Origin of the sequence: Frateuria sp. Soil773, from assembly GCF_001428405.1 — a bacterium.
GTDB lineage: Bacteria > Pseudomonadota > Gammaproteobacteria > Xanthomonadales > Rhodanobacteraceae > LMSL01.
The window spans coordinates 209,799-253,826 of the sequence record NZ_LMSL01000034.1; the positions used below are offsets into that span (position 1 = coordinate 209,799).

The 44,028-nt window shown below is 70.6% G+C and carries 42 protein-coding genes, 4 tRNA genes and 2 pseudogenes; 26 read left to right on the plus strand and 22 right to left on the minus strand.

Features of this window, described 5'->3' with window-relative positions:
* Nucleotides 1-123 precede the first annotated feature (123 nt).
* The 3 genes from ASG87_RS10970 to ASG87_RS10980 are packed head-to-tail and all read right to left on the minus strand — an operon-like array spanning nucleotide 124 to nucleotide 2,622.
* Nucleotides 124-705, minus strand: a complete 582-nt coding sequence (locus ASG87_RS10970) for an NUDIX hydrolase (RefSeq protein WP_056004787.1) — start codon at nucleotides 703-705, stop codon at nucleotides 124-126.
* A gap of 29 nt (nucleotides 706-734) precedes the next feature.
* Nucleotides 735-1,742, minus strand: coding sequence for a DMT family transporter (locus ASG87_RS10975; protein WP_056004790.1), 1,008 nt, complete (start codon nucleotides 1,740-1,742; stop codon nucleotides 735-737).
* A 55-nt stretch (nucleotides 1,743-1,797) separates the two neighbouring features.
* Nucleotides 1,798-2,622: an AraC family transcriptional regulator gene (locus ASG87_RS10980; RefSeq protein WP_056004875.1), complete on the minus strand. Its 825-nt coding sequence runs from the start codon at nucleotides 2,620-2,622 to the stop codon at nucleotides 1,798-1,800.
* Nucleotides 2,623-2,749: 127 nt separating this feature from the next.
* Here ASG87_RS10980 and ASG87_RS10985 point away from each other — a divergent pair, with 127 nt between their 5' ends.
* Nucleotides 2,750-3,904, plus strand: a complete 1,155-nt coding sequence (locus tag ASG87_RS10985) for a M23 family metallopeptidase (RefSeq protein ID WP_162258357.1) — start codon at nucleotides 2,750-2,752, stop codon at nucleotides 3,902-3,904.
* A gap of 75 nt (nucleotides 3,905-3,979) precedes the next feature.
* Here the strand turns inward: ASG87_RS10985 and ASG87_RS10990 are convergent, their stop codons facing one another.
* The 4 genes from ASG87_RS10990 to ASG87_RS11005 form a co-directional block, all read right to left on the minus strand.
* Nucleotides 3,980-4,915 carry a GIY-YIG nuclease family protein gene (locus tag ASG87_RS10990; RefSeq protein ID WP_056004794.1) on the minus strand — a complete coding sequence of 312 codons (936 nt, stop codon included), beginning with the start codon at nucleotides 4,913-4,915 and terminating at the stop codon, nucleotides 3,980-3,982.
* Between the two features lie 195 nt (nucleotides 4,916-5,110).
* On the minus strand, nucleotides 5,111-6,022 hold the full coding sequence (locus ASG87_RS10995; RefSeq protein ID WP_056004877.1) for a 5'-3' exonuclease H3TH domain-containing protein: 912 nt from the start codon (nucleotides 6,020-6,022) through the stop codon (nucleotides 5,111-5,113).
* Nucleotides 6,019-6,600: a nitroreductase gene (locus ASG87_RS11000; RefSeq protein ID WP_056004796.1), complete on the minus strand. Its 582-nt coding sequence runs from the start codon at nucleotides 6,598-6,600 to the stop codon at nucleotides 6,019-6,021. The genes ASG87_RS10995 and ASG87_RS11000 overlap by 4 nt, the downstream gene beginning before the upstream one ends.
* Nucleotides 6,601-6,660: 60 nt before the next feature.
* Nucleotides 6,661-7,071, minus strand: coding sequence for a cytidine deaminase (locus ASG87_RS11005; RefSeq protein ID WP_056004798.1), 411 nt, complete (start codon nucleotides 7,069-7,071; stop codon nucleotides 6,661-6,663).
* Nucleotides 7,072-7,212: 141 nt separating this feature from the next.
* Here ASG87_RS11005 and ASG87_RS11010 point away from each other — a divergent pair, with 141 nt between their 5' ends.
* Entirely contained in the window at nucleotides 7,213-8,313 is a 1,101-nt protein-coding gene (locus ASG87_RS11010; protein WP_056004800.1) for an NAD(P) transhydrogenase subunit alpha, read from the plus strand.
* A 30-nt stretch (nucleotides 8,314-8,343) separates the two neighbouring features.
* Here the strand turns inward: ASG87_RS11010 and ASG87_RS11015 are convergent, their stop codons facing one another.
* Genes ASG87_RS11015 through ASG87_RS11025 form a run of 3 tightly spaced genes read right to left on the minus strand, consistent with a single transcriptional unit; the run spans nucleotide 8,344 to nucleotide 9,865 of the window.
* A complete protein-coding gene (locus ASG87_RS11015) occupies nucleotides 8,344-8,883 on the minus strand; it encodes a DUF3106 domain-containing protein (RefSeq protein WP_056004802.1) in 540 nt (179 codons plus the stop codon).
* A 5-nt stretch (nucleotides 8,884-8,888) separates the two neighbouring features.
* Nucleotides 8,889-9,284 carry a hypothetical protein gene (locus ASG87_RS11020; RefSeq protein ID WP_056004804.1) on the minus strand — a complete coding sequence of 132 codons (396 nt, stop codon included), beginning with the start codon at nucleotides 9,282-9,284 and terminating at the stop codon, nucleotides 8,889-8,891.
* Complete coding sequence (locus ASG87_RS11025) at nucleotides 9,281-9,865, minus strand: RNA polymerase sigma factor (protein ID WP_056004879.1); 585 nt, start codon at nucleotides 9,863-9,865, stop codon at nucleotides 9,281-9,283. Before ASG87_RS11025 ends, ASG87_RS11020 begins: the two co-directional genes overlap by 4 nt.
* Before the next feature lie 132 nt (nucleotides 9,866-9,997).
* Here ASG87_RS11025 and ASG87_RS11030 point away from each other — a divergent pair, with 132 nt between their 5' ends.
* Both ASG87_RS11030 and ASG87_RS11035 read left to right on the plus strand, forming a co-directional pair.
* Entirely contained in the window at nucleotides 9,998-10,303 is a 306-nt protein-coding gene (locus tag ASG87_RS11030) for an NAD(P) transhydrogenase subunit alpha (RefSeq protein WP_056004806.1), read from the plus strand.
* A complete protein-coding gene (locus ASG87_RS11035) occupies nucleotides 10,303-11,733 on the plus strand; it encodes an NAD(P)(+) transhydrogenase (Re/Si-specific) subunit beta (RefSeq protein WP_056004807.1) in 1,431 nt (476 codons plus the stop codon). The genes ASG87_RS11030 and ASG87_RS11035 overlap by 1 nt, the downstream gene beginning before the upstream one ends.
* Before the next feature lie 32 nt (nucleotides 11,734-11,765).
* Here the strand turns inward: ASG87_RS11035 and ASG87_RS11040 are convergent, their stop codons facing one another.
* Nucleotides 11,766-12,221, minus strand: a complete 456-nt coding sequence (locus tag ASG87_RS11040; RefSeq protein ID WP_157511042.1) for a hypothetical protein — start codon at nucleotides 12,219-12,221, stop codon at nucleotides 11,766-11,768.
* A 256-nt stretch (nucleotides 12,222-12,477) separates the two neighbouring features.
* On the opposite strand from ASG87_RS11040, the gene sufT reads away from it, so the two are divergent.
* From sufT to ASG87_RS11055, 5 genes and pseudogenes are all read left to right on the plus strand, one after another.
* On the plus strand, nucleotides 12,478-13,035 hold the full coding sequence (sufT, locus tag ASG87_RS11045; protein ID WP_056004808.1) for a putative Fe-S cluster assembly protein SufT: 558 nt from the start codon (nucleotides 12,478-12,480) through the stop codon (nucleotides 13,033-13,035).
* A gap of 674 nt (nucleotides 13,036-13,709) precedes the next feature.
* Nucleotides 13,710-14,466 (plus strand): annotated as a pseudogene (locus ASG87_RS20940) (PepSY domain-containing protein); the annotation flags it as partial.
* A 54-nt stretch (nucleotides 14,467-14,520) separates the two neighbouring features.
* Nucleotides 14,521-15,643 (plus strand): annotated as a pseudogene (locus ASG87_RS20945) (pre-peptidase C-terminal domain-containing protein); the annotation flags it as partial.
* Between the two features lie 203 nt (nucleotides 15,644-15,846).
* Nucleotides 15,847-16,275, plus strand: coding sequence for a hypothetical protein (locus ASG87_RS20145; RefSeq protein ID WP_157511043.1), 429 nt, complete (start codon nucleotides 15,847-15,849; stop codon nucleotides 16,273-16,275).
* A gap of 283 nt (nucleotides 16,276-16,558) precedes the next feature.
* Nucleotides 16,559-19,081 (plus strand): pre-peptidase C-terminal domain-containing protein, encoded by a 2,523-nt coding sequence (locus ASG87_RS11055; protein ID WP_056004809.1) that lies wholly within the window; start codon nucleotides 16,559-16,561, stop codon nucleotides 19,079-19,081.
* Between the two features lie 80 nt (nucleotides 19,082-19,161).
* Here ASG87_RS11055 and ASG87_RS11060 read toward each other — a convergent pair whose 3' ends face one another.
* From ASG87_RS11060 to ASG87_RS11075, 4 genes are all read right to left on the minus strand, one after another.
* A complete protein-coding gene (locus ASG87_RS11060; protein WP_056004811.1) occupies nucleotides 19,162-19,647 on the minus strand; it encodes an asparaginase domain-containing protein in 486 nt (161 codons plus the stop codon).
* Nucleotides 19,648-19,743: 96 nt separating this feature from the next.
* Nucleotides 19,744-20,271 carry an AAA family ATPase gene (locus tag ASG87_RS20950; protein ID WP_056004813.1) on the minus strand — a complete coding sequence of 176 codons (528 nt, stop codon included), beginning with the start codon at nucleotides 20,269-20,271 and terminating at the stop codon, nucleotides 19,744-19,746.
* 5 nt (nucleotides 20,272-20,276) lie between these two features.
* Nucleotides 20,277-21,917 carry an acyl-CoA dehydrogenase family protein gene (locus ASG87_RS11070; RefSeq protein ID WP_056004815.1) on the minus strand — a complete coding sequence of 547 codons (1,641 nt, stop codon included), beginning with the start codon at nucleotides 21,915-21,917 and terminating at the stop codon, nucleotides 20,277-20,279.
* 106 nt (nucleotides 21,918-22,023) lie between these two features.
* On the minus strand, nucleotides 22,024-23,019 hold the full coding sequence (locus tag ASG87_RS11075) for a transporter (protein WP_235499624.1): 996 nt from the start codon (nucleotides 23,017-23,019) through the stop codon (nucleotides 22,024-22,026).
* A 111-nt stretch (nucleotides 23,020-23,130) separates the two neighbouring features.
* On the opposite strand from ASG87_RS11075, the gene ASG87_RS11080 reads away from it, so the two are divergent.
* On the plus strand, nucleotides 23,131-24,603 hold the full coding sequence (locus ASG87_RS11080; protein ID WP_056004817.1) for a PLP-dependent aminotransferase family protein: 1,473 nt from the start codon (nucleotides 23,131-23,133) through the stop codon (nucleotides 24,601-24,603).
* A 13-nt stretch (nucleotides 24,604-24,616) separates the two neighbouring features.
* Here the strand turns inward: ASG87_RS11080 and ASG87_RS11085 are convergent, their stop codons facing one another.
* Nucleotides 24,617-24,967: a DUF2069 domain-containing protein gene (locus ASG87_RS11085; protein WP_056004819.1), complete on the minus strand. Its 351-nt coding sequence runs from the start codon at nucleotides 24,965-24,967 to the stop codon at nucleotides 24,617-24,619.
* Nucleotides 24,964-25,563 (minus strand): NAD(P)H:quinone oxidoreductase, encoded by a 600-nt coding sequence (gene wrbA / locus ASG87_RS11090; protein WP_056004821.1) that lies wholly within the window; start codon nucleotides 25,561-25,563, stop codon nucleotides 24,964-24,966. Before wrbA ends, ASG87_RS11085 begins: the two co-directional genes overlap by 4 nt.
* A gap of 109 nt (nucleotides 25,564-25,672) precedes the next feature.
* On the opposite strand from wrbA, the gene ASG87_RS11095 reads away from it, so the two are divergent.
* Genes ASG87_RS11095 through ASG87_RS11105 form a run of 3 tightly spaced genes read left to right on the plus strand, consistent with a single transcriptional unit; the run spans nucleotide 25,673 to nucleotide 27,694 of the window.
* Nucleotides 25,673-26,950: a YihY family inner membrane protein gene (locus ASG87_RS11095; protein ID WP_056004822.1), complete on the plus strand. Its 1,278-nt coding sequence runs from the start codon at nucleotides 25,673-25,675 to the stop codon at nucleotides 26,948-26,950.
* A complete protein-coding gene (locus tag ASG87_RS11100; protein WP_056004823.1) occupies nucleotides 26,947-27,420 on the plus strand; it encodes a TlpA disulfide reductase family protein in 474 nt (157 codons plus the stop codon). Before ASG87_RS11095 ends, ASG87_RS11100 begins: the two co-directional genes overlap by 4 nt.
* A 7-nt stretch (nucleotides 27,421-27,427) precedes the next feature.
* Entirely contained in the window at nucleotides 27,428-27,694 is a 267-nt protein-coding gene (locus ASG87_RS11105) for an acylphosphatase (protein WP_056004824.1), read from the plus strand.
* A gap of 419 nt (nucleotides 27,695-28,113) precedes the next feature.
* On the opposite strand, the gene ppk2 is transcribed toward ASG87_RS11105, so the two are convergent.
* The 4 genes from ppk2 to hemA all read right to left on the minus strand — a co-directional run bounded on the left by ppk2 (nucleotide 28,114) and on the right by hemA (nucleotide 33,486).
* Nucleotides 28,114-28,884, minus strand: coding sequence for a polyphosphate kinase 2 (gene ppk2, locus ASG87_RS11110; RefSeq protein WP_056004826.1), 771 nt, complete (start codon nucleotides 28,882-28,884; stop codon nucleotides 28,114-28,116).
* A gap of 42 nt (nucleotides 28,885-28,926) precedes the next feature.
* Nucleotides 28,927-31,032, minus strand: a complete 2,106-nt coding sequence (locus ASG87_RS11115; protein WP_082582913.1) for a tetratricopeptide repeat protein — start codon at nucleotides 31,030-31,032, stop codon at nucleotides 28,927-28,929.
* A gap of 37 nt (nucleotides 31,033-31,069) precedes the next feature.
* Complete coding sequence (prfA, locus tag ASG87_RS11120; protein ID WP_056004828.1) at nucleotides 31,070-32,149, minus strand: peptide chain release factor 1; 1,080 nt, start codon at nucleotides 32,147-32,149, stop codon at nucleotides 31,070-31,072.
* A gap of 65 nt (nucleotides 32,150-32,214) precedes the next feature.
* Nucleotides 32,215-33,486, minus strand: a complete 1,272-nt coding sequence (gene hemA, locus ASG87_RS11125; RefSeq protein ID WP_056004829.1) for a glutamyl-tRNA reductase — start codon at nucleotides 33,484-33,486, stop codon at nucleotides 32,215-32,217.
* 130 nt (nucleotides 33,487-33,616) lie between these two features.
* Between hemA and ASG87_RS11130 the strand changes: the two genes are divergently transcribed.
* The 10 genes from ASG87_RS11130 (at nucleotide 33,617) to ASG87_RS11175 (ending at nucleotide 42,295) form a co-directional block, all read left to right on the plus strand.
* On the plus strand, nucleotides 33,617-35,356 hold the full coding sequence (locus ASG87_RS11130) for a tetratricopeptide repeat protein (RefSeq protein ID WP_200949066.1): 1,740 nt from the start codon (nucleotides 33,617-33,619) through the stop codon (nucleotides 35,354-35,356).
* On the plus strand, nucleotides 35,353-35,943 hold the full coding sequence (gene lolB, locus ASG87_RS11135; protein ID WP_056004830.1) for a lipoprotein insertase outer membrane protein LolB: 591 nt from the start codon (nucleotides 35,353-35,355) through the stop codon (nucleotides 35,941-35,943). The genes ASG87_RS11130 and lolB overlap by 4 nt, the downstream gene beginning before the upstream one ends.
* Nucleotides 35,944-35,995: 52 nt before the next feature.
* A complete protein-coding gene (gene ispE / locus ASG87_RS11140; RefSeq protein ID WP_056004832.1) occupies nucleotides 35,996-37,378 on the plus strand; it encodes a 4-(cytidine 5'-diphospho)-2-C-methyl-D-erythritol kinase in 1,383 nt (460 codons plus the stop codon).
* 74 nt (nucleotides 37,379-37,452) lie between these two features.
* Nucleotides 37,453-37,529 (plus strand) — tRNA-Gln (locus tag ASG87_RS11145).
* 61 nt (nucleotides 37,530-37,590) lie between these two features.
* On the plus strand, nucleotides 37,591-38,529 hold the full coding sequence (locus tag ASG87_RS11150) for a ribose-phosphate diphosphokinase (RefSeq protein WP_056004834.1): 939 nt from the start codon (nucleotides 37,591-37,593) through the stop codon (nucleotides 38,527-38,529).
* 157 nt (nucleotides 38,530-38,686) lie between these two features.
* Nucleotides 38,687-39,346 (plus strand): 50S ribosomal protein L25/general stress protein Ctc, encoded by a 660-nt coding sequence (locus tag ASG87_RS11155; protein ID WP_056004836.1) that lies wholly within the window; start codon nucleotides 38,687-38,689, stop codon nucleotides 39,344-39,346.
* 54 nt (nucleotides 39,347-39,400) lie between these two features.
* Nucleotides 39,401-39,985, plus strand: coding sequence for an aminoacyl-tRNA hydrolase (gene pth / locus ASG87_RS11160; protein WP_056004838.1), 585 nt, complete (start codon nucleotides 39,401-39,403; stop codon nucleotides 39,983-39,985).
* A gap of 82 nt (nucleotides 39,986-40,067) precedes the next feature.
* Nucleotides 40,068-41,156 (plus strand): redox-regulated ATPase YchF, encoded by a 1,089-nt coding sequence (gene ychF, locus ASG87_RS11165; RefSeq protein ID WP_056004840.1) that lies wholly within the window; start codon nucleotides 40,068-40,070, stop codon nucleotides 41,154-41,156.
* A 110-nt stretch (nucleotides 41,157-41,266) separates the two neighbouring features.
* Entirely contained in the window at nucleotides 41,267-41,761 is a 495-nt protein-coding gene (locus ASG87_RS11170) for a GNAT family N-acetyltransferase (protein WP_056004842.1), read from the plus strand.
* A gap of 39 nt (nucleotides 41,762-41,800) precedes the next feature.
* A complete protein-coding gene (locus ASG87_RS11175) occupies nucleotides 41,801-42,295 on the plus strand; it encodes an acyl-CoA thioesterase (protein ID WP_056004844.1) in 495 nt (164 codons plus the stop codon).
* Here ASG87_RS11175 and ASG87_RS11180 read toward each other — a convergent pair.
* Nucleotides 42,289-43,305 (minus strand): acyltransferase family protein, encoded by a 1,017-nt coding sequence (locus ASG87_RS11180; protein WP_056004846.1) that lies wholly within the window; start codon nucleotides 43,303-43,305, stop codon nucleotides 42,289-42,291. The genes ASG87_RS11175 and ASG87_RS11180 overlap by 7 nt on opposite strands.
* Before the next feature lie 258 nt (nucleotides 43,306-43,563).
* On the opposite strand from ASG87_RS11180, the gene ASG87_RS11185 reads away from it, so the two are divergent.
* From ASG87_RS11185 to ASG87_RS11195, 3 genes are all read left to right on the plus strand, one after another.
* Nucleotides 43,564-43,649 (plus strand) — tRNA-Tyr (locus tag ASG87_RS11185).
* 32 nt (nucleotides 43,650-43,681) lie between these two features.
* A tRNA-Gly gene (locus tag ASG87_RS11190) sits at nucleotides 43,682-43,755 on the plus strand.
* A 23-nt stretch (nucleotides 43,756-43,778) separates the two neighbouring features.
* Nucleotides 43,779-43,854, plus strand: a tRNA-Thr gene (locus ASG87_RS11195).
* Nucleotides 43,855-44,028 lie beyond the last annotated feature (174 nt).

The following is a 44,028-nucleotide window of genomic DNA, read 5'->3' on the forward strand; positions in this document are numbered from 1 at the left end:
TTTCCTTGCGACCCGCTTTTCGTTCGTCATTCCTGCGCAGGCAGGAATCCGGTGTCTTCGGGCTCGATGGATCGAAGGCGCGGGATCCCGGCTCTCGCCGGAATGGCGGGCAAGGAGCGGCCTTCAGCCCGGGCCGGTCGCGCCCAGCCGCCCGTGCTCGATGAACCACAGGCCGGCGAACAGCTTCGGATCGACCGAGTAGCCCTCGGCGGCGCGGGCGAACAGCCAGGCGCCGGCTTCGCGCCGCGGCACCTCGTGCACGATGATGTCCTCGCTCTCGTCGCCGCCGCCCGGGCCGACCTTGACCAGGTCCCAGGCGCGCACGAAGGCCATCATCTCGGTGCTCATGCCCGATGACGACGGGCCTTCGTGGATGAATTCCACCCGGGCGCAGCGGTAGCCGGTTTCCTCCTCCAGCTCGCGCTGCGCGGCGAGCAGGGCGGTTTCGTCGTGCTGCCCGGCGAGGTCGCCGACCAGGCCGGCCGGCATCTCGATGGTGTTCTGCAGGATCGACACGCGGTACTGCTCGACGAACAGCACCTTGTCCTCCGGCGTCACCGCCAGGATGATCACCGCCCCGCCGGGGTTGTTGCGCTCGGCGTACTCCCAGCGGCCGCGCTTGCGCAGGCTCAGCCAGCGGCCCTCGTAGAGGGTCTCGACCGGGGCGGCGGCGTCGGCGGGGATGCGGGAATCGGGCGGGTTCATGGCGGTCCGGGCAGGTTGCGGCAAGGCCCTCATGGTGCCGTGCCCTTCGTGTCGTCCACAACCTCGCCGGCGGCGGCCCCGGCGTGGCCGGGCGGCAGCTCCGGCTTCACGCGCACCGCCCAGACCACCCCGCCCACCAGCAGCGCGATGCCGAGCAACGTCTGCGGCGCCGGCACCTGGCCGCGCAGCGCGAAGGCGTAGCCCAGCGCCGCCAGCGTCTCGAACACGATCAACTGCCCGGCCAGCGCCGTCGGCATGCGCTGGCTGGCCTCGTTCCAGCAGACCGTGCCCAGCCAGGAGGCGAACAGGCCGATCGCCGCCATCAGGCCGACGAAGAACCACGGGCGCGGGCCCAGCGGCATCGGGAAGTGCCGGCCGGCGGCGGCCATGCCGCCCCACAGCAGCGCGTAGCCGGCCAGCGCCAACGGCAGGGTCGCGATGCCCTGGGCGGTGGCCCAGGCGCGCGGGCTGCGGCCGGGATGGTGGCGCAGCCAGTCGGCGTTGCGCAGCGGATACCAGGTCCAGCAGGCCACCGCCACGCAGGCCAGCAGGGCGCCGGAGGCGTAGCGCGCGAGGTCGGCGTGCGCATCGTGGCGCAGCGCCGCCAGTTCCACCCGGTTCACGCAGGCGATGCCCGCCGCGATCAGGGCCAGCGAGGGCGCCAGGCGCCGCCACGGCAGGCGGCCGTCGCGGCGCGCGTTGCGCAGGTTGGCCGCGATCGCAATCACCACCGGCAGGGTGCCGATGATCATCGTCGGCAGCGGCCCGCCCGCGCGCTGGATCGCGCTGGCCAGGCAGAGGTAGTACAGCAGGTTGCCGATCGCGGCGAGCTTGAGCGCCTCCAGCCAGTCGGCGCGGCGCAACTGGCGCAGCGCGCCCCGGTTGAGCCAGGCCAGCGGCAGCGCGATCAGGCCGAAGGCGAGGTAGCGCCCCACCGACTGCAGCGCGGCGGGGTATTCGGGCAGCAGCAGCGGGCCGATGAAGACCAGGCCCCACATCAGGCCGGCCGCGAGCGCATAGAGGGTTCCGATCCACATCGGCCTAGCGTGGACGTTCGCGCGCGGGCCGTCTTGTCGCAGATTGCGGTGCGTGTCAGCGCCGCAACTGCCGTTGGTAGCGCGCCGGGGTCACGCCGTAGCGGCGCGCGAAGGCGCGGGTGAGATGCGCCTGGTCGGCAAGGCCCGCCGCCGCCGCCACCTGCGCCGGCGCCTCGCCGGCGGCGAGCCGCCGCTTGGCCTCGGACAGCCGCACCGCCATCAGCATCTGCTGCGGCGTCACGCCGTACTGGCGGCGGAACTGGCGCAGGAAATGGAACGGGCTGAGGCCGGCGGTGGCCGCCAGTTGCTCCAGCGTGAGCCGGTCCGCCAGGTGCGCATGCAGGTAGTCCAGCGTGGGAGCGAAGCGCGCGGCCCGCCCGTCCGCCGCCGGCCGAGGCACCCGCGCGTGCGGGCGGAAGCCGGCCAGCAGTTCGGCCAGCAGGCAGTCGAAGGCCAGCGGCTCGTCGGTGTGCCACAGCGCATCCAGCAGGGCGGCGGTGCGCTGCGCCGCGGCCGTGTCGGCGCTCACCGCCTCGCCGAACCACCAGCCGGGCTCGCCGGTGATCGCCGCCGCGGCCGCCGGATCGATGTAGAGCATGCGGTAGCGCCAGCCGCCCGCGGTCTCAGCGCGCCCGGTGTGCGGCTCGCCCGGGTCCATCGTCACCAGCGAGCCGGGCGGCGCCAGGTGGTCGGCGCCGCGGTAGCGGAAGCGCTCCACGCCCGACTCGATCGCGCCCAGGCCGAAACCGTCGTGCATGTGCGGCTCGAACGCATGCCGCACGATGTGCGCGCGGTACAGCTCCACGCCGGCGCGATGCGCCGGGTGGCGGAACTCCGCGCTGTCGCGCGCGTGCTCGAAGTGGGCGGGGACGCCTTGCATGGCGGCCATCCTACACGCGGCCGACCTTTGGCACTGGCGCGGGTCCACGGCGGCCGGCACGGTGGGCCTCGCCCCACAGTCATGCGGCCCTTTTGCGGCCGCTTCCCCGACGATGCAGGAGCCAGCGATGCGACGTGCTTTCGGCTTATTGGCGTGTTTTTCCCTGGCCCTGGCGGCGCCCGGCTGGCTGGCCGCGCAGGCGCGCGCGCCGCAACGGCAGTCGTTCGACCTGCAGGTGCCGAACCCGCCGACGCCGGCCAGGGTCGCCGGCAGCACGCAACTGGCCTACGAGCTGTATCTCGACAACTTCGCTGCGGAACCGCTGACGTTGCGCCGCATCGCGGTGCTGGACGCCGGTTCCGGCGCCGAGCTGGGCGCGTTGCAGGGCGAGGCGCTGCGCACGGCGGTCGGCCGGCCCGACCGGCCAGCCGCCACGGCCGACCGCCTCGTGGTGCCGCCGGGCGTGCGCGTGGTGGCCTACCTCGCGCCCATCGTGGCGGCGGCGCCGCACGCGCTGCGCCAGCGCGTCGACTACGTCGCCGCCGACGGCTCGCCGCATACGGTGGAGGGCGGCACGGTCGAGCCGCGCCGGCCGTCCGGCGCCATGCTGGGCCCGCCCCTGCGCGGCGGCCCCTGGGCGGCGGTGTACGGGCCGGATTGGGAGCGCGGCCATCGCCGCGTGCTCTACGCGGTGGGCGGCGCGGTGCACGTGCCCGGCCGGTTCGCGATCGACTGGATCAAGCTGGACGACCAAGGCCATTACGCGCACGGCGACCCGTCGCGGCCGGCCGACTGGTACGGCTACGGCGCCGAGGTGCTGGCGGTGGCCGACGCCACCGTCGCCGCGGCGGTGGACGACATGGCCGAGCCGGCGACGGTCGCGGCCGGCCGCAAGGTGCCGCCGGAGCAGGCCAGCGGCAACTATGTCGCGCTCGATCTCGGCGACGGCCGCTACGCCTTCTACGAACACCTGCAGCCGGGCAGCCTGCGGGTGAAGTCCGGCCAGCGCGTGCGGTGCGGCCAGGTCATCGCGCGGCTGGGCTACACCGGCGAATCCACCGGCCCCCACCTGCACTTCCACGTGGCCGACGCGGCCGCGCCGCTGGATGCCGAGGGGCTGCCCTACGGCCTGGAACGGTTCCGCCTGCTCGGCGGCTACGCCTCCATCGAGGCCTTCGGCAAGGAACCGTGGACGCCGGCGCCGGGCGGCAAGGCGACGACGCGCCAAGGCGAACTGCCCGCGCCGCTGGCGGTAGTGGATTTTTCCGACGGCGGGCGTTGATTGCGTGGCTGGGAAATCACCAGGCAGCTCGATATTCCTCGAGCTACTCCTGAAAGATGACTCAGGTGGTGTGGACTATTGAGCGCTGCCCGCGTGCGAAGAAACGCTGCTTGCCTCCACGGCGGTATCCTCGAGTACCTTCAAGGATCGACCATCCGGAGTGAGCCAGCTCTGGGGACCGCTACGGGACGTTCCAGCGACCAGCACAGCGGCATAACTGGAAGAACTCATCAGGACGTCTTCCATGAGCAGGTAATGATCGTCTCTGTCTTTCAGTCGCCCATCGGCAACCAGTTGCTCTTTCATCTTCACGATTTTTCGGTTGGCGCTGTCGCTGTCTGTCTTCGATGCCATGGAGCCTTTCTTCAGGACAAAGCCTTCGTCGGTCTGCATGCCATGGGCTAGCAAGTGATGGACTTTGAAGGTCAGCTCCAGTTCTTGCCCGGAGCTTGGCGTGCTCGTTGCGTCGTTGCGCGCGCCCGTCGCTGGAACGGCCTTCGGTTGGATCAGCGGCTCGAGTATCGGATAGCCCAGCGTTCCCAGCACCAGTCGAATGTCTTCGACGAGTTCGTCCATGGCTTCGCGTTCGGCGCGCGGCAGGCTCGAGGGGGTCGGCGTATTGCTGTTCTCCAGCTCGTAGCGATCCGCTGCCTTTGCCAGGCTCTCGAAGCGGGACTCCAAATACTTGATATGCGACTTGGTCAGGTTTTCGTCCTTGCTGGTGAATATGACCGCGTCGTTCCAGAAGTCTTTCTTTCGATCGTGCGTCAGCAGGCGTTCCGCGACGTTTTCGGATTCGCCGATGTATGCAAGGGGTTTGGAATCACCCAGTCGTGCCTCGAACAGGAAGTAAACACCGGGTTTGCTGGTCTCGGTCCAGCCTTTTAGTTCGTCAAGACGGGTTCTGGGGCAGGCGAGGGTGTGTCCCGTACGGTTGACGATCTCGGCATGGCGTATGCCGGTTACGGTGGCATCGGGGAGAAATATCCGTACAGACTTTCCGTAAGGCATGGCATTCCCTATGGGCCGATTTCGACTGGGTCTCGATATTCCGAGGATACACGTGGAGGCTTCAAGCGCGTGGTAGTGAGCGATTGAGAGAAGCCCAGCAAGCGGGAGCTGTGCGACTTTGGCGGCGACGTGTGCGATGTGCGAATCGCGGCGTTGACGAATGGGTGTCCCTGGAATGTCGGGCAGCTCACGAAGCTATTCCAGCAAGGCCCGCATCCGCGAGCGCGTCAGCGGGCCGAAGCGCAGCTTCGCGCACAGTTCGTCCAGGTGCGCCTCGTCGCCGCGCTGGCGGCGCAGGGCGTCGGTGCCGGGCGACACGGGGGCGTCGAGGGCGATGCGGGTGAGCCGGCGGTAGAGCAGGGCCGCCTCGGCGTGCTCGCGCAGCTTCTGCGCACAGGCGGCGGCGCCGCGCAGGCGCAGGAAGGCGACTTCGTCGATCCGTTCGAGCAGGGCGTCGAGGCTGCCGAAGTGGGCGAGCAGGGCGGCGGCGGTCTTCGCGCCGATGCCGGGCACGCCGGGGATGTTGTCGACCGCGTCGCCGCAAAGGGCGAGGTAGTCGGCGACCTGGTGCGGATGCACGCCGAGCTTCTCGTGCACGCCGGCCGGTCCCCAGCGCAGGTTGCGCGCGTAGTCCCATTGCTCGTCGTGTTCGCCCAGCAACTGGCCGAAGTCCTTGTCGGCGGACACGATCACGCTGGGCAGGCCGTGCCCGCGCAGGTTCCACAGGGCGCTGCCGATCAGGTCGTCGGCCTCGTAGCTGTGGTCGATCAGCACGCTGACGCCGAGCGCCTCGGTGATCGCGCGGCACAGCACGAACTGGCGCTCCAGCTCCGGCGGCGGCAGCTCGCGGTTGGCCTTGTAGGCCGGATAGATCGCGTTGCGGAACGAACTGGTCAGCGAGGCGTCGAACGCCACCGCGACGTGCGCGGGCCGCGCCTTCTCCAGCAGCTCGCACAGGAAGCGGGCGAAGCCGTGCACCGCGTTGACCGGGTGGCCGTCGGCGTCGAGGAATTCGTCCGGCATCGAATGCCAGGCGCGGAACACGTAGAGGCTGCCGTCGACCAGGTGGGCCGGCAGGCGGTCGTCGGGAAAGCCCTCCGCGTTCATGGCGACCATGCCGTGAGCAGGTCGCCAAGCGCGGGGCGGTCGCGGTCGGGGATGTCGACCTGCGGCGTGCCGATGTGCACGAAGCCGATCACCTGCTCGTGCGCGGCCAGGCCGAGCAGGACGGCGGCCTCGGCGTCGTAGGCGGCCCAGCCGGTCAGCCACTGCGCGCCGTAGCCCAGCGCGTAGGCGCCGAGCAGCAGGTTGTGCGCGACGCAGCCGGCGCTGAGCTGCTGCTCGATTGGCGGCACCTTGCTGTGCGCGTCGATGCAGGCCACCACCACGATCACCAGCGGCGCGAAGGTGTAACGCAGGCGCTCCTTCTCGCGCTTGGACTCGGGCAGGTCCGGGTCGCGCCGGATCGCGCGCTCGGCCAGGCGCTCGCCGAAGCGCAGCTTCGCGGCGCCACGCAGCTCGATCAGGCGGAACGGCACCAGCTTGCCGTGGTCGGGCACGCGGATGGCGGCCTCGAGCAGGGCTTGCAGTTCGGCCCCGGAAGGCGCCGGTTCGCCGAGCTGGCGCGAGGGGGCCGAATGGCGTTGCTGGAGCAAGGCGAGCGGGTGGGCGGGGGAAGCGGGCATGGCGTGGCCGGAGCGATCAAAGCCTCGATGGTAGCGCGACCGCTCCGTGCGCCGCCCGCCTCAGGCGCGCGCCGGCAGCCGGAAGGCGCCCGGCAGCAGGCCGTCGACGGTGGTGCGCTGGACGTCGCCGGCGAGGTTGCCGAGCAGCACCGGCATCGCCGGGTCGCACAGTTCGGCCATCACCTGGCGGCAGGCGCCGCAGGGGCTGATCGGACCGGAGGTGTCGCCGGTCACGGCCAGGGCCGCGAAATCGCCGGGCTTGCAGCCGGCCGCGACGGCGGCGAACAGCGCGGTGCGTTCGGCGCAGTTGCACAGGCCGTAGGCCGCGTTTTCCACGTTGCAGCCGCCGAATCGGCGGCCGTCGCGGGTCTGCACGGCGGCGCCCACGCGGAAGTGCGAGTACGGCGCATAAGCGGATTCGCGCGCTTCGCGCGCCAGGGCCAGCAGGGAGTCGAAAGCATGTTCGGTCATCGGGTACTCCAGTGAGCCCCATCGACCGGCCTTGCCGTGCGGCGGCCGTCGGCGGGCCAGTCTAGCGCGTGCGGCCGGGCCGCGTCGAAGCGGCGGCCCGCTTCGGCTAGGATGCGGGAATCACTTTGCCGGGGGTGCACGATGCCGATCACCGTGAGCGCGTTGCGTGAGACTGCCAGCGGCGAACGCCGCGTCGCGATCACGCCGGAAGCGGCCAAAAAGCTGCAGGCCAAGGGCGTGCGCGTGCTGCTGGAGCACGGCGCCGGCGCGGCGGCGGGCTTCCCCGACGCGAGCTATGCGGGGGTGGAATTCGCCGATGCCACGCAGGTGCTGGCGCAGACCGACCTGCTCGCCTGCGTGCTGCCGCCGGACGACGCGGTGTACCCGCAGTTGCGCGAGGGCAGCGTGGTGGTCGGGCAACTGCGGCCCTACGGCGCGGCCTCGCGCATCGCCGAGCTGGGCCGGCGTCGGCTCACCGCGTTCGCTCTGGAACTGCTGCCGCGCACCACCCGCGCGCAGGCGATGGACGTGCTCAGCTCGCAGGCGGCGGTGGCCGGCTACCGCGCGATGCTGATCGCGGCCGAGGCGGCGCCGAAGTTCTTCCCGATGCTGACCACCGCGGCGGGCACGATCCGGCCGTCGCGGGTGCTGGTGATCGGCGCCGGCGTGGCCGGACTGCAGGCGATCGCCACCGCGCGGCGGCTCGGCGCGCAGACCGAGGGCTACGACGTGCGCCCGGAAACACGCGAGCAGGTCGAGTCGCTGGGCGCGAAGTTCCTGGAGCTGGGCGTCAGCGCCGCCGGCAGCGGCGGCTACGCACGCGAGCTATCGGCGGAGGAACGCGCCGCGCAGCAGCAGGCGCTGGCCGAGCACCTGAAGCAGGTGGACGTGATCGTCACCACCGCCGCGGTGCCGGGACGGCCCGCGCCGAAGATCCTCAGCGCGTCCATGGTGGCCGGGATGAAGCCCGGCGCCCTGATCGTGGACCTGGCCGCCGAGGGCGGCGGCAACTGCGAGCTGACCCGTCCCGGCGAGCGGGTGGAACTGGAGGGGGTGACCGTCCTGGGGCCGCTGAACCTGCCGGCCGGCGCACCGCTGCACGCGTCGGAGATGTATGCGCGCAACGTATACAACTTCGTCGAGCTGCTGTTGCGCGACGGCGCCCTGCATCCCGATTTCGACGACGAGCTGGTAGCCAAGAGCTGCCTGAGCCACGCCGGCGAGACGCGCTTCAGCGCCTGAAGCCCCGGCGGTGGCGCGCCGCGCCGGGCGTCAGCCGCCCGGCGGGGGCGGCGGCGGGCGGTGCGCATCCGGTTCCGGCGGCAGGCCGCGCAGGCGCTGTTCGATGCTCATGGCGCGCCATTCGCGGATCAGCCGTTCCCGCTGCTCGGGCGGCATCTGCTGGAATCGCTCAAAGGCGGCATGCAGCCGCTCCCGCTGCGCCGGGGGCAATCGCTGGAACTTGCGCCGGTTCTCGCGGGCCTGCTCGCGCTGCTCCGGGGTCATCTGCTGCCAGCGCGCGATGCGCTCGCGGATCTCCTCGCGCCGCGGCGGCGGCAGGGTGACCCAGCGCTGTGCCTTCTCCAGCAGGTGCGCCTGCCTGCGCGGCGGCATGCCGTCCCACTCGTCGCGCAGCGGCGCCAGCACATCCTGCTGGGCCGGGTCGAGGCTGCGCCATGCGCGCGGCGGCGGTGGCGGTGTGTCGTCGGCATGCCAATGCGCCGGCGGCGGCGTCTGCGCGCATGCCGGCGCGGCCGCGAGGCCGGTGCAGGCGGCGAACAACACGAACAGGGTGGTGCGTAGCGTGCTCATGGCTGTCAGTGCATGGCCTTGGGCGTGCTGTCGTTCGCCGCCAGCCAGCCGTAGAAGTCAAGGTTCTGGTAGAGGTTCGGGTCGGTGCTGTCGGCATCCGGCGGCACGTCGTTGTCGTCGCCGGCCGGCAGCGCGACGGAAGCGGCGTGCGGCGGCACGGTATCGCCCCGGTGCAGCGGTTGCCAGACCATCAGCGTGGCCAGCGCGATCACCGCGAACGCGCCGGCCGGCAGCAGCAGGCGGCCGGCGCGCGGCGCCGCCTTCGGCGCCTCCAGCGCGGTGCGGCGCGCGGCGCGCAGGCGGCCGGCAGTGGCTGGGTCGAGCCGGCGGGCGGCTTCGAGGTAAAGCCCGCGGGCCCGTTTCTCGAGCGGGTCGCCGGGCCGGTTTTCGAGCGGGTTCATCGCCAGTTCTCCAGTTGGTCGCGCAGCCGGTGCATCGCGCGCGACAGATGGGTTTTCACGCTGCCTTCCGAGCAGCCCATGGCCTGGGCGGTCTCGGCCACGTCCAGGCCCTCCAGCACGCGCAGCATGAAGGCTTCGCGCTGGCGTTGCGGCAGTTGCCGCACCGCCGCCGCCAGGTCGGCATAGGACTGGCCGTCCTGCAGCCGGTCGAGCGGGCCGGGACCCTGGTCGGCCGGCTCCCACGCCGGCAGTTCGTCGCCGTCGTCGTCGCGCCCGCCGCCGAGCCAGCCGACCACGATCGAGCGCACCTTGCGGCGGCGCTGCAGGTCGACGATGCGCCGGCGCAGGATGCCCCAGAACAGCGGCGTCCATTCCTGCGCGGGCTTGTCGCGGTAGTGCCTGACCAGCCGCAGCATGGCGTCCTGCACCGCGTCCAGCGCGTCCTCCCGGTGGCCGAGCTGCAGCTCGGCCAGGCGGAACGCACGGCGTTCGACCTGGGCCAGGAAGGCGTCCAGCGTGGCGGGCACGTCGCGCGGGCTTTCCAGCGCGAGGTCGGCATCGAGCGCGGTGGCGAGGTTCATGGCGTCGGCATCGCCGGGCGGTTCATGCGGCGGCTCCATCGGATCGTCTCCCGTGTTCAACGCGGCAGGCTCGCACGCGTTGACGCGCGACCGTATGATGCGGCAACGACGGCATCCTGGCGGGGAAGGATCATGATCGACGGGTTTCTTGCACTGTACATCTTCATGCTGGCCGCATTCACCGGTTACGAGATCATCGCGCGGGTGCCGGTGATCCTGCACACCCCGCTGATGTCCGGTTCCAATTTCATTCACGGCATCGTGCTGGTGGGCGCGATGATAGCGCTGGGCCATGCGCAGACGCCGGTGGAGATCGCCATCGGCTTCCTCGGCGTGCTGCTGGGCGCGGGCAACGCCGCCGGCGGCTACGTGGTGACCGAACGGATGCTGGAGATGTTCAAGTCCAGCAAGCCCGGCGCCGGCAAGGGGACGCATTGATGAGCTGGCTGCCCACCGCGATCAAGGCGTGCTACTTCCTCGCCGCGCTGCTGTTCATCCTGGGCCTGAAGCGCATGAGCTCGCCGCGTACCGCGCGCGGCGGCATCGTGTGGGCCGGCTACGGCATGCTGCTGGCGGTGGCGGCCACGCTGTTCCTGCCCGGCATGCACAACCGCGGGCTGATCCTCGCCGCCGTGCTGATCGGCGTGGCGGCCGCGTGGTGGTCGGGCCGGCGCGTGGCGATGACCGCGATGCCGCAGATGGTGGCGCTCTACAACGGCATGGGCGGCGGCGCGGCGGCGGCGATCGGCGCGGTCGAGCTGATCGGCTATGCCGGCGCCACCATCGTCCTGCTCGACGGCGGCCGGTTCACCGCCGGCGCCGAGGCCCCGGGCGCGGCGCAACTGGCGCTGGCCGTGCTCGGCGCGCTGATCGGCGCGGTGAGCTTCTCCGGCTCGCTGATCGCCTTCGCCAAGCTCCAGGGCTGGCTGGACCGGCGCTTCGTGTTCGCCGGGCAGCGCGCGGTGAACATGCTGGTGCTGGCGGCTGCGGTGCTGTGCGGCATCGTGCTGGCCTGCGGCCACCTGTCGGTTCCGCTGGTGGTGCTGTTCTTCGCGCTGGCGCTGGCGTTCGGCCTGATGATGACGCTGCCGATCGGCGGCGCCGACATGCCGGTGGTGATCTCGCTGTACAACGCCTTCACCGGGCTGGCGGTGGCCTTCGAGGGCTTCGTGCTGCAGAACGAGGCGATGATCATCGCCGGTACCGTGGTGGGCGCGGCGGGCACGCTGCTGACCCAGTTGATGGCCAAGGCGATGAACCGCTCGATCGGCAACGTGCTGTTCGGCAGTTTCGGCGCGGCGGCCGGAGGTGCGGCGCAGGAAATCGGCGGCAGCCAGAAGCCGATCGAGGCCTCCGACGCGGCGGTGATGATGGCCTATGCCGAGCGAGTGGTGATCGTGCCGGGCTACGGCATGGCGGTGGCGCAGGCGCAGCACAAGGTATGGGAATTCGCCAGGCTGCTGATGGAGCGCGGGGTGAAGGTGAAGTTCGCGATCCACCCGGTGGCCGGCCGCATGCCGGGCCACATGAACGTGCTGCTGGCCGAGGCCGGCGTGCCGTACGACCTGATCGCCGACATGGACGACATCAACCCCGAGTTCCCGACCACCGACGTGGCCCTGGTGATCGGCGCCAACGACGTGGTCAACCCGCTGGCCAAGACCGACCCGGCCTCGCCGATCTACGGCATGCCGATCCTCGACGTGGCGGCGGCGAAGCAGGTGATCGTGGTCAAGCGCGGCAAGGGCACCGGCTTCGCCGGCATCGAGAACGCGCTGTTCTATGCCGACAACGCGCGCATGCTGTACGGCGACGGCCAGGCGGCGGCGGGCGAGCTGGTGGCTGCGCTGAAGACGCTGGACGGTTGAGCTTCGAGCGGCCCCGATCCGGTTGAGCTGCTTCAGCGCGGCGTCGTGCGGCGCACGGGCCGGTTGCCCGGTCGCCGCCACGCCGTAAAGGCGGCGACCAGCGCACCGGCGACGGACCACCCGGCGGCGGCCGGCGACAGCGCCATCCGCGCCAGTTGCAGCAGCATGCCCGGGCCGGCCTGGCGCATCGCGTCGACCAGCCCCAGCCCCATCGCGCCGGCCACCCGCGCGGCCGCCAGCAGTACGCCCAGGTAGGCCGCGGCCAGCAGGGTGGCGAGGGCCGCCAGCACCGCGGCGCCCGCGCCCGGGGAGCGCACCCAGTTGCGCACGGCCAGCGCCAGCAGCCATCCCGCCGGCACCGCGAGCCACGGCAGCGGGCGCTGCAGGAACAGCGTCGGCAGCATCCATACCGCGCCTGCGGCGAGTCCCAGCATGGCGGCGCTGAACGCGGCGAACAGCGGCGCGAAGAGGCGGCGCACGATCAGCATCGGGCCGGTGCGGACGACAGGATGGCGGACATGCGGTTCCCCTGCGGCAAACGCGCATGATAACGCGGCCGCCGGCCGCGACGGCTGCGCCGGATCATGGCCGCGCCGGCGCAGGCCCCCCACAATCGCCGCCGGCGCGCTTGAGAACCGGCCTCTGCAACCCGATCTCTGGCGGCAGGCGGGCTTCCGGCCGGCATAATAGTCAGTTCGGCGCGGCGCCCCGCCGCGCTTCCGTTACGAGATCGGCAGGATCGGCATGAGTGGCTTCAGTCTGAGCAGCGAACCCTTCACCCTCGAGCGCGACTGCCCGGCAGTCATGGTGCCGCAGGGCGAGAGCGTGACCTTGCCGGCCGGGCAGATCGGCTACATCACCCAGGCGCTGGGCGGCAGCTTCACGGTCTACGTGGAGGGCAACCTGTTCCGCATCGCCGGCGACGACGCCGACGCGCTGGGCAAGGAGCCGCCGCCGCCGATCGAGCTGCCGGCCGACGCCAGCGATGCCGATGTCGAGCAACTGGTGTGGCAGCAACTGCGCACGGTGTTCGATCCGGAGATCCCGATCAACGTGGTGGAGCTGGGCCTGGTCTACGACGTAAGCCTGGAGGCGGACGGCGAGAGCAGGCGCAAGGTCTACGTGAAGCTGACCCTCACCGCCCCCGGCTGCGGCATGGGCGACATCCTGGTGGACGACGTGCGCACCAAGCTGGAGCTGATCCCCACCGTGGTCGAAGCCGACGTCGATCTGGTGTTCGATCCGCCCTGGAGCCACGCCATGATGTCCGACGCCGCCAAGCTGGAAACCGGCATGCTCTGAGCGCCGCCCGCTCCCTGGCCGCCACGGAACGCCGCGCTCTTGCGCGGCGTTTTTGCGTGAGTTTCGGAAAGGCCCGGTGATCTGCCGGGAGGATCGCAGGAAATTGCGTATTTCACATTTGCGTGGCAGTAGCGTGTCAGGGGTCACGCAAATTGGAAATTTTCACCCTTGCTGCCGGCTGGGCACCCGCCTATCGTCAATGAATCCGTTGGCGGGGAGGTTGACGGATGACCCTGTGGCGGTACGGAAATTCTTGCCGTGCCGCTCTGCAATGAAGCGTCCAGCGCGTTGCCCTTACATGGAGGAGTACGGGGGGAGGTAGCGGTAGGGCGCTCTCGGGGTTGCTAGACAGCTAACGAAATGTGGGCCGTGTCCGCACGGCGTTTTCATGCATGGGGCCACGTGGCCGCATCAGGCCCGTTCGTCCTAAAAAAAATGTCTAGGAGTTCAAAATGCCAAGCAGTTTTCGTCTGAAAGTCCTGGTGGCCGCCATCGGCATGGCGACCGCTTCGGTGGCCACGGCCGCGACCACGCAGAGCCTGCGCGCGCAGAACCTGGGCGCGGTGCCGGTGGCCAACCTGGCCGCGCATCTCAACCTGGGGCCGGAGATGTCGCTGGTCGCGCGCAGCTCGACGCCGCTGGCCCAGGGCCGCACGGTGGTGCGCCAGCAGCAGATGTACCGCGGCGTGCCGGTGTACGGCCGCAGCATCGCGGTGGTGCAGGATGCCCAGGGCAACGCGCTGCGCGCCACGGGCAACCTGATGCAGATCGCCGGCAACCAGGTGGCGCCGTTCTCGGTGACGCCGAAGCTGACCCCGGCGGCGGCCATCTCGGCGCTCAAGAGCCACGCGCATACCGTGCTGGTGGGCGGCGCCACGATCAGCAACCAGAAGACCGACCTGTTCGTGCTGCCGCAGGACAACGGCTCGCCGCGCCTGATCTACCGCACCTCGTACTTCGTCGGCGGCAGCCATCCGAGCCGCCCGACCGCGATCATCGACGCCAACACCGGCGAAGTGATCCGCAGCTGGGAGGGCCTGACCCACGCCGACGCGACCGGCCCTGGCGGCAACCAGAAGACCGGCAAGTACATCTACGGCACCGACTACGCCGCGCTGAACGTCACCCAGTCGGGCAGCACCTGCAAGCTGCAGAACACCAACGTGGTGACCTACAACCTCAACCACGGCACCAGCGGCGGCTCGATCGTCAGCTTCACCTGCCCGAACAGCGACACCGACGCGATCAACGGCGCCTATTCACCGGTGAACGACGCGCACCACTTCGGCGGCGTCGTGCACGACATGTACCAGGCCTACACCGGCGCGCCGCCGCTGAACATGCAGCTGCGCATGAACGTGCACTACAGCAGCAACTACGAGAACGCGTTCTGGAACGGCTCGTCGATGAACTTCGGCGACGGCGCCAACANCGTTCTACCCGCTGGTGTCGCTGGACGTGACCAGCCACGAGATCAGCCACGGNTTACACCGAGCAGAACTCGAACCTGGAATACAGCGGCCAGTCGGGCGGCATGAACGAGGCGTACTCGGACATCGCCGGCGAGGCTGCCGAGTTCTACGACCGCGGCGCGGCCGACTTCCTGGTCGGCGCGGACATCGTCAAGGCCAGCGCCGGCATCGGCGACGCGTTGCGCTACATGTGCAACCCGCCGCAGGACGGCGGTTCGATCGACAACGCGGCCGACTACAACTCCGGCCTCGATGTGCATTACTCCAGCGGCGTGTACAACAAGGCGTTCTGCCTGCTGGCCAAGACCAGCGGCTGGGACGTGAAGAAGGCCTTCCAGGCTTTCGCGCTGGCCAACAAGAGCTACTGGAACGCCAACAGCGACTTCAACGACGGCGCCTGCGGCGTGGAGTCGGCGGCCGAGGACCTGGGCTACAACAAGAGCGACGTCGTCACGGCCTTCACCGGCGTGGGCGTCACCTGCCCGGGCACCGGCGGCGGTGGCGGCACGGCCACGGAGCTGCAGAACAACGTTGGCGTGAGCGGTGTGTCGGGTGCCTCCGGCGCGGACAACGACTACTTCATCACGGTGCCGGCCGGCGCCAGCAACCTGGTGATGTCGATCTCCGGCGGCAGCGGCGATGCCGACCTGTACACCAAGTTCGGCAGCGCGCCGACCACCAGCAGCTACGACTGCCGCCCCTACAAGAGCGGCAACTCGGAGAGCTGCACCGTGGCCTCGCCGCAGGCCGGCAAGTACTACATCAAGGTGCACGGCTACTCGGCGTACTCCGGCGTCACGGTGAAGGCGTCGTACAGCACCGGCGGCGGTGGCGGCGGCACCAGCGACTCGGTGAACCTGCCGACCGTGACCACGGGCAACTGGTCGCCCGCCTACACCGAAACGGTGCAGGCCGGTCACACGGCGACCTTTGCGATCACCGGCGGCACCGGCGACGCGGACCTGTACGTGCGCGCCGGCTCGGCACCGACCACCAGTGCCTATAGCTGCCGTCCGTACCTGACCGGCAACAACGAGAGCTGCACCTTCACCCCGACGACGACCACCACCTACTACATCAAGGTGCGTGCGTACCAGACGTTCTCCGGTGTGACGCTGACGGAAGAGATGAACTAAGAGTCAGCCCAGGGCCGCGCGGCCGCACCTCGTTTTCGGGCGTGCCGCTGCGGGCCACCTGGTAAAGGCCAGCGGGCGCAGGACAGGGAAGTCCTCGCCGTACGCTTGCCGGCATGCGGCCGCTTCAGCGGCGGCATGGACGGCAGGGTAGGGAAACCCAGGGCCCGACCGGAAACGGTCGGGCCTTTTTTTGTCGATGCGGCATGGCTTCTCCGTTGCGGGTTGGCATGCTGGAAGCCGCCGGCGGTCCGCATGGATTCCCTGCGGTTGGTGCATTGCCGGCGTGCGGAGAGGCCGTAACCGGATCGAGAACCGTCGACGCGAGGCGCCGCCATGCGTGGCAGCAGTCCTACACCGCCGGCCCGCGCCGGACATCGTGCGATGCGACTGCGTTGCAGAGGCCGGACGATGGCTCCAACGCCGCCGGCCATCAAGGCGGGCGCATGGGATTGCGAGTCGGGGCAATTAATTGCGAATCATGGAATTTCATTCGACGGTTAATCGGACGATTAATTGAATGGCGCTTTTTCTTGCGGCAAAAATCCATTATTCGAAATATTTTCCATCCGCGCCGAGTTAATCGATTTATTGAATATTCCGATGCTGTGACGGAAAGCACTCCAGGGAATTAATTTCCTATTGACGGGTGTTATGACCGAACCTAATGTCGCCGGGTCCTGAGACGGGGAGGTTGAAGGATGGTTCCGCCATGGCGCCGCCGGAAGCGAGCGGCGCTGCCCGTCGGGCGCAGGCGTTTGGTGCCCGGAAGGACGGCATGGGGAGGGCATTGCCCGGCGGGCTGCGGAATCGCGCATTAGGCAGGCAATAACGGAGCCGCACACGTTGCGGCAATCAGTCATGGGGCTCAACGGCCGCATCGGGCCCGTTCGTCCCGAAAATAATCGGAGTTCAAAAATGCCAAGCAATATTCGCCTGAAACTGCTGGTCGCCGCGATCGGAATGGCGGTGGCCGCGTCGGCCAATGCGGCATCCGCCGGTACGTCGCTGGTGACCCTGGCCCAGGCCCCGGCTTTCAAGAAAGGCGACGTGGTCACCGGCGCAGTGCCCTATGCGCAGCCGATGCATGTCGAGGTGGCGCTGAAGCTGCGCAACAAGCCGCAGCTTCAGAGCTTCCTGGAGACGGCCCGTTCGCCGAGCCTGCTGGTGACCCGGCGCAGCATGACGCCGCAGCAGTTCCTGGCCGATCACGCCCCGACGCAGGACCAGGCCGATGCGGTGGCCGCCTACCTGCGCAAGGCCGGCTTCACCCATGTCGAGATCGCGCCCAACCGCATGCTGGTTTCCGCGGACGGCCAGGCCGACGTCGTCCAGGCCGCCTTCGATACCCAGTTCGCCCAGGTCACCACCGCCAAGGGCCGGCACGGCTTCATGAACACGTCCGCCGTGCGCATCCCGGCTGCCCTGCAGGGCAGCGTGCTGTCGGTGATCGGCCTGCAGAACGTGCACGTGCCGCACATCCTCGTCCAGTACCGGCGCAACGCCCTGCAGCCGCAGGCGGTCACCGGGCACAACCCGACCGAGTTCGCGGCGATCTACGGCGGCGCCGGCGCGACCACCGGCGCGGGCGTCAAGGTCGGCATCATCACCCAGGGCTCGCTGGCCCAGACCGTCACCGACCTCAACACCTTCACCTCGAACAACGGCCTGACCACGGTAAGCACCACCACGGTCAACACCAACGGAACCAGCAGCGACACCAGCGGCGTCGGCGAGTGGAACCTGGACAGCCAGGACATCGTCGGCATGGCCGGCGGCCAGGTCGGCGGGCTGGTCTTCTACAACATTCCCACGCTGTCGAACGCCAACCTCACCGCCGACATCAACAAGGCGGTGTCGGACAACCAGGTCAAGATCATCAACGTGTCGCTGGGCGAGTGCGAGACCGACGCGCAGGGCGACGGCTCGGCGGCCGCGCAGGACCAGGCCTTCCAGCAGGCGGTGGCGCAGGGCCAGACCTTCTCGATCTCCACCGGCGACGACGGTGCGGACGAGTGCGGCAACGGCGGCACCACGCCGAGCTGGCCGGCGGCCTCGCAGTACGTGATCGCGGTGGCCGGCACCCTGCTCAACGCCTCGACCACGACCTGGAGCAGCGAGACGGTGTGGAACGAGCTGAGCAAGGGCGAGGGCGCCACCGGCGGCAGCGAGAGCACCTTCGAGCCGAAGCCGAGCTGGCAGACGCTGTGGACGGGCAGCCATCGCGGCGTCGCCGACGTGGCGTTCGACGGCGACCCGGAATCGGGTTCCAAGGTGATCGTGAACGGCGGCATCCAGCAGATCGGCGGCACCAGCCTGGCCGCGCCGCTGTTCTCCGGTTTCTGGGCGCGCGTGATCGCCGCCAAGGGCACCGGCGTCGGCTTCGCCGGCCCGTTGATCTACCAGTTGCCGGCGTCCGACTTCCACGACGTGACCTCGGGCAACAACGGCGGCGAGTCGGCTGCCGCCGGCTATGACCTGGCCAGCGGCCGCGGCAGCATCATCATGGCCAGCGCCCTCAACGACCTCGGCGGCGGTGGTGGCACCAACGTGCCGCCGGTGGCCGGCTTCGGCGACACGATCAGCGGCCTCACGGTGAACTTCACCGACAGCTCCACCGACAGCGACGGCACGATCGCCTCGCGCGCGTGGAACTTCGGCGACGGCGGCACCTCGACCGCGACCAACCCGAGCCACACCTATGCCGCCGCGGGCACCTACAGCGTGTCGCTGACGGTGACCGACAACCAGGGCGCGACCAACACCAAGACGCAGTCGGTAACGGTTTCCGGCGGCGGCAGCGGCGGCGGCCTGCAGAACGGCGTGCCGGTGACCGGCCAGTCCGGAGCGCAGGGCCAGCAACTGGCCTACACCGTCACCGTGCCGGCCGGCGCCAGCAACCTGGTGATCTCGACGTCCGGCGGCACCGGCGATGCCGACCTCTACACCAGGTTCGGCTCCGCGCCGACCCTGTCCAGCTACGACTGCCGCCCCTACGTCACCGGCAACAATGAATCGTGCACGGTGGCCTCGCCGCAGGCCGGTACCTACTACGTGATGCTGAACGGCTATTCGGCCTTCTCCGGCGTCACCGTGAAGGCGAGCTGGAGCACCGGCGGTGGCGGTGGCAACGTGCTGCAGAACGGCGTGCCGGTGACCGGGCTGTCCGCGTCGACGGGCGGCTCCAAGAGCTACACGATGACGGTACCGGCGGGCGCCAGCAACCTGAAGTTCGCGATCTCCGGCGGCAGCGGCGATGCCGACCTGTACGTGAAGTTCGGCTCGGCCCCGACCACCAGCAGCTACGACTGCCGTCCGTACAAGACCGGCAACAACGAGAGCTGCTCGATCTCGGCGGCGCAGGCGGGCACGTACTACGTGATGGTGCGCGCCTACCAGACCTATTCGGGCGTCAGCCTGAAGGGCAGCTACACGCCGTAAGCGGGACCTGCCAGGCGCAACATCGGCCCGGCGCAACGACGACTCCCGGCCCGCGAGGGCCGGGAGTCTTCCGTGCAGGATCAGGCCTGCTCGAAACGGTTCGCGTCGCGGTTCTTGCGCACCCTGGCCGGGTCCCACACGCGGCCGTTCATGGTGATGTAGACGCCGTCGGGCAGGGTCTGCACGGCGGCCACGGCGCAGCCGATGTTGAACACCGCGTCGGAACCCTGGAAGCGCGCCGGGTTCAGCGCGCCGGTCAGCACGATCACCTTGCCCGGGAGACCGGCCAGCACCTTGGCGGTTTCCACCATGGTGTCGGTACCGTGGGTGACCAGCACGTGGCGGTGCGGCTGCGCCTCGATGGTGGAGCGGATCAGTGCGCGGTCCTCGTCGGTGACGTGCAGGCTGTCCTTGCGCAGGATCGGGATCACGTCGAACTGGAACGCCACGCCGAGCTGGCCGAGGATGTCGCCGATCTGCGGCGCGCCGATCTTGTAGTCCGACTTGTCGTCGAAGTAGATCTTGTCGATGGTGCCGCCGGTGGTGACGATGGTCAGGTGCTGCATGGTCGGGAGCCGGGTCGTGGACATGAAAGGCGCTAGTCTAACGCCGCGCCGTGCACGACCGGAACCGAACGGCCTGCGCCGCCGTCCGGCGCGCGCTCATCGTTCGAGATCCCATTGCCGGCAGCAGCGGTCGATGGCGCGCGCGGACGCGAGCCGCAGCTTCGGCAGCCGGAGCTTGTGGTAGAGCTCCGCGTAGCGCCTGCGGTTTCCCGGCGTGACGATGGCGATGTGGTGGAGCATGCCCCACTTGAGGCTGTCGCGCCCGCCTTCCAGTCCGCCCGCCCGGGTCCGCTCGAACAGGCAGCGCCTCGCGTAGCGGAACAGGCTGAGCGGCGTGGCGATGTCCAGCAGGATGATGCCGGTGGCCCGCCCGAAGCGCTGCGGCATGCAGCGGGAATAGTTCCCGTCCATGACCCAGGCGTCGCCCAGGATGGCCTCGTCGTGCAGGGCCGCGAACTCGTGCGGCGGGCGCGGTTCCCAGTCCGTGCCGGGCAGGTGGTGGAGCCGGTCGAGGTGGATCGCCTGCAGCCCGCGCTTGCGCGCGATCGCGTCGGCCAGGGTCGACTTGCCGCTGTTGGACGGGCCCAGGATGCAGATGCGCTTTCCCAGTTCCGCCAGTTGCATGGGCTTCAACCGAGCAGCAGCGCGGTGTCGTCCGCAGCGGGCGATACCAGCCGGTCCAGCCCGTGGCCGACGAAGCGCCGCAGCGCGGCGGCCGGGCGGCGGTCGCCGCGTGCGCCGGCCCAGGTCGCCTGGCGTGCGAGCAGGGCCGCAGCGGCGCAGCGCGCCAGCGTGAAGGCGAGGCCGCGCGCGCCGGCCTCCAGCATGTCGCGTGCGGCGCCGTGGCGATCGAGCCAGCGCGCGGCGGCGTCCAGCGCCTGCCGGATGGTGTCGGACGCCGCGGCGTCGTCGCCGCCTTCGAGCCAGCCCTCGCTGGCGGTGCGCAGCGCCGCGAGGCCGTCGCCGGCCAGGGCGCGCAGGCTGTCCAGCGACAGCACGTTGGTGGTGCCTTCCCAGATCGCGTACACCTGCGCGTCGCGCAGCAGTTGCGGCAGGCCGGTGTCCTCGATGTAGCCGGCGCCGCCGAAGCATTCCAGCGCCTCCGAGCACAGCTTCACCGCCAGCTTGCCGGTCCACAGCTTGGCCAGCGGGGTGAGCAGGCGCAGCAGCGCGGCTTCGTGCGCCGCCGCGTCGCCCTGTTCGACGCGGCCGAGCAGGTGCGCCACCTCGAAGGCCAGTGCGAACGCGCCCTCGAACTCGGCCTGCATGTCGGCCAGGGTGTGCGCGTGCAGCGGCAGCTCGACCAGCGGGCGGCCGAACGCCGAGCGCCGCGTCGCGTAGTCGCGCGCCAGCGAGATCGCCCGCGCCATGCTGGCGACCGCGCACACCGCGTTCCAGGTGCGGGTGACGTTGAGCATCGGCGCCACCTGCCGCACGCCGTTGGCCAGCTCGCCCAGCGGCCAGGCGGGCAGGCCGTGGAGGTGGATCTCGGCGGTGGGCAGCTCGTGCGTGCCCAGCTTGTCCTTGAGCCGGTCGATGACCAGCTCCGGCCGGCGCCGCGCGCCGTCCATGGTTTCCACGTAGAACAGCGCGAGCGCGCCCGTGCCGGGGCCGGCGCCTTCGGGGCGGGCCAGGCCCAGCGCCGCCTCGCCGACCACCGCCGAGCTGAACCACTTGCGGCCGTACAGGCGCCACTGGCCCGCCGCGTCCTGGCGCGCCGCGGTCTCGGTGCGGCCGACGTCGGAGCCGCCGGCGTTCTCGGTCATCCATTGCCCGCTCAGCCAGAACGTGGCGGCGTCGCGGCTGAGCAGGCGCGGCAGCGCGCGCTCCATCAGCATCCGGTTGCCCGATGCCTTCAGCGCGGTGGCGGCGCCGTCGGTCATCGCCAGCGGGCAGGTATAGAACTCGCTGGCGACGTGGTAGAGGTAGACGCGGGCGAATTCCTCCAGCCGCGCGTGCTCGCCGGCCTCGTGGCCCGAGGCGAGCACAGCGTGCGCGGTGGCGATGCGCGGGCCTTCCTGCCAAGCCTCGGTCAGCTCGATCCGGTCGACCCGGTTGCCCCAGGCGTCCCATTGGGTGAGCACGGGCTTGCGGCGGGTGGTGCGGCCGGCGCGCTGCCACGCGGCCTGCGCGTAGTCGCCCAGCGCCTGCAGGTCGGGATCGAGCGCGCCGCGCCGCGCCGGGGGCAGGGCGCGTTCCAGCATCGCGTGCAGCACGCGGTCGTCGCGGTACGGATGGGCGAGCTGGGGCGGGTCTTGCGCGAATCCCATGGTCGGCTCCCGGCGGATCGGAGGCTTCGAGTATAGGCGCGCCCACTATTGCGCCGATGTCGGCCCGGCAGCGCGTCCGCGCCCGTGCCCGATGCGGCGGTCCGACCTAGTGCACGTAGTTGATCGCGATGGCCGGCGTGACCGAGGACGGCGTGCGATGGCCGCCGAAGATCACCCGCGTGCCCAGCAGCACGCCGACGTTCGGCGTCCAGCTGTATTCGACGGCGGGCGCGATCCCGTAGGCGTCGCTGCGGCCCGACTCCATGCGCAGGTCGTGCGGCAGGCCGGCCCGGGCCCGGCCGGTCACCCGGGTGGAGCCGTTGCGGTTGTAGAGGAAGTCCATGGCGAGCACCCAGCGGCGGGTGAGGCTGTATTCCACCGACGCGTCGATGCCGTAGGCGTTGCCGGGGCGGGCGCTGCCGCGAAAGCCGTCATCGGTGCCGTACACGCTCGCGCCGCGCACGCGGGCGCGGCCGGAGCGCGAGGCCGACAGGTTGAGGCGCAGCCGCAGGATGCGGCCGTTGGGCATCCACAGGTAGGTCTGCGCGTTGAAGCCCAGGGTGGTGCCGTAGGCGCCGCTGCCCATGCCGTCGGCGGGCCGGACGAGGCGGTCGTAATGCCCGGTGGGCAGGGTTTCCTGCAGCATGACGGCGGTGGTCGGCAGCCAGCCATCCTCCTGGAATTCGGTGAGCCGGTACTGGGCCTGCACGGTGAAGTCGCCCATGCCCGCGCCGCGGCTGCCGGGCGCGCCGTCGGGCCGGTTGTAGCCGAACACCGGGATGACGCCGACGGTGAGGCGCTCGGCCAGCCCGTACAGCAGGTAGGTGCGGGAGCCGAAGCCGTCGGCGTGGGCGCTGCGGACGTCGTAGAGGTAGGGCTCCGCGAGGAAGTGCCCGGGCGGCAGCGTTTCCGCGGAGTTGGCCATCATCGGGCCGGTCCACCAGGCGTCGTCCCGGCTTTGCCGGTACGTATCGGCAGCGGCCGCATCGGCGACGGCCGGCAACGCGAGGGCGGGCAGCGGCGCGCATCCCAGCAGGGCGGCCAGGGCAAGCGAGGCCGGGTGCGGAAAGGGGCGGTCGGTCGGGTGGCGATGGGCTTTCACGGTCGGCCTCGTGGCTGGTGCGGGCCTCACGCTAGTGCCCGGTGCGGTTGGCGGAAATAGCCACTTCGATGTGATCTGATAGGACCACTTCGGCGCCATCCGGATCATGCGATGACACGTGCCCCCGCCAGTTTCGTGCCGCCGGTCGCGATCGATCCGGACGGCGGCGTGCCGATATACCGGCAATTGTCCGACTGGTTCCGCCGCGCCATCCTGGACGGCCACCTGCGGCCGGGCCAGCGCGTGCCTTCCACCCGCAGCCTGGCCGGCGAGCTGGGCATCTCGCGCATCTCCGTGCTGAGCGCCTACGACCAGTTGCTGGCCGAGGGCTACCTGGAGAGCTTCGCCGGCTCCGGCACCCGCGTCGCGCAGGCGATACCGAGCGATGCGTGGGCCGTGCCCGGCGGCGGACGTCGCAGCGCCCCGCCGGACCGGGGCGTGCCACGGCGCATCGCGGGGCGCGCCGCCGGCCTGCACGGCCCCGAGCAGACCTGGCTGGACAGCCAGGGCGCGTTCCGCGTGGGGCTGCCCGCGCTGGACCGGTTCCCGACCGGACGCTGGGCCCGGCTGCTGAGCCGCCACGCGCGGCAACTGGCGGTGGCGACGATGGCCTACGGCGATCCGGCCGGCCACGAGCCGTTGCGCGAGGCCATCGCGACCTACCTGGGCGCCGCCCGCGCGGTGCGCTGCGACGCGCGGCAGGTGCTGATCACCACCGGCTCGCAGCAGGCGCTGCAGATCTGCGCGCACGTGCTGCTCGACGCGGGCGAGCGCGCGTGGATGGAAGACCCGGGCTATCCCGGCGCGCACCAGGCGTTCCGTACAGCGGGCGTGCGGATGGTGCCGGTGCCGGTGGACGGCGAGGGCATCGACGTGGGCGAGGGCGTGCGCCGCGCCCGCGATGCGCGCGTGGCCTACATCTCGCCCTCGCACCAGTTCCCGCTCGGCACCACCATGAGCGCGGCGCGGCGGATGCAGTTGCTGGCCTGGGCCGCGCGCGAGGGCGCGTGGATCGTCGAGGACGACTACGACAGCGAATACCGCTTCGGCGGGCGTCCGGTGGCATCGCTGCAGGGGCTGGACGCCGGGGCGCGGGTGATCTACCTGGGCACCTTCAGCAAGGTGATGTACCCGGCGCTGCGGCTGGGCTACATGGTGGTGCCGCGCGATCTCGTGCCGGCGTTCCGCGCCGGCCGCGACGCCATCGACACGTTTTCCGCCAGCCTGCCGCAACTGGCGATGGCGGACTTCATCCGCGAGGGCCATTTCGCGCGGCACATCCGCGCCATGCGCGTGCTGTACCGCGAGCGGCGCGCGGCCCTGCTCGATGCCATCGGGCGGCAACTGGACGGACGGTTCGAGGTGGTCGGCGCGGATGCGGGCATGCAACTGGTGGGCCTGTTGCCGCCGGGCGTGGACGACGTGGCGGTGTCGCGCAAGGCCGCGCGGCGCGGCGTGTCGGCGCGTCCGTTGTCGCAGTGCTACCTGGAGCCGCCGTCGCGTGGCGGGCTGATCCTGGGCTACGGCGGCGCGACGCCGCGGCAGATCGAGGAAGGCGTGCGCCGGCTTGCCCGTTGCTTCTGACGCGGCTGCGCGGTTATGGCGCGGTACGCCTGCGCTTCACGCCCGCGCCGAGCGCGGCGATCAGCAGCAGGGTCAGCGCGATCTCGGCGAGCGCCAGCCAGCGTTCGGCGGACGAACTCCACGCCTCGGACACGCCGTGGCAGAAATAGAACAGGCTGAGGATGCCCACCCACAGCAGCGCACGGCGCAGGTCGCGGATCGCCAGCAGCGGCAGCAGCAGCGGCACCACGGTGATCGCCAGCAGCAGCCACGTCGGCATCGCCTGCGGCGGCGCCAGCCAGCCGTGCCAGGCCAGTTGCAGCGCGATCAGCGCGAACCAGGCGATCCGGCCGACGCGATAGGTGCGGGCGACCGGCGCGCTCACGGCTGCACCGCGAGCTTGAGCGCGATGCCGGCGAGCCGGCGGCCCAGCGCGCGCGCCAGTTCGCGCTCGTGCTCGCTGATCGCGTTGTCGCCGCGGGCACCGGCGACGTGGCTGGCGCCGTAGGGCGTGCCGCCGCTCTGGGTGGCGTTCAGGGCCGGCTCGGTGAAGGGCAGGCCGAGCAGCAGCATGCCGTGGTGCAGCAGCGGCAGGGCCATCGTCAGCAGCGTGGATTCCTGCCCGCCGTGCATGGTGCCGGTGGAGGTGAACACCACCGCCGGCTTGCCGGCCAGCGCGCCGCTGGCCCATTCGGCGCCGGTGCCGTCGATGAAGTGCTTCAGCGGCGCGGCCATGTTGCCGAAGCGGGTCGGGCTGCCGAGCGCGAGGCCGGCGCACTCGGCCAGGTCGGCGGTGCTCGCGTAGGGCGCGCCGTCCTCCGGCTCGGGCGGCTGCGCCCGTTCGGTCACCGGTGCCACCGGCGGCACCTGGCGCAGCCGCGCGCGCATGCCGGGCACCTCCTCGACGCCGCGCGCGATCAGCCGCGCCAGCTGGGCGGTGTGGCCGTTGCGGCTGTAGTACAGGACCAGGATGTCGTTCATGCGGCGCGGCTCGCGGTTTGGGCGGTTCAGTGCGGATCGGTTAGTGTACCGGTCGCCTCCGCTGATGTTGCCGCCCGCGCGCAGGGCGCCGACGATCCCAAGGATAGCCATGGCCTGGCGTTTCGACCGCGACCGCACAACCAGCTTCAGCCGCTTCATCTGGCAGCGTTTCGTCGACGACAAGTGCTTCGAGACCGCCGGCGCGCTGTCCTATACCACCCTGGTGTCGCTGGTGCCGCTGACGGTGGCGGTGCTGGCGATGTTCTCGGCGTTCCCGGTGTTCGCCGAATGGCGCGGCACGCTGATCAACTTCGTCTTCAACAACTTCGTGCCGGCGGCGGGCGAGACGGTGCAGAAGACCATCGAGGGCTTCGCCGACAACGCCAGCAAGCTCACCGGCATCAGCATCCTGGTGATGCTGTTCAGCGCGGTGTCGATGATGATCAGCATCGAGGACCGGCTCAACCGGATCTGGCGGGTGCACCAGCCGCGCAGTTGGGGTTCGCGCCTGCTGCTGTACTGGGCCGCGCTGACGCTGGGGCCGATCCTGGTGGTCGGCGGCATCGCGGTGACCTCGTACGTGACGGCGATGCCGCTGCTGCACGGCGCCTACGACCTGGGCGTGGGCATCGGCCAGCGGCTGCTCGGCGTGCTGCCGTTCGTGGTCACCTTCGTGACGCTGTGGCTGATGTATACGGTGATCCCGAACCGCCAGGTCTCGCGGCGCGACGCGGCGATCGGCGCGCTGCTCGGCGCGGTGCTGTTCGAGATCGCGCGCTGGGGCTTCGCCGAGTTCGTGCGCCACGCCAACACCTACAGCCAGATCTACGGCGCGCTGGCGGCGATCCCGATCTTCCTGCTGTGGATCTACCTGTCGTGGGTGATCGTGATCCTCGCCGCGTCGATCGCCGCCTCGCTGTCGGCCTACGAGTACCACGCGCCGGCGGCGACCCTGCCCGAGGGCGCGGAATTCCTCGGCCTGCTGGTGGTGCTGCGGCACTTCGTCGAAGCCCAGCGCGTGGGCGGCAGCGTCGACCCGGCCACGGTGCGGCTGCGCGAGCCCTACCTGCGCAGCGCGTCGATCGCCTGCTATTTCGAGGACCTGCAGCGCGCCGACCTGATCCAGCGCGGCGAGGCCGGCGGCTGGCTGCTTTGCCGCAGCCTGGACAGCACCGACCTGCTGCGCGTCTACAATCACACGCAGTACCGCCTGCCGCTGCGCCCCGCCGAGGAGGCGCAGGCGCTGGGCATCGCGCTGCCGACCACCCTGCTGGAACTGCTCGACGCGATGGCCGAAACGCTGGAAACGGCGCTCGGCACGCGGCTGGACCGTATCTATCCCCCGCTCGCCGACGCGGCGAACGACCCCGAGGAATCCGCACCATGACGCTGTTGAAGCCGCTCGTCCTTGCCGCCGCCGTGCTGTTCGCCGCGCCGGCCTTCGCCGCGATGCCGGCGCAGCCGGCGCTGAAGGTCACCACGCTGGACGGCAAGCCCTACGACCTCGCCGCGCAGCGCGGGCGCTGGGTCATCGTCAACTTCTGGGCGACCTGGTGCATACCGTGCATCAAGGAGATGCCCGACATCTCGCGCTTCGTCAGCGCGCACAAGGACAAGGTCGGCGCGATCGGGCTGGCCTACGACGACTCCGACCCGGCCGACATCGAGGCCTTCGTCGCCAAGCACCCGGTGAGCTACCCGGTCGCCCAGGTCACCCTGGACAACCCGCCGAAGGATTTCGACGAGCCGCGCGGCCTGCCCACGACCTACCTGATCGGGCCCGACGGCAAGGTCGCCAGGCGCTTCGTCGGGCCGGTCACCGAGAAGTCGCTGGGCGACGCGATCGGCCTGAAGTGAGCCGCTGATGGCGACCGCGCGGTTCCTCGTCAGCGGCAAGGTGCAGGGCGTGTTCTACCGTGCCGGCACCCGCGAGCAGGCGCTGGTGCTGGGCCTGGCCGGCCACGCGAGGAACCTGCCTGACGGCCGCGTGGAAGTGCTCGCCAGCGGCGAGCCGGGCGCGCTCGACGCGCTGGAACGCTGGCTGCGGCAGGGACCGCCGCTGGCGCGGGTGGAGGCCGTCGCGCGCGAGGCGCTGCCGGAGCAGGCGCTGTCCGGCTTCGGGCTCGGCTGAGAGCCTGTTCAAAGTTTCCCTGACGGACTGGAACCGCCTCGCTCTCCGCTTGCCATTCCTGCGGCTTTCAACGGTTGCGGCCGGTCAAGCAGGAGGCGCTTCAACGGTCGAAAGGCTGGTCATCCAGCGACTTTCGCTTCCCCAGAATCTTAGAGGCACTGGATCTCAGCCTTCGCTGGGATGACGCTTCGTAGGGGGCTGAGAGACTGGAATCCCCTCGTGCTTCCCCGGTCGTCATTCCTGCGAAAGCAGGAATCCAGCGACTTTGATGCCTTCCAAAAAGCAGAGCCACTGGATCCCAGCTTTCGCTGGGATGACGCTTCGTAGGGGTTCGTAGGGGACACCTGGGAGCCTTTGAACAGACTCCGAGGCGCTGGCACGGCCGCACTGGCTCGCACCTTGCCGGTTGTCTCGCCCGTTCACGCTTTATGGCCAGGCACCTTCAGCGCCTGCGCGGTCACCTGCTCGCGCTTCGGCTTGCCCTTGAGCCTGGGCAGCTTCACCGCCGGGATGTCCTCGTCCTGGTAGGGCAACTGGCCGAGCAGGTGGCGGATCAGGTCGAGCCGGCCGCGTTTCTGGTCGTTGAAGTCCACCACGAACCACGGCGCCCGGTCGGCGTGCGTGCGCTCGATCATGGTGTCGCGCAGGCGGCCCATCTCGGCGTATTTCTGCCGCGCGGCAAGGTCCACCGGCGACAGCTTCCAGCGCTTCAGCGGATCGCTGGCGCGTTCGGCGAAGCGCCGCTCCTGTTCCTCCTGGTCCACGGCGAGCCAGTACTTGAGCAGGATGATGCCGTCGTCGGCCAGCAGCTTCTCGAAGCCGGGCACCGCGTCGAGGAACGCCTCGTACTGCGCCGGGCTGCAAAAGCCCATCGCCGGTTCCACCACCGCGCGGTTGTACCAACTGCGGTCGAACAGCACGAACTCGCCGGCCGCCGGCAAGTGCGCCACGTAGCGCTGGAAATACCATTGCGCCGCCTCGACATCGCTCGGCTTGCCCAGCGCGACGACGCGATAGCCGCGGGTGTCGAGCGTTTCGACGATGCGCTTGATGGTGCCGCCCTTGCCGGCCGCGTCGCGTCCCTCGAAGATCACCAGCAGCCGCTTGCCGGTGCGGCGCAGCCAGTACTGCAGGCGCAGCAGTTCGAGCTGCAGTTCGTCCAGTGCCTTGCGCTTGCCGTGCTTGCCCATGGGAATGCTCCACGGCGGTTGCCGCCGGTCAGGAATCCAGGTTCAGAAATCCAGGTCGATGGGCGGCCGGCCGATGCGCTGGCGGGCGCCGATCGCCTGCACGGCGCGGCGGAAATCGACCGCGAAGCCGCGCATGTCGAACAGCGGGTGGTCCTCGCGCAGGCGCAGCAGGTGGTCGCGCAGGGTCGCCAGCGCGCCCGGGTCGCTGCCCAGCGCGATGGCCGTTTCCACGTAGTCGTCCTCGTTGGCCGCCACCAGCTCGGGCAGGCCCAGGTGGTGGAGCAGGCTGGCCGCGACGCGCCCGGCGAGGGTGCGACCGGCGCAGGTGAGCAACGGGCAGCCCGACCACAGCGCGTCCACCGCCGTGGTGTGAGCGTTATAGGGCAGGGTGTCGAGGAACAGGTCGACGTGGGCGTAGCGCGCCAGGTAATCGGCATGCGGCAGGCGCGGCAGGAACGCCAGCCGCGCCGGCGCGACCTGCGCGGTCGCGGCGGCACGGCGCAGGCGCTCGTCGGCCTGCCCGGGTCCGCCCTGCAGCCACAGCACGCTGCCGGGGACGGCCTGCAGGATCGCCATGAAGCGCGCGAACATGGCCGGGTTGATCTTGTAGCTGTTGTTGAAGCAGGCGAACACGACGCCGCGCGCCGGCAGGCCGCACGCTTCGCGCGAAGGCGCGGGCGCCGTCACGCGGCCGGGGTCGTTCGGCTGGAAGCAGCGCGGCAGCCGCAGCACCTTCTCGCTGAAGCCGTCGCGCAGGGTGACCGGCAGCACCACCGGGTCGGCCAGCACGTAGTCCATCCAGGGCGCGCCCGAGGTGGACGGGTAGGCCAGCCAGTTCACCTGGACCGGCGCCGGGCACAACTCGAACAGGTCGGCATTGGCGCCGGCGCCGTAGCCGCGCAGGTCGAACAGGACCTCGATGCCGGCGGCATGGATGCGCCCGGCCAGTTGCGCCGGATCGAGGCCGGCGCCTTCGTGGACGGTCGCGGCGGCGGCCAGCCGGCGCCGCGTCAGGCCGCCGTCGTCCGGCACCGTGGCGAACAGGTGCAGGTCGAGCACGCCGTCGCGCGCGAGGGCCTCGAACAGGGCCACCGTGAGCAGGCCGATCGGGTGCTCGCCGAAGCCGTTGGAGACGAAGCCGACCTTCATCGCCGCATCGGGCGCGGCCGGCGCGTAGCGGAAGTCGAGCTGACGGCGCAGCGGCTCCATGCGCCGTTCGACGGCATCGGCGAAGACGGCCGCACAGCGGCGCTGCGTGCCGGCGTCGGCATCCTCGGCGAGGAACGGGAACGGCGCGATGCCGGTACGCCTGTCGGCCACTGCCCTGCGCAACGCTTCGGCCAGGTCGCCCAGCCCGCGCCAGTCGCACAGGCGCCGGCGGGCGAACAGCAATTGGGACAGGGCGGAGCCGGAGGCCGGGTCCAGCGCGTGGGCGCGCGCGTACGCCTCGGCGGCGTCTTCGAGCCGGCCGGATTCGTCCAGCATCTGGCCGGCCAGCAGCGGGTGCTGCGGCTCCTGCGGCGCCTCCCGCGCGGCGCGCAGGTAGGCGTCGGCGGCGTCCTCGAAGCGTCCCTGCGCCTGCAGCACGTGGCCGTGCAGGGCATGCGCCGCGGCCAGCCGGGGCGCATGCCGCAGCGCCTCGCCGACCTGCACGGCGGCCTGCGCGACCTGGCCGCGTTCCAGTTCGGCGGCGGCCAGGCCCAGGTACAGGCCGGGCTCCCGCGGCGCGTGATGCAGGGCGAGCGCGAAGGCCGCGTGCGCCTTGTCGTGCTCGCCCAGGCCCAGCAGCAACTGGCCGAGATCGTGCAGCAGGGCCGGATGCTCCGGCGCGCGCTGCAGGGCCTGCCGCAGCCGCCGCACGGCGGCCTCGCGGTCGCCCTCGTCCAGGGCGATCGCGGCGAGGTCGCGTTGCAGGTCGACATGGTCGGGGGCGGCGGCCTCCGCCTGCAGCAGCAACCGGCGCGCCTCCTCGCGCTGGCCGAGCTGCATCAGCGCCATGGCGTGCAGGCGGGCCAGCTCGGCGTCGGCGGGGAACTGCCGCTGCGCGTCCGCGGCGAGCGTGCGCGCCTCGGCGCTGGCGCCGCGATGAAGCAGGCTGGCAATGCGCTGGAGCAGGGCGGGGCGTTCGGGGGAAGCGGCCGGATTCATCCGCGCACGCTAACCCAGGCCGCCGGGTGCGCCAAGCTCAGCCGGCGGCGAGCGACTGCAACTGGTCGGCCTGGTGCTCGCGGGTGAGCGTGTCGAGCAGTTCGTCGAGGTCGCCGGCGATCACCTCGGGCAGCCGGTACAGGGTGAGGTTGATGCGGTGGTCGGTGATCCGGCCCTGCGGGAAGTTGTAGGTGCGGATGCGCTGGCTGCGGTCGCCCGAGCCGACCTGCAGGCGGCGCTCCTGAGCCTGCGCGGCGGTCTGCTTGGCCTGGGCCTCGTCGAGCAGGCGCGCCTTCAGCAGGGACAGCGCGCGGGCGCGGTTCTTGTGCTGGCTGCGCTCGTCCTGGCACTCCACCACGATGCCGGTGGGCAGGTGGGTGATGCGGATCGCCGAGTCGGTCTTGTTGACGTGCTGGCCGCCCGCGCCGGAAGCGCGGAACGTGTCGGTCTTCAGGTCGGCCGGATTGATCTCGATGTCCTCGATCTCGTCCATCTCCGGCAGGATCGCCACGGTGGCGGCCGAAGTGTGGATGCGCCCCTGCGACTCGGTTTCCGGCACGCGCTGCACGCGGTGCGTGCCGGATTCGAACTTCAGCCGCGAGTACGCGCCCTTGCCCTCCACGCGCGCCACGATCTCCTTGTAGCCGCCGTGCTCGCCGGGGTTCTCGCTGAGGATCTCCACGTGCCAGCGCTTGCGCTCGGCGTAGCGCGCGTACATGCGGAACAGGTCGCCGGCGAAGATCGCCGCCTCGTCGCCGCCGGTGCCGGCGCGCACTTCCAGGAACAGGTTGGCCTCGTCGCGCGGATCCTGCGGCAGCAGCAGGACCTGAAGTTCGGCGTCGAGGTCGAGCAGGCGCCGTTCCAGCCGCGCGACGTCGTCGGCCGCCATCTCGCGCAGCTCGGGATCGGCCAGCATCGCGCGCGTCTCGGCCAGCTCGCGCTCGGCCTGGTCGTGCTCGCGCAGCGCGGCGGCCACCGCTTCAAGCTGCGCGTACTCGCGCGACAGCCCGCGGAAGCGGCCGTTGTCGGCGAGCACGTCGGGCTGCGACAGCAGCAGGCCGATTTCCTCGTGGCGTTCGGCCAATGCCTCGAGCTTGCGGCGGATCGATGGGGTCATGGAGGGAGGAGTGAGTGGAGAGGAGTGAGAAGAGAGAGTAGCTGGGTGAGGCTTTCTCTATTTTCTCACTCCTCTCCACTCACTTCCTGATCGAGGCCGTACAGCCGGCCCGCCACGTGCAGCAGTTCGAGGTCGCCGCTCAGCGCCGCCTCGCGCAGGCGCGCGCTGGGATGGTGCAGCAGCTTGTTGGTGAGCGTGTTGGCGAGGAAGGCCAGCGCCTCGTCCGGCGACTTGCCGCGCGAGAGCATGGCCTGCGCCTTGGCCAGCACTTCGTCGCGGTACTGCTCGGCGTGCTGGCGCAGGTCGATCGCCGGGTTCTTCAGGGTGAGCGCGCGGCGCCAGGCCATGTAGCGCTCCACCTGCAGGTCGATGATGGCGTCGGCCTCGCGCGCCGCGGCCTCGCGCGAGCGGCGGTTGTCGTCGATCACCTGGCGCAGGTCGTCGATGCCGTAGAGGAACACGTCCTCCAGCTCGCCCACGGCCGGCTCGATGTCGCGCGGCACGGCGATGTCGACCATGAACATCGGCCTGCGCCGGCGCGCGGCGATCGCCTGCTCCACCATCGGGCGGGTCACCACCGGCTGGCGCGCGGCGGTGGAGGCGATCACGATGTCGGCCTCGGCCAGGTGCTGCGGCAGGTCGTGCAGGGCGATCGCGTAGCCGCCGTAGCGGCTGGCCAGCTCCTGCGCGTTCTCCAGCGTGCGGTTGGCCACGATCAGCCGGCGTACCTGCTTGTCGGCCAGGTGGCGCGCGGCCAGCTCGATGGTGTCGCCGGCGCCGATCAGCAGCACGCAGGCCTGCTTCAGGTCGGTGAACACCTGCTCGGCCAGGCGCACCGCGGTGAACGCCACCGAGACGGTGTGCGCGCCGATGCGGGTATCCGTGCGCACCCGCTTGGCGACCGCGAAGGTGTGCTGCAGCAGGCGGTCCATCGGCGCCTTCAGCGCCTGCGCGTCGCGCGCCTGCTGGTAGGCGTCCTTCACCTGGCCCAGGATCTGCGGCTCGCCCAGCACCATCGAGTCCAGCCCGGTGGCGACGCGGAACATGTGGCGCACGGCGGCGTCCTCGTCGTGCCGGTAAAGGAACTCGTCGAGCCTGCCCGGAGTCAGACGATGATGCCGGCTGAGCCACGCCTGCGGTACGCCCTCCGCGCCGGCGGCGACGCCGACGTACAGTTCGGTGCGGTTGCAGGTGGACAGGATCAGCGCCTCCTCCACCCCCGGCTCGCGGCTCAGCTCGAGCAGGGCCGGGCCTGCGGCGTCCGCGTCGAACGCCACCTGCTCGCGCAGGTTGACCGGCGCGGTGAGGTGATTGAGCCCGAGGGCGATCAGCGGCATGGCATGGACTGGTGAAGGGCGACAGGCATCCGGCGGCGTAGGCTAAGCTTGGTGCCCATACCGGGCCTGGCCGGACGATGCCGGACGGCAGCCAGGTACGGCCGAAACGGACCGTTTGACGAGGACTAGTGTGCTGAGCGGATCGACCAAGTTCAAGCAACTGCGGCATTTTGCGGCGTGCGGCGGGCTGGCGCTGGCCCTGGCGGGCTGCGCCGCGGCCCCCCTGCGCACGGGCGGCAGCGAAGCCGCCCCGGCGCAGCCGCTGGCCCGGCTTGCCGTGGTCACGCCCGATGCCGACCACGACTTGCTGGCGCAACTGCTGGCCGGCGAGATGGCCCTTACCCGGACCGACCTGCCCACGGCCGCGCGCCACTACGGAAAGGCGATGGTCCTGTCCGACGATCCGCGCGTGGCCGAGCGGGCCGCCACCCTGGCGATCGCCGTGCACGACGGTGCGACGGCGCGGCGGGCGATCGACCGCTGGCAGGCGCTCGGTGCCGGACCGGCGGCGCTGGCCCAGGCACGCGCCCAACTGGCCCTGGACGAGGGCGACACCGCCGAGGCGCGGCGGCAGCTCGAGAAGCTGGTCGGCAGCGGCGACAAGGACGCCTGGCGCCAGTTCGGGCGGGTGCTGGTGGGCGCGCGCGATCCCGCGCAGGCGGCGCAGTTGCTCGAGGCGCTGGCGACCCCGCAGCGGCTGCCGCCCGATCCGCAGGCCTGGCTGGCGATGAGCGAGCTGGGCGACAAGCTGGGCCGGCATGCGTACGCCGTGCGCATCGCCGAGGCGGCGATGCAGCGCTTCCAGTCGGCCGAGACCTATACCTGGGCCGCGCAGGTGAAATTCCGCGCGGGCGACCGCGACGGCGCCCGCGCCCTGCTCAAGAAGGCGCTGGCGAAGGAGCCGCGCAATACCCGCCTGCGCCTGGCCTACGCCAGCATGCTCAGCCAGGCCGGCGACTACGCCGCCGCGGCGAAACTGCTCGACGGCGGCCCGCAGGACGCCGACACCTACGCCCTGCGGGCGGCGCTGGCGGCGCAGGCCAAGGACCAGAAGGCCATCGCGCGGCTGTACCGGCAACTGCAGCAGGCGCCGGACGAGGTGCGCACGCGCAGCGCCTTCCTGCTCGGCCAACTGGCCGAGATGCAGGACCGCAAGGACGAAGCGCTGGACTGGTACGGCCAGGTCGCCGACGACGACGAGCATGCCTTCGACGCGGACCTGCGCAGCGCGGTGATCCTGCACGAGCAGGGCAAGCGCGCCGACGCGCACGCCCTGCTCGAACAGTTGCAGACCGCCTATCTCGACCAGCCCACCCAGTTGCGGCATGCCTACGAGGCCGACGCCGAGCTGTACATGCGCGAACAGAACTACCCGGCCGCCGAGAACGCCTTCAGCCGGGCCCTGCAGGTGGTGCCGGACGACCCGGCGCTGCTGTACGGCCGCGGCCTGGCCTATGCCGAGGCGGGCAAGGTGGACAAGGCGGTCGGCGACCTGCGCCGGCTGCTCACGCTGAAGCCGAACGACGTCGACGCCAGCAATGCGCTCGGCTACACGCTGGCCGACGCCAACCGCGACCTGCCCGAGGCCGAGCGGCTGATCCGGGTGGCCCGCGCGGCCAAGCCGGACGACCCGGCCATCGCCGATTCCTGGGGCTGGCTGCAATACCGGCTCGGTCATCTCGACCAGGCCGTGCAGACCCTGCGCGGCGCGTGGAACGCGCGCAAGGACGCCGACGTCGGCGTGCACCTGGGCGAAGTGCTGTGGAAGAGCGGCCGGCAGCAGGACGCGCAGCAGGTCTTCGACCAGGTACGCCGCATCGATCCGCACAACGCCAGCCTGCAAGCCACCTTGAAGCGCCTGAAACCATGAAGAGATTCCTGATGGCCGCGGCGGCGGTGTCGCTGCTGGCCGGTTGCGCGCCCGTGGTGCGCATGAAGGGCGACGCGGCCCTGCTCGATGCGCAGGCCGCGCGCGAGAAGGCGCTGGCCGGCGTCGACCACTGGACCCTGCAGGGGCGGCTCAGCGTCTCCGACGGCCACAGCGGCGGCAGCGGCGACCTCGACTGGACCCAGGACGGCGACCGCTACGCCTTCACCATGCACGCCCCGGGCAAGAGCTTCCGGCTGAGCGGCGGCCCGGACGGCGCCCTGCTGGAAGGGCTCGACGGCGGCCCGCTGCGCGGCCCGGACGCCGAGTCGCTGACCCGCAAGGCGCTGGGCTGGGAAGTGCCGCTGCGCGAACTGCGTGCCTGGGTGCTGGGCCTGCGCGCCGACAGCGGCCCGGCCGAGCTGAGCTTCGGCGCCGACCGCCTGCCGTCGCTGCTGCAGCAGGACGGCTGGACCGTGGACTACCGCGAATGGGACACCGCGCGCCAGCCGCCGCTGCCGAAGAAGGTGTTCGCCGGCAAGCCGCCGTACAAGGTCCGGCTGTCGGTCGAGAGCTGGAGCATCCGCTAGACTTCGCGGCCTTGCGGCGCGCCCTCCGGCGCGCCGGGCAACCGGCCATCCCATGTCCTTTTCCATCGTCCCCGCGCATATCGACCAGGTGGAGCGGCTGCGCGAGATCGAGTGCGCCGCGCTGGAGCTGTTCCGCGGGCACGAGGCGTGGGCCGCCTATGCCGCCAGCACGCCGAGCGACCGCGAGGCGCTGGCCGAAGCGATCGAGGCGGGGCGGGTCTGGGTGGCGCTGGACGGGGACGGGCAGGCGGTAGGCTACGTCGGGGTCGGCATCGAGGCGGACGAGGCCGCGATCGCCGAGATCGACGTGCTGCCCAGCCACGGCCGGCGCGGCATCGGCGCGGCCCTGCTCGAACATGCCTGCGCCTGGGCGGCCGAGTCGGGCTACCGCTCGATCGTGCTCGGCACGCTCGCCGACGTGGCGTGGAACGCGCCGTTCTACGCGCGCCACGGCTTCGTCGCGCAGGACCCGCGGCACGACACCCCGGCCCTGGCCGAACACCGCCGGCTCGACCGCGAGCGCGGCTTTCCCATGCACCTGCGCGTCTACATGCGCCGCGCGCTGGCGCGCGGCCGGCACGACTGGAGCCGCTGGCCGGCGCCGGCCAAGCTGAACCTGTTCCTGCGCATCACCGGCCGCCGCCCGGACGGCTACCACGAGTTGCAGACCGTGTTCCGCCTGCTCGACTGGGGCGACGAGGTGCGCCTGCGCGTGCGCGACGACGGCCAGATCCGGCGCGTCACCGACGTGCCCGGCGTGCCGGCCGAGAGCGACCTGCTGGTGCGCGCCGCGCGCCTGCTGCAACGGCATGCCGGGACGGCCCTGGGCGCCGACATCGCCGTCGACAAGCGCATCCCGATGGGTGGCGGCCTGGGCGGCGGCAGCTCGGACGCGGCCACCGTGCTGGTCGCGCTGAACCTGCTGTGGCGGGCCGGGCTGGACGAGGACGCGCTGGCCGAGCTGGGGCGCCAGCTCGGCGCCGACGTGCCGGTATTCGTGCGCGGCCGCTCGGCCTGGGCCGAGGGCGTCGGCGAGCGGCTCAGCCCGATAACGCTGCCGCGCCGCTGGTACGTGGTGCTCGACCCGCGCGAAGCGGTGCCGACCGCGGCGCTTTTTCAAGCGCCTGAATTGACACGAAATGCACCGCGGGCGACAATTTCGTCCTTTGCTTCCGGCGAAACGACGGAAAACGCCTTCGAACCTGTCGCGCGCGCGCGGCATGCGCGGGTGGCGGCCGCGTTGGACTGGCTCGGCGGCTTCGGCCGGGCGCGCCTGTCCGGCAGCGGCGGCTGCGTTTTCCTGGAGACGGCATCGCGCGGCCAAGCGCAGCGGATCGCGCGGCAATGCCCGCCGGCGTTCGCCGCGCAGGTGGCCGCCGGGGTGGACGTTTCGCCCCTGCACGCGGCGCTGGCGCGCCAGCGGGGCGCGGTTTGACGGAAGCAGGACAGGACGCGGCCCGCCACCAGGCGGACCGATGCGAGCGGATAGGTACTCGGATAAAGCACTACTGGGGCGTCGCCAAGCTGGTTAAGGCACGGGATTTTGATTCCCGCATGCGCAGGTTCGAATCCTGCCGCCCCAGCCATCCATCCATGGCTCTTTAAGAACAGGTTTGCGAGGAACTCACCGTGGACACGTCCGCCCCGATGCTCTTCACCGGCAATGCGCACCGTGCGCTCGCCGAGGACGTTGCCCAACGCCTGGGCGTGCCGCTGGGCAAGGCGCTGGTGGGCAAGTTCAGCGACGGCGAGGTGCAGATCGAGATCGAGGAGAACGTCCGCCGCCAGGAAGTGTTCGTGCTGCAGCCGACCGGCGCGCCGAGCGCGGAGAACCTGATCGAGCTGCTGGCCCTGGTCGATGCGCTCAAGCGCGCCTCGGCGGCCAGCGTCACCGCGGTGATCCCGTACTTCGGCTACGCCCGCCAGGACCGTCGCCCGCGCTCGGCGCGCGTGCCGATCACCGCGAAGCTGGCGGCCAAGCTGATCGGCACCGCCGGCGTCGACCGCGTGCTCACGGTGGACCTGCACGCTGACCAGATCCAGGGCTTCTTCGACATCCCGGTGGACAACGTCTACGCCTCGCCGATCCTGCTGGCGGACATCTGGCGCAACTACAGCATGGACGACCTGATCGTGGTCAGCCCGGACGTCGGCGGCGTGGTGCGCGCCCGCGCGATCGCCAAGCGGCTGGACGACGCCGACCTGGCGATCATCGACAAGCGCCGCCCGAAGGCCAACGTGGCCACGGTGATGAACATCATCGGCGACGTCGACGGCAAGACCTGCGTGATGGTGGACGACATCGTCGACACCGCCGGCACGCTGTGCGCCGCCGCGGTGGCGCTGAAGGAGCGGGGCGCGCGCAAGGTGATCGCCTACTGCGTGCACCCGGTGCTGTCCGGCGCGGCGATCAGCAACATCGAGAATTCCCAGCTCGACCAGCTCGTGGTCACCAACACCTTGCCGCTGCGTCCGGAAGCCCGCGCCTGCGTCAAGATCCGCCAGCTCCAGGTGGCCGAGCTGCTGGCCGAGACGATCCGCCGCATCGCCTTCGGCGAGTCGGTGAGTTCGTTGTACGTGGATTGAGAGCGGGGATTCGGGATTAGGGATTCGTCAGGGCAGGCACCGGCGCTTTTGCAAATCCCGAATCCCGAATCCCGCTCTAAAGAAACCCGACTTCCCTGGTCGCGGGGAAGTCAACCGGCCGCCGCGAGGCGGCAACACCAACCAAGGTAGTAAAGCAATGTCCAAGACCCATGAAATCAAGGCGCAGAGCCGCAAGGACGAGGGGAAAGGTGCGAGCCGCCGCCTGCGTCGCGCGGCTTTCGTGCCGGCCGTCGTCTACGGTGCGGGCCAGCCCCCGGAAAGCATCCAGATCGAGCACAACACCATCCTGCTCGCCGCCAAGCACGAGTGGTTCTTCTCCTCGGTGCTCGACCTGAACGTCGACGGCAAGGTGCAGAAGGTGCTGGTGCGCGACTGGCAGAAGCATCCGTTCAAGCTGCAGATGATGCACATGGACTTCCTGCGCATCAACGAGAACGAGGCGGTGCGCGTCAACGTTCCGCTGCACTTCCTCAACCAGGAATCCTCGCCGGCCGGCAAGACCTCCGGCGTGGTGATCTCGCACAACCTGACGGAAGTGGAAGTCTCCTGCCTGCCGAAGGACCTGCCGGAGTTCATCGAGCTGGACCTGGCCGACCTGAAGCCGGGCGACATCATTCACCTGTCGCAGCTCAAGCTGCCGGCGAACGTCGAGATCGCCGCGCTGCATCAGGGCGCCGACCACGACATCGCCGTGGTCACCGCCAACACGGTGAAGGAAGAGGTCGAGGAAGCCCCGGCGGACGCCGAGGCTGCGCCGGCCGCCGCCGCGCCGGCCAAGAAGGACGACAAGAAGTAAGCCGCGCTGGCCCGCGTCCCATCGGGCGCGGGCCAGCCGCCGCTGCTCGTGCGCATGGCTGGCCTGAAACTCATCGTCGGACTGGGCAACCCCGGCGCCGACTACCTCCGAACCCGGCACAATGCCGGGTTCTGGTTTGTGGACGCCCTTGCGGCGGGGCAGGGCGAGCGCTGGAGCTTCGACGGCAAGCTGCACGGCGAGAGCTGCAAGGTGCGCATCGGCGGCACGCCGGTATGGTTGCTCAAGCCGGCCACCTTCATGAACAAGAGCGGGCTCGCGGTAGCCGCGGCGCTGCGCTACTACAAGATCGCGCCTGAGGAGTGCCTGGTCGCCCACGACGACCTGGACCTTCCCGCCGGTGCCGTGCGCATGAAGTTCGACGGCGGCCACGGCGGCCAGAACGGCCTGCGCGACCTCTTCGCCCACCTGGGGCATGGCAAGTTCCACCGCCTGCGCGTGGGCATCGGCCACCCCGGACACCGCGACAAGGTCACGCCATGGGTGCTGGGCCGGCCCTCGGCGCAGGACGAAGACGCCATCCTCGACGGCATCGCCCGCGCGCTGGACGTGCTGCCGCTGGCTGTGGACGGCCAGTTCGACAAGGCGATGCAGCAGTTGCATACAAGCCGGGATCCGTGATTCGGGATTCGGGATTCGCCAGAAGCACGGCGGCCCGCTCTTCCGAATCCCGAATCCCAAATCCCGAATCCCGGAGTCAAAAATGGGCATCAAATGCGGCATCGTCGGCCTGCCCAACGTCGGCAAGTCCACCCTGTTCAACGCGCTGACCAAGGCGGGCATCGCCGCGGCCAACTTCCCGTTCTGCACGATCGAGCCGAACGTGGGCGTGGTGCCGGTGCCCGATCCGCGTCTCGATGCGCTGTCCGCCATCGTCAATCCGCAGAAGGTGATTCCCACCGCAGTCGAGTTCGTCGACATCGCCGGCCTGGTGGCGGGCGCCTCCAAGGGCGAGGGCCTGGGCAACAAGTTCCTGGCGCACATCCGTGAAGTCGACGCGATCGCCCACGTGGTGCGCTGCTTCGAGGGCGACGTGGTCCACGTCGCCGGCAAGGTCGACCCGATCGCCGACATCGAGACCATCGACACCGAGCTGGCGCTGGCCGACCTGGAGTCGGTGGAGAAGGCGCTGAACCGCGCCGAGCGCGCGGCCAAGGCCAACGACAAGGAAGCCCTGGCGAAGAAGCCGGTGCTGCAGAAGCTCGCCGCCGCGCTCAACGAAGGCCGCAGCGCGCGCAGCGCCGGCCTGGACGAGGAAGAGAAGGCGCTGGTGCGCGACCTGTTCCTGCTCACCCTGAAGCCGCTGATGTACATCGCCAACGTCCCCGACGACGGCTTCGAAGGCAACCCGCTGCTCGACGCGGTGCGCGCCCGCGCCGCCACGGAAGGCGCCGAGGTGGTGCCGGTGTGCGCGTCGATCGAGGAGGAGATGGCACAACTGGACGATGCCGACCGCGACGAATTCCTCAAGGACATGGGCCTGGACGAGCCGGGCCTGAACCGGGTGATCCGCGCCGGCTACAAGCTGCTCGACCTGCAGACCTACTTCACCGCCGGCGTGAAGGAAGTGCGCGCCTGGACGATCCGCCGCGGCTTCACCGCGCCGCAGGCCGCCGGCGTGATCCACACCGACTTCGAACGCGGCTTCATCCGCGCCGAGACGATCGGCTACGACGATTTCATCCAGTACAAGGGCGAAGCCGGCGCCGCCGCCGCGGGCCGCCTGCGCAAGGAAGGCAAGGACTACGTCGTCAAGGACGGCGACGTGCTGCACTTCCTGTTCAACGTCTGAGCGCAGCCGAGCACGTCATCGAAAGCCCCGCTTTCGCGGGGCTTTTTTTGTGGCCGAGGTTCTTGCCACACTGGACTGGCGTCGGAACACGCCGGGAGGGCTTGGCCTGCATGACTCTACGCATGCGCCTGGGGCGCGCGGACGATGCCCGCGCGATCGGCTCGCTGATGCGCCGGGTCGTGCGCCGCTGGGTGTTGCCGGACCAGCCGCGCGATGCCGGCATGGCCTTGCTGTCGCGGCTCGGCGCCAGGGCGATCCGCGAGCGGATCGCGGCCGGCCATCGCTTTCAGCTCGCTTTCCTGGGCGACACCCTGGTGGGCGTCGCCGCGGTCCGCGACGATTGCCACCTGATGCACTTCTTCGTCGGCACCCGCTACCAGCGGCGGGGCATCGCACGCCGGCTGTGGCAGCGGGCCATGCGCGATGCGGTGCGGCGCGCGGGGACGCGGCGCTTCACCCTCAACGCCACCCGCGTGGCGGTTCCGGCCTACCTGCGGCTGGGCTTCGTCGCCACCGGGCCGGAGCGGCCCTCGCCGAACGGCGTGCTTTCCACGCCGATGGTGCTGGAGCGCGTGCCGGCGGTGCGTCGGCGCAAGCGGGCATAATGCGCGTCCCTTTGTCCGAACGATCCGCCGGAGTCCGCGATGCCAGGCCAGCAGCACGAAGTGTCGTTCCGCTTTCTCGCCCAGCCCACCGACGTCAATTTCGGCGGCAAGGTGCACGGCGGCATGGTGATGAAGTGGATCGACCAGGCCGGCTACGCCTGCGCGGTGGCGTGGAGCGGGGCGTACTGCGTCACCGTGTCGGTCAGCGGCATCCAGTTCGTGGCGCCGATCCTGATCGGCGACCTGGTCACGGTGCGGGCGCGGTTGATCCATACCGGCACGTCCAGCATGCATCTGGCGGTGGACGTGCTGGCGCAGGACCTGCGCAAGGGCGAGCAGCGCCTGGCCACCAGTTGCGTGATGGTGTTCGTGGCGCTGGACAGCCCCGACGGTCGTCCCACGCCGGTGCCGCCGTGGCAGCCGCGCAACGAGGAGGAGCGCCGCCTGCAATCCCGCGCGCAGCAGTTGATGGCGCTGTCCAAGGACATGGAGCGGCAGGTGGCGGCGATGCGCGTCGAGCCGGAGGCTCAGTGAACCGAGAGTGCGCGGCGTTCCTCGCGCCATAGCCGACGTTCCAGCCAGCGCGGCGCGGCGAGCGGCTGCGACAGCCGCTCGGCCGTCACGCTCGACAGCGCCGCCGCGCACAGCAGCGCCAGTGCCAGCAGGGCCGGCAGCAGCACGGCGGGCGGCCAGCCGGCCAGCCAGCCGAACGCACCGGCGGCCACCGCCAGCTTCACCACGAAGCCATGCAGCAGATACGCCGGCAGGCTGCGTGCGCCCAGGCGCGAGACCGGCAGCGGGCGGCGCGGCACCAGGCTCAGGAAGGCGGCGCTGCCCAGCACGGCGGCGGCCAGTTGCAGCAGGCGCAGCGCGATGCCTTCGGTCGGGCTCGCCCCCAGGCTGGCGTAGCCCTGGCTGCCGTAGAGCCAGGGCGTCGCGTCCGTCCAGCGCCAGGCCAGCCACAGCAGCCCGGCCAGCACGGGCAGTGCCATCCTGCGCACGGCAGGATGGTGCAGGGCGTCCCGCCAGTTCCGGCCGTAGCGCCAGCCGAGCAGGAACAGCGGGAAGAACACCAAGGTGCGCGACAGCGAAAGGCTGTAGCCCAGATCGTCCGCGCCGCCGGCCAGCACGGCCAGCAGCACGGCCAGCGCCAGCCCGTGGCGCAGCCGGGCGAACAGCGGCAGCAGTAGCCGCCAGCCGGCCAGGCTGGCCAGATACCAGAGGATCCAGTACGGCGTGGCGATGCCGACGGGGCCGTCGTCCGGCCATCCGGGCGCATGCGAGGCCAATGCGTACAGGCCCTGGAAGGCGAGCCCGGGCAGCAGCAGCCGGAAGGTGATGCCGCGCAGCAGGCGGGCGTCCGCGTCAGCGCTGGCCACGGCGCCGGAGAGCAGGGCCAGCGCCGGCACATGGAACAGGTAGACGAAGCGGTAGGCCGCATCCAGCCACGGCGAATGCCCGGCCAGCGGCTCCAGCGCGTGGCCGAATGCCACCAGCACGATCAGCCCGAAGCGGGCGTTGTCGAGCCACGCGTCGCGCGGCACGGATGCGGCAGGCGGCCGTGGAGCGGTGGTGCGGAGAGAGGCGGCATGGGGCGAGGCGGGAAGCCGGGAGATCGCATCGGGCATGCGTGCCACCACAACGCATCCGGGGTTCAGGTGTCGTGGGCGAAGCGTTATGATGCGCGGCCGCATTCAGGCGCGCAGCGATGCGCGCCTGCGCCGGCGACGGACTCCGTCGTTTTTTGTGCCCGCAAGTCTTGACACATTTCCGGGCGCTCACGACAATAGCCGTTCTTTGTTGGAGGGATACCCAAGCGGCCAACGGGGGCAGACTGTAAATCTGCTGGCTTACGCCTTCGGTGGTTCGAATCCACCTCCCTCCACCAGACGAGTTTCCGCGTAGGGCTGTCCAATCCAGGCGGGAGTAGTTCAATGGTAGAACCTCAGCCTTCCAAGCTGATGGTGCGGGTTCGATCCCCGTCTCCCGCTCCATTGGACCCGTCTTCGTGTTTCGTGCTCATGTAGCTCAGTCGGTAGAGCACTTCCTTGGTAAGGAAGAGGTCGCTGGTTCGATTCCAGTCATGAGCACCATCTCTCGCGGTTGATGTTGCGGTACCGCCTGAATTCACGACCTGATCTCATCGGGTAGTTTCTTTCACTCATTGACTCCATCGGGGTTTAGCGCGCATGGCAAAGGGTAAATTCGAACGCACCAAGCCGCACGTGAACGTGGGCACGATTGGTCACGTGGATCACGGCAAGACG

What these genes read in the sequence shown, in the direction of transcription:
- ASG87_RS10970 (WP_056004787.1), bottom strand. Translation starts at nt 705, where the DNA reads ATGAACCCGCCCGATTCCCGCATCCCCGCCGACGCCGCCGCCCCGGTC.
- ASG87_RS10975 (WP_056004790.1), bottom strand. Translation starts at nt 1,742, where the DNA reads ATGTGGATCGGAACCCTCTATGCGCTCGCGGCCGGCCTGATGTGGGGC.
- ASG87_RS10980 (WP_056004875.1), bottom strand. Translation starts at nt 2,622, where the DNA reads ATGCAAGGCGTCCCCGCCCACTTCGAGCACGCGCGCGACAGCGCGGAG.
- ASG87_RS10985 (WP_162258357.1), top strand. Translation starts at nt 2,750, where the DNA reads ATGCGACGTGCTTTCGGCTTATTGGCGTGTTTTTCCCTGGCCCTGGCG.
- ASG87_RS10990 (WP_056004794.1), bottom strand. Translation starts at nt 4,915, where the DNA reads ATGCCTTACGGAAAGTCTGTACGGATATTTCTCCCCGATGCCACCGTA.
- ASG87_RS10995 (WP_056004877.1), bottom strand. Translation starts at nt 6,022, where the DNA reads ATGAACGCGGAGGGCTTTCCCGACGACCGCCTGCCGGCCCACCTGGTC.
- ASG87_RS11000 (WP_056004796.1), bottom strand. Translation starts at nt 6,600, where the DNA reads ATGCCCGCTTCCCCCGCCCACCCGCTCGCCTTGCTCCAGCAACGCCAT.
- ASG87_RS11005 (WP_056004798.1), bottom strand. Translation starts at nt 7,071, where the DNA reads ATGACCGAACATGCTTTCGACTCCCTGCTGGCCCTGGCGCGCGAAGCG.
- ASG87_RS11010 (WP_056004800.1), top strand. Translation starts at nt 7,213, where the DNA reads ATGCCGATCACCGTGAGCGCGTTGCGTGAGACTGCCAGCGGCGAACGC.
- ASG87_RS11015 (WP_056004802.1), bottom strand. Translation starts at nt 8,883, where the DNA reads ATGAGCACGCTACGCACCACCCTGTTCGTGTTGTTCGCCGCCTGCACC.
- ASG87_RS11020 (WP_056004804.1), bottom strand. Translation starts at nt 9,284, where the DNA reads ATGAACCCGCTCGAAAACCGGCCCGGCGACCCGCTCGAGAAACGGGCC.
- ASG87_RS11025 (WP_056004879.1), bottom strand. Translation starts at nt 9,865, where the DNA reads ATGAACCTCGCCACCGCGCTCGATGCCGACCTCGCGCTGGAAAGCCCG.
- ASG87_RS11030 (WP_056004806.1), top strand. Translation starts at nt 9,998, where the DNA reads ATGATCGACGGGTTTCTTGCACTGTACATCTTCATGCTGGCCGCATTC.
- ASG87_RS11035 (WP_056004807.1), top strand. Translation starts at nt 10,303, where the DNA reads ATGAGCTGGCTGCCCACCGCGATCAAGGCGTGCTACTTCCTCGCCGCG.
- ASG87_RS11040 (WP_157511042.1), bottom strand. Translation starts at nt 12,221, where the DNA reads ATGCTGATCGTGCGCCGCCTCTTCGCGCCGCTGTTCGCCGCGTTCAGC.
- sufT (WP_056004808.1), top strand. Translation starts at nt 12,478, where the DNA reads ATGAGTGGCTTCAGTCTGAGCAGCGAACCCTTCACCCTCGAGCGCGAC.
- ASG87_RS20145 (WP_157511043.1), top strand. Translation starts at nt 15,847, where the DNA reads ATGGCTTCTCCGTTGCGGGTTGGCATGCTGGAAGCCGCCGGCGGTCCG.
- ASG87_RS11055 (WP_056004809.1), top strand. Translation starts at nt 16,559, where the DNA reads ATGCCAAGCAATATTCGCCTGAAACTGCTGGTCGCCGCGATCGGAATG.
- ASG87_RS11060 (WP_056004811.1), bottom strand. Translation starts at nt 19,647, where the DNA reads ATGCAGCACCTGACCATCGTCACCACCGGCGGCACCATCGACAAGATC.
- ASG87_RS20950 (WP_056004813.1), bottom strand. Translation starts at nt 20,271, where the DNA reads ATGCAACTGGCGGAACTGGGAAAGCGCATCTGCATCCTGGGCCCGTCC.
- ASG87_RS11070 (WP_056004815.1), bottom strand. Translation starts at nt 21,917, where the DNA reads ATGGGATTCGCGCAAGACCCGCCCCAGCTCGCCCATCCGTACCGCGAC.
- ASG87_RS11080 (WP_056004817.1), top strand. Translation starts at nt 23,131, where the DNA reads ATGACACGTGCCCCCGCCAGTTTCGTGCCGCCGGTCGCGATCGATCCG.
- wrbA (WP_056004821.1), bottom strand. Translation starts at nt 25,563, where the DNA reads ATGAACGACATCCTGGTCCTGTACTACAGCCGCAACGGCCACACCGCC.
- ASG87_RS11095 (WP_056004822.1), top strand. Translation starts at nt 25,673, where the DNA reads ATGGCCTGGCGTTTCGACCGCGACCGCACAACCAGCTTCAGCCGCTTC.
- ASG87_RS11100 (WP_056004823.1), top strand. Translation starts at nt 26,947, where the DNA reads ATGACGCTGTTGAAGCCGCTCGTCCTTGCCGCCGCCGTGCTGTTCGCC.
- ASG87_RS11105 (WP_056004824.1), top strand. Translation starts at nt 27,428, where the DNA reads ATGGCGACCGCGCGGTTCCTCGTCAGCGGCAAGGTGCAGGGCGTGTTC.
- ppk2 (WP_056004826.1), bottom strand. Translation starts at nt 28,884, where the DNA reads ATGGGCAAGCACGGCAAGCGCAAGGCACTGGACGAACTGCAGCTCGAA.
- ASG87_RS11115 (WP_082582913.1), bottom strand. Translation starts at nt 31,032, where the DNA reads ATGAATCCGGCCGCTTCCCCCGAACGCCCCGCCCTGCTCCAGCGCATT.
- prfA (WP_056004828.1), bottom strand. Translation starts at nt 32,149, where the DNA reads ATGACCCCATCGATCCGCCGCAAGCTCGAGGCATTGGCCGAACGCCAC.
- hemA (WP_056004829.1), bottom strand. Translation starts at nt 33,486, where the DNA reads ATGCCGCTGATCGCCCTCGGGCTCAATCACCTCACCGCGCCGGTCAAC.
- lolB (WP_056004830.1), top strand. Translation starts at nt 35,353, where the DNA reads ATGAAGAGATTCCTGATGGCCGCGGCGGCGGTGTCGCTGCTGGCCGGT.
- ispE (WP_056004832.1), top strand. Translation starts at nt 35,996, where the DNA reads ATGTCCTTTTCCATCGTCCCCGCGCATATCGACCAGGTGGAGCGGCTG.
- ASG87_RS11150 (WP_056004834.1), top strand. Translation starts at nt 37,591, where the DNA reads ATGCTCTTCACCGGCAATGCGCACCGTGCGCTCGCCGAGGACGTTGCC.
- ASG87_RS11155 (WP_056004836.1), top strand. Translation starts at nt 38,687, where the DNA reads ATGTCCAAGACCCATGAAATCAAGGCGCAGAGCCGCAAGGACGAGGGG.
- pth (WP_056004838.1), top strand. Translation starts at nt 39,401, where the DNA reads ATGGCTGGCCTGAAACTCATCGTCGGACTGGGCAACCCCGGCGCCGAC.
- ychF (WP_056004840.1), top strand. Translation starts at nt 40,068, where the DNA reads ATGGGCATCAAATGCGGCATCGTCGGCCTGCCCAACGTCGGCAAGTCC.
- ASG87_RS11170 (WP_056004842.1), top strand. Translation starts at nt 41,267, where the DNA reads ATGACTCTACGCATGCGCCTGGGGCGCGCGGACGATGCCCGCGCGATC.
- ASG87_RS11175 (WP_056004844.1), top strand. Translation starts at nt 41,801, where the DNA reads ATGCCAGGCCAGCAGCACGAAGTGTCGTTCCGCTTTCTCGCCCAGCCC.